Annotated in this window: 47 protein-coding genes (1 of these 47 running past the window's edge); 20 read left to right on the top strand and 27 right to left on the bottom strand. The window is 62.0% G+C overall.

The window, feature by feature from the left end; genetic code table 11:
• Positions 1 to 210: the 3' portion of a DUF202 domain-containing protein gene (locus tag ACT3UQ_RS14755; RefSeq protein ID WP_105552529.1), read on the top strand. It extends 120 nt beyond the left edge of the window; only the last 210 of its 330 coding nucleotides appear in the window; the start codon falls outside the window, past its left edge; it ends in the stop codon at positions 208 to 210.
• A gap of 147 nt (positions 211 to 357) precedes the next feature.
• A complete protein-coding gene (locus ACT3UQ_RS14750) occupies positions 358 to 774 on the top strand; it encodes a DUF6069 family protein (protein WP_105569387.1) in 417 nt (138 codons plus the stop codon).
• Positions 775 to 952: 178 nt separating this feature from the next.
• Here the strand turns inward: ACT3UQ_RS14750 and ACT3UQ_RS14745 are convergent, their stop codons facing one another.
• Genes ACT3UQ_RS14745 through ACT3UQ_RS14735 form a run of 3 tightly spaced genes read right to left on the bottom strand, consistent with a single transcriptional unit; the run spans position 953 to position 4,092 of the window.
• Positions 953 to 2,485 (bottom strand): tripartite tricarboxylate transporter permease, encoded by a 1,533-nt coding sequence (locus ACT3UQ_RS14745; RefSeq protein ID WP_105552531.1) that lies wholly within the window; start codon positions 2,483 to 2,485, stop codon positions 953 to 955.
• Entirely contained in the window at positions 2,486 to 3,112 is a 627-nt protein-coding gene (locus ACT3UQ_RS14740) for a tripartite tricarboxylate transporter TctB family protein (protein WP_105569388.1), read from the bottom strand. It lies immediately after the preceding gene.
• Entirely contained in the window at positions 3,109 to 4,092 is a 984-nt protein-coding gene (locus tag ACT3UQ_RS14735; protein ID WP_105552533.1) for a Bug family tripartite tricarboxylate transporter substrate binding protein, read from the bottom strand. The genes ACT3UQ_RS14740 and ACT3UQ_RS14735 overlap by 4 nt, the downstream gene beginning before the upstream one ends.
• A 152-nt stretch (positions 4,093 to 4,244) precedes the next feature.
• Between ACT3UQ_RS14735 and ACT3UQ_RS14730 the strand changes: the two genes are divergently transcribed.
• On the top strand, positions 4,245 to 5,822 hold the full coding sequence (locus tag ACT3UQ_RS14730; protein WP_105552534.1) for a sensor histidine kinase: 1,578 nt from the start codon (positions 4,245 to 4,247) through the stop codon (positions 5,820 to 5,822).
• Positions 5,823 to 5,825: 3 nt separating this feature from the next.
• On the top strand, positions 5,826 to 6,527 hold the full coding sequence (locus ACT3UQ_RS14725; RefSeq protein WP_105569390.1) for a response regulator: 702 nt from the start codon (positions 5,826 to 5,828) through the stop codon (positions 6,525 to 6,527).
• 21 nt (positions 6,528 to 6,548) lie between these two features.
• On the opposite strand, the gene ACT3UQ_RS14720 is transcribed toward ACT3UQ_RS14725, so the two are convergent.
• The 10 genes from ACT3UQ_RS14720 to ACT3UQ_RS14675 all read right to left on the bottom strand — a co-directional run bounded on the left by ACT3UQ_RS14720 (position 6,549) and on the right by ACT3UQ_RS14675 (position 18,550).
• On the bottom strand, positions 6,549 to 7,127 hold the full coding sequence (locus ACT3UQ_RS14720; RefSeq protein WP_444637395.1) for a hypothetical protein: 579 nt from the start codon (positions 7,125 to 7,127) through the stop codon (positions 6,549 to 6,551).
• A gap of 764 nt (positions 7,128 to 7,891) precedes the next feature.
• Positions 7,892 to 8,713, bottom strand: coding sequence for an HpcH/HpaI aldolase/citrate lyase family protein (locus ACT3UQ_RS14715; RefSeq protein ID WP_444637394.1), 822 nt, complete (start codon positions 8,711 to 8,713; stop codon positions 7,892 to 7,894).
• Positions 8,706 to 9,230 carry a MaoC family dehydratase gene (locus tag ACT3UQ_RS14710; protein ID WP_105552536.1) on the bottom strand — a complete coding sequence of 175 codons (525 nt, stop codon included), beginning with the start codon at positions 9,228 to 9,230 and terminating at the stop codon, positions 8,706 to 8,708. Before ACT3UQ_RS14710 ends, ACT3UQ_RS14715 begins: the two co-directional genes overlap by 8 nt.
• A complete protein-coding gene (locus ACT3UQ_RS14705; RefSeq protein WP_444637393.1) occupies positions 9,227 to 11,263 on the bottom strand; it encodes an ATP-binding protein in 2,037 nt (678 codons plus the stop codon). The genes ACT3UQ_RS14710 and ACT3UQ_RS14705 overlap by 4 nt, the downstream gene beginning before the upstream one ends.
• Before the next feature lie 15 nt (positions 11,264 to 11,278).
• On the bottom strand, positions 11,279 to 12,889 hold the full coding sequence (locus ACT3UQ_RS14700) for a carboxyl transferase domain-containing protein (RefSeq protein ID WP_105569396.1): 1,611 nt from the start codon (positions 12,887 to 12,889) through the stop codon (positions 11,279 to 11,281).
• 8 nt (positions 12,890 to 12,897) lie between these two features.
• Positions 12,898 to 13,551, bottom strand: a complete 654-nt coding sequence (locus ACT3UQ_RS14695; RefSeq protein ID WP_096288754.1) for a TetR/AcrR family transcriptional regulator — start codon at positions 13,549 to 13,551, stop codon at positions 12,898 to 12,900.
• A gap of 185 nt (positions 13,552 to 13,736) precedes the next feature.
• A complete protein-coding gene (locus ACT3UQ_RS14690; RefSeq protein WP_105569397.1) occupies positions 13,737 to 15,398 on the bottom strand; it encodes a glycoside hydrolase family 13 protein in 1,662 nt (553 codons plus the stop codon).
• A 61-nt stretch (positions 15,399 to 15,459) separates the two neighbouring features.
• Positions 15,460 to 16,335, bottom strand: coding sequence for a carbohydrate ABC transporter permease (locus ACT3UQ_RS14685; RefSeq protein WP_105569398.1), 876 nt, complete (start codon positions 16,333 to 16,335; stop codon positions 15,460 to 15,462).
• Entirely contained in the window at positions 16,332 to 17,258 is a 927-nt protein-coding gene (locus ACT3UQ_RS14680) for a carbohydrate ABC transporter permease (protein ID WP_105569399.1), read from the bottom strand. The genes ACT3UQ_RS14685 and ACT3UQ_RS14680 overlap by 4 nt, the downstream gene beginning before the upstream one ends.
• Before the next feature lie 17 nt (positions 17,259 to 17,275).
• Positions 17,276 to 18,550: an ABC transporter substrate-binding protein gene (locus tag ACT3UQ_RS14675; RefSeq protein WP_105569400.1), complete on the bottom strand. Its 1,275-nt coding sequence runs from the start codon at positions 18,548 to 18,550 to the stop codon at positions 17,276 to 17,278.
• A 96-nt stretch (positions 18,551 to 18,646) separates the two neighbouring features.
• Here ACT3UQ_RS14675 and ACT3UQ_RS14670 point away from each other — a divergent pair, with 96 nt between their 5' ends.
• From ACT3UQ_RS14670 to ACT3UQ_RS14660, 3 genes are all read left to right on the top strand, one after another.
• Entirely contained in the window at positions 18,647 to 19,846 is a 1,200-nt protein-coding gene (locus ACT3UQ_RS14670; protein WP_181148332.1) for an ROK family protein, read from the top strand.
• 7 nt (positions 19,847 to 19,853) lie between these two features.
• Positions 19,854 to 21,062, top strand: a complete 1,209-nt coding sequence (locus tag ACT3UQ_RS14665) for an MFS transporter (RefSeq protein ID WP_258133904.1) — start codon at positions 19,854 to 19,856, stop codon at positions 21,060 to 21,062.
• Positions 21,063 to 21,279: 217 nt separating this feature from the next.
• The gene (locus ACT3UQ_RS14660; protein WP_105569402.1) at positions 21,280 to 22,095 is read left to right on the top strand and encodes a carbonic anhydrase; all 816 of its coding nucleotides are present in this window, start codon (positions 21,280 to 21,282) and stop codon (positions 22,093 to 22,095) included.
• 168 nt (positions 22,096 to 22,263) lie between these two features.
• Here ACT3UQ_RS14660 and ACT3UQ_RS14655 read toward each other — a convergent pair whose 3' ends face one another.
• From ACT3UQ_RS14655 to ACT3UQ_RS14640, 4 genes are all read right to left on the bottom strand, one after another.
• A complete protein-coding gene (locus ACT3UQ_RS14655; RefSeq protein WP_096287987.1) occupies positions 22,264 to 23,019 on the bottom strand; it encodes an iron ABC transporter ATP-binding protein in 756 nt (251 codons plus the stop codon).
• Entirely contained in the window at positions 23,016 to 24,065 is a 1,050-nt protein-coding gene (locus ACT3UQ_RS14650; protein ID WP_105552544.1) for an iron chelate uptake ABC transporter family permease subunit, read from the bottom strand. The genes ACT3UQ_RS14655 and ACT3UQ_RS14650 overlap by 4 nt, the downstream gene beginning before the upstream one ends.
• Positions 24,066 to 24,069: 4 nt before the next feature.
• Positions 24,070 to 25,050: an ABC transporter permease gene (locus tag ACT3UQ_RS14645; RefSeq protein ID WP_105569403.1), complete on the bottom strand. Its 981-nt coding sequence runs from the start codon at positions 25,048 to 25,050 to the stop codon at positions 24,070 to 24,072.
• A gap of 91 nt (positions 25,051 to 25,141) precedes the next feature.
• Positions 25,142 to 26,125 (bottom strand): siderophore ABC transporter substrate-binding protein, encoded by a 984-nt coding sequence (locus tag ACT3UQ_RS14640; protein ID WP_444637390.1) that lies wholly within the window; start codon positions 26,123 to 26,125, stop codon positions 25,142 to 25,144.
• Between the two features lie 330 nt (positions 26,126 to 26,455).
• Here ACT3UQ_RS14640 and ACT3UQ_RS14635 point away from each other — a divergent pair, with 330 nt between their 5' ends.
• Positions 26,456 to 27,052 (top strand): GNAT family N-acetyltransferase, encoded by a 597-nt coding sequence (locus ACT3UQ_RS14635; RefSeq protein ID WP_105569405.1) that lies wholly within the window; start codon positions 26,456 to 26,458, stop codon positions 27,050 to 27,052.
• 157 nt (positions 27,053 to 27,209) lie between these two features.
• On the opposite strand, the gene ACT3UQ_RS14630 is transcribed toward ACT3UQ_RS14635, so the two are convergent.
• The 4 genes from ACT3UQ_RS14630 to ACT3UQ_RS14615 all read right to left on the bottom strand — a co-directional run bounded on the left by ACT3UQ_RS14630 (position 27,210) and on the right by ACT3UQ_RS14615 (position 31,557).
• Complete coding sequence (locus ACT3UQ_RS14630; protein ID WP_444637389.1) at positions 27,210 to 27,953, bottom strand: aspartate/glutamate racemase family protein; 744 nt, start codon at positions 27,951 to 27,953, stop codon at positions 27,210 to 27,212.
• Positions 27,954 to 27,970: 17 nt separating this feature from the next.
• Positions 27,971 to 29,500 carry an NCS1 family nucleobase:cation symporter-1 gene (locus tag ACT3UQ_RS14625; protein WP_105569406.1) on the bottom strand — a complete coding sequence of 510 codons (1,530 nt, stop codon included), beginning with the start codon at positions 29,498 to 29,500 and terminating at the stop codon, positions 27,971 to 27,973.
• A 164-nt stretch (positions 29,501 to 29,664) separates the two neighbouring features.
• A complete protein-coding gene (locus ACT3UQ_RS14620; RefSeq protein WP_258133479.1) occupies positions 29,665 to 29,790 on the bottom strand; it encodes a hypothetical protein in 126 nt (41 codons plus the stop codon).
• A 315-nt stretch (positions 29,791 to 30,105) separates the two neighbouring features.
• The gene (locus ACT3UQ_RS14615; protein ID WP_105569407.1) at positions 30,106 to 31,557 is read right to left on the bottom strand and encodes a cation:dicarboxylate symporter family transporter; all 1,452 of its coding nucleotides are present in this window, start codon (positions 31,555 to 31,557) and stop codon (positions 30,106 to 30,108) included.
• Positions 31,558 to 31,911: 354 nt separating this feature from the next.
• On the opposite strand from ACT3UQ_RS14615, the gene ACT3UQ_RS14610 reads away from it, so the two are divergent.
• The 8 genes from ACT3UQ_RS14610 to ACT3UQ_RS14575 all read left to right on the top strand — a co-directional run bounded on the left by ACT3UQ_RS14610 (position 31,912) and on the right by ACT3UQ_RS14575 (position 43,490).
• A complete protein-coding gene (locus ACT3UQ_RS14610) occupies positions 31,912 to 32,712 on the top strand; it encodes a hydroxypyruvate isomerase family protein (RefSeq protein WP_105569408.1) in 801 nt (266 codons plus the stop codon).
• Between the two features lie 37 nt (positions 32,713 to 32,749).
• Positions 32,750 to 33,646, top strand: a complete 897-nt coding sequence (locus ACT3UQ_RS14605; RefSeq protein WP_258133903.1) for a 2-hydroxy-3-oxopropionate reductase — start codon at positions 32,750 to 32,752, stop codon at positions 33,644 to 33,646.
• Between the two features lie 261 nt (positions 33,647 to 33,907).
• Positions 33,908 to 35,701: a glyoxylate carboligase gene (gene gcl, locus ACT3UQ_RS14600; RefSeq protein WP_105569410.1), complete on the top strand. Its 1,794-nt coding sequence runs from the start codon at positions 33,908 to 33,910 to the stop codon at positions 35,699 to 35,701.
• A gap of 139 nt (positions 35,702 to 35,840) precedes the next feature.
• Positions 35,841 to 37,220: an allantoinase AllB gene (gene allB / locus ACT3UQ_RS14595; protein ID WP_444637387.1), complete on the top strand. Its 1,380-nt coding sequence runs from the start codon at positions 35,841 to 35,843 to the stop codon at positions 37,218 to 37,220.
• 281 nt (positions 37,221 to 37,501) lie between these two features.
• A complete protein-coding gene (locus tag ACT3UQ_RS14590; RefSeq protein WP_444637385.1) occupies positions 37,502 to 37,819 on the top strand; it encodes a hypothetical protein in 318 nt (105 codons plus the stop codon).
• A 1,229-nt stretch (positions 37,820 to 39,048) separates the two neighbouring features.
• The gene (locus ACT3UQ_RS14585) at positions 39,049 to 41,490 is read left to right on the top strand and encodes a sigma-70 family RNA polymerase sigma factor (RefSeq protein ID WP_444637383.1); all 2,442 of its coding nucleotides are present in this window, start codon (positions 39,049 to 39,051) and stop codon (positions 41,488 to 41,490) included.
• A gap of 492 nt (positions 41,491 to 41,982) precedes the next feature.
• The gene (locus ACT3UQ_RS14580; protein ID WP_105552556.1) at positions 41,983 to 42,606 is read left to right on the top strand and encodes a cyclodeaminase/cyclohydrolase family protein; all 624 of its coding nucleotides are present in this window, start codon (positions 41,983 to 41,985) and stop codon (positions 42,604 to 42,606) included.
• The gene (locus ACT3UQ_RS14575; protein WP_105552557.1) at positions 42,603 to 43,490 is read left to right on the top strand and encodes a bifunctional 5,10-methylenetetrahydrofolate dehydrogenase/5,10-methenyltetrahydrofolate cyclohydrolase; all 888 of its coding nucleotides are present in this window, start codon (positions 42,603 to 42,605) and stop codon (positions 43,488 to 43,490) included. The genes ACT3UQ_RS14580 and ACT3UQ_RS14575 overlap by 4 nt, the downstream gene beginning before the upstream one ends.
• Positions 43,491 to 43,927: 437 nt before the next feature.
• Here the strand turns inward: ACT3UQ_RS14575 and ACT3UQ_RS14570 are convergent, their stop codons facing one another.
• From ACT3UQ_RS14570 to ACT3UQ_RS14550, 5 genes are all read right to left on the bottom strand, one after another.
• Complete coding sequence (locus ACT3UQ_RS14570) at positions 43,928 to 44,800, bottom strand: nucleotidyl transferase AbiEii/AbiGii toxin family protein (RefSeq protein ID WP_105569413.1); 873 nt, start codon at positions 44,798 to 44,800, stop codon at positions 43,928 to 43,930.
• Positions 44,797 to 45,333, bottom strand: a complete 537-nt coding sequence (locus tag ACT3UQ_RS14565; RefSeq protein WP_444616228.1) for a type IV toxin-antitoxin system AbiEi family antitoxin domain-containing protein — start codon at positions 45,331 to 45,333, stop codon at positions 44,797 to 44,799. The genes ACT3UQ_RS14570 and ACT3UQ_RS14565 overlap by 4 nt, the downstream gene beginning before the upstream one ends.
• Before the next feature lie 420 nt (positions 45,334 to 45,753).
• Positions 45,754 to 48,273 (bottom strand): GcvT family protein, encoded by a 2,520-nt coding sequence (locus ACT3UQ_RS14560; protein ID WP_444637382.1) that lies wholly within the window; start codon positions 48,271 to 48,273, stop codon positions 45,754 to 45,756.
• A gap of 71 nt (positions 48,274 to 48,344) precedes the next feature.
• Complete coding sequence (locus tag ACT3UQ_RS14555) at positions 48,345 to 49,736, bottom strand: flavin reductase family protein (RefSeq protein WP_105569415.1); 1,392 nt, start codon at positions 49,734 to 49,736, stop codon at positions 48,345 to 48,347.
• A complete protein-coding gene (locus tag ACT3UQ_RS14550; RefSeq protein WP_105552562.1) occupies positions 49,733 to 51,037 on the bottom strand; it encodes an aromatic ring-hydroxylating oxygenase subunit alpha in 1,305 nt (434 codons plus the stop codon). The genes ACT3UQ_RS14555 and ACT3UQ_RS14550 overlap by 4 nt, the downstream gene beginning before the upstream one ends.
• Positions 51,038 to 51,192: 155 nt before the next feature.
• On the opposite strand from ACT3UQ_RS14550, the gene ACT3UQ_RS14545 reads away from it, so the two are divergent.
• From ACT3UQ_RS14545 to ACT3UQ_RS14535, 3 genes are all read left to right on the top strand, one after another.
• Positions 51,193 to 52,131 (top strand): LysR family transcriptional regulator, encoded by a 939-nt coding sequence (locus tag ACT3UQ_RS14545; protein ID WP_105552959.1) that lies wholly within the window; start codon positions 51,193 to 51,195, stop codon positions 52,129 to 52,131.
• Between the two features lie 129 nt (positions 52,132 to 52,260).
• Complete coding sequence (gene fdhA, locus ACT3UQ_RS14540; RefSeq protein ID WP_444637381.1) at positions 52,261 to 53,475, top strand: formaldehyde dehydrogenase, glutathione-independent; 1,215 nt, start codon at positions 52,261 to 52,263, stop codon at positions 53,473 to 53,475.
• A gap of 233 nt (positions 53,476 to 53,708) precedes the next feature.
• Positions 53,709 to 55,607: a BCCT family transporter gene (locus tag ACT3UQ_RS14535; protein WP_105552564.1), complete on the top strand. Its 1,899-nt coding sequence runs from the start codon at positions 53,709 to 53,711 to the stop codon at positions 55,605 to 55,607.
• 59 nt (positions 55,608 to 55,666) lie between these two features.
• Here ACT3UQ_RS14535 and ACT3UQ_RS14530 read toward each other — a convergent pair whose 3' ends face one another.
• A complete protein-coding gene (locus ACT3UQ_RS14530) occupies positions 55,667 to 56,329 on the bottom strand; it encodes a GntR family transcriptional regulator (protein WP_105552960.1) in 663 nt (220 codons plus the stop codon).
• Between the two features lie 656 nt (positions 56,330 to 56,985).
• Here ACT3UQ_RS14530 and ACT3UQ_RS14525 point away from each other — a divergent pair.
• Positions 56,986 to 57,671, top strand: a 686-nt coding sequence (locus tag ACT3UQ_RS14525; protein ID WP_444637379.1) for a formyltetrahydrofolate deformylase, incomplete at its 3' end; no start/stop codon positions are given.

Here is a 57,671-nt window from a genome sequence, read left to right as displayed (position 1 = left end):
CACTATGGCGTGGGTATCGTGTTGATGATCGCAATTTCCGCGACCATGGCGCTGGGAATCTTTGCCTCGCAGCGCGCTCGCTACCGGCGCATGGCCCTCGGCGTGAAATCCGAGCGGGTCAGGCCGGATATCGTCGCGGTGCTCATGACCACCCTGGTGCTGATCGCCATCGGCGTGTTCGGAATGATCTTGGTGCTCGGCCCGAGCTGAGGGCTGCGCGTACGGCTGTAGCCCCCTTTGGCTTTTCGCCGGCGCATGGGTGTTGCGGATTTCACTGGCAAGTGAGACGCGCGGAACGCGGGTCAGGTTCTAGACTTAGTTGGATAAAATCAACTATTTAGAGGAGCGCTCCGGCTCATGAACGCTGAGACTCAACCCAAAAGCCCGTTTAACTTCGTTCAGGTCCTGATTGCCGCCGCTGGTACTGGCTTCCTCAACGTCATCACCTACTTCATTGGCAGTTCCGCAGGAGCCACCATGGTGCTCGGTGAGAACACCGGTGAGCACATTGGCTTCGCTCAGGTCTACGGTTTCACCTTGCTGCCGATCCTCATCCTCGGGGCGGTGGTCTTTGTTATCGGCCGCGCCAAGCCAGCATTCTGCAAGGTCGCCCAGTGGTTGGGTCTGGTCGTTGCGGTTGTTTCGATCATCTTGCCAATCATGGCCGCCGGCGACATCGCTACCGCGCTCACCTTAAGCATCATTCACCTCTTCGTGGGCCTTGGCTTGTTCTTCGCGGTGCACTACGGCAACAAGAGCCTGCACACGAACTAGCAACCGAGCTCCTGCAACTCGACGCAAAATGCCTGCTGCCCACGGATAGAAATCCGTGGGCAGCAGGCATTTGTGAGCTCGTAGTTATTGAGTAGTGCTCTAGAACTGCAAGGCCGCGGGCCGGGACAATCCCAAGATTGTCCCGGCCCGCGGCCCTTAGCTGATGGAGTCAGTCGGTCTACGAATCCTGCAGGACCATCGCCTCGGAGCGCAGCTTGCGACGGCTCGCCGCATGCTTGACCATGGTCAGCGCCACCGCGGCGATCAGCAGAAGATACATGATGATCGTGGTCGGCGAGGAGACCAGGTAGCCCAGGTCGCCCTCGGACACGGTCAGCGCCCGGCGCAGGGAGGTTTCGGCCAGCGGCCCGAGGATCACGGCGATCAGCACCGGGGCTACCGGGAACTGGTAGCGGCGCATGATGAAGCCGAGGATGCCGATGGCCAGCAGGAACCAAAGGTCGATCACCGAGGAGCTCACCGCATAGACGCCCAGCATGGAGAGCACGGTAATTCCTGCATACAGGTAGTGCCGTGGCACCAGCAGCAGCTTGGCCCAAAGCCCGGCAAATTGCATGTTGATGATCAGCAGCATCACCAAGCCCACGAAGAGCGAGGCGAGCAGGGTCCAGACCATGTCGCCCGAGCGTTCGAAGAGCAGCGGGCCTGGCTGCATGCCGTACTGCTGGAACGCGGCGATCATCAGCGCCGCGGTCGCCGAGACCGGAAGCCCCAGGGCCAGCAGGGCGCCCATGGCCATGCCGGCGGTCGCGTTTCCGGCGGCCTCCGGGGCGGCCACGCCGTTGATGGAACCGGTGGTTCCGAACTCCGGATCCTTCCGCTTGGCGGCCAAGCGCTTCTCGGTGCCGTAGGCAAGGAAGGTCGGGATCTCCGCGCCGCCGGCCGGGATGACGCCGAAGGGAACGCCGAAGGCGGTGCCGCGCAGCCAGGCTGGCAGGGCCTTGCGGAAGTCCGCGCCGCTGAGCCTGATCCGGCCGCTGGCCGGGATCCGCAGGGCGCTGGGGTCGCGGTGGATCCGCGAGGCCACATGGATGACTTCACCCAGGGCCAGCAGGCCCACGGTGATGACCACGATGGACAGCCCGTCAAAGAGCTGCGGCAGGCCGCCGGTGAAGCGCACGGAACCGGAGATTCCATCCACCCCGATCAGCGCCAGGACCAGGCCGATGGACAGCGCGCCCAGCCCCTTGATGATCGATTCGGAGACCACCGAGGAGATGGCGACGAAGGCGAAGACGGCCAAGGCGAAGTATTCGGCCGGGCCGAAGGCGGTCGCCAGTTTCACCAGCGAGGGGGCGAAGAACACCACCAGCGTGGTGGCGATCAGCCCGCCGATGAAGGCGCCCATCGCGGCGGTGGCCAAGGCCCGGGCCGCCTGCCCGCTCTTGGCCATCTTGTGGCCCTCGAAGGTGGTGGCGATGGCCGAGGAGGCCCCGGGCGTATTGAGCAGAATTCCGGCCGTGGAATCGCCGAACATCCCGCCGAAGTAGACTCCGGCGAACATGATGAACGCGGCCGTGGGGTCCAGGCTGAAGGTGACCGGCAGCAGCAGGGCGACGGCCATCGAGGAGCCGAGGCCCGGCAGCACGCCGACCGCCGTGCCCAGCAAGGCGCCGATGAGCACCCACATGAGGTTCACGAGCGTCAACGCACCGGCGAAACCCGCCATTAAGTGACTGAGCTGATCCATTTAGAGCAAACCTCCCAGGAGCCCGGCGGGCAGGCTGAGGCCCAACCCGAGGCCGAACGCCAAATAGCTGATCGAGGAAACCATGGCGGCGACCCCGATGTCGAAAATCGGGCGGGTGCTGCCCAGCGCCTTGCAGATGGCCCAGAACAATCCGGCCGCGGAAATAATCCAGCCCAGCACCGGAAGCACGAGGATGAAGCAGGCGATGCCGCCGACGATCCAGGCGATCGTGGCCCAATCCGAGTACAGACGCACCCGGCCGGTGCGGCGCGGACGCTGTGCGCTGGCCCCGAGCACCTCGGTGCGCTGGGTGTCGCCCAATTCGGCCAGCATTTCGGCGGAGAAATCGGGGTTGCCGCTGTCGGTGCCCTGCGGGAAACGCCGGGTGCGCAGCACGGAAAGGCCATGCAGCACCGTCAGCGCATAGAGCACGATGCAGATGATCCAGGGGAAGAACTGCGGACCGGGCACGGTATCGCCCATGACGTTCATGGAGGCCGTGCCGATGGTCAGTGCGACGGCCAGGGCCAGCAGCAGCGCGGTAACCACCAGCTCGCTGCGGCCCGAGAAGAAACCGGTAATGCGTACGGTGTCTTCGGTGGTTTCTCTGCTCTGGGTGGTGCTCATAGTCCGAGTCCTTCCACGAGATCCGTGGTCGTGGCGATCTCCGCGTCGATGAATGCGTCGAGCTCATCGCCGACCATGTAGCTGTCGGTCCAGTTATTCCGGGCCACGGCGTCCTTCCACTGCTCCGTGGCATGGAATTCGGCCACGATCTGCTGCAGTTCGGCCTTCTGCTCGGCGGTTATGCCCGGGGCGGCGACGTAGCCGCGCCAATTGGCCATGGCCGCGTCGACCCCGGCCTCCTTGAAGGTCGGCACATCCACGCCGGGCAGGCGCTCTTCGGAGGAGATCGCCAGGGCGCGCAGGCTTCCGGTCTCGATCTGGTCGGAGAGCTCGTTGTAGCCGGAAACGGCCGCGCTGGTGGTGCCCGAAAGCACCGAGGTGATCGCCTCGCCGCCGCCGGAGTAGGGAATGTAGTTGACCAGCTGCGGGTCGATGCCCACCTCGCGGGCGGCCATGCCCATCAGCAGGTGGTCGATGCCGCCGAGCGAACCGCCGGCGATGGAGGTTCCGCCCGGGTCTTTCTTCCAGGCTTCAACGAAGTCCGCCAGGGTCTCCAGCTCGGAGTCGCCGGGGACCACGATCACCGCATAGTCATCGGCCAGCCGGGCAATCGGGGTGACGTCTTCCAGCGAGGTGCCCGAGTCGGCGAGTTCGATCGCGCCGATCATCACCCCGCCGGTGACCATCAGCATGTCCGAGCGGCCGGTCATCTGCGCGAACTGGCTCAGCCCGATGGTGCCGCCGGCACCGGGGACATTGACCACCTGCACGTTGTTGCTGATGCCATCGGATTTGATGGCCTGCTGCGCTTCGCGGGCAAAGCCGTCCCAGCCGCCGCCGGGAGAGGCCGGGGCCATGATCACGAGTTTCGCGCGCACCGTGTTCTCGCCGCCCGAGGCGGCCGAGGTCACCAGCGCGAGCGTGGCGATCAGAACGCTGGCGACCAGGAAGGCCACGTTCTTAAAATTGAGTTTGCTCATAGCTATCCGTAGGGTTCGAGTGATGAGGGGGATTCCGGCAGGCCGGAAGCGTCTTAGCTACGATCCCATGCAGTGATCCAAACCACTATCGAAAACGTGGTTTGGGTCATAGGTGCCATAAGAAAAATAAAGTTAACGCCGGAAGGCAGGCCATGAGACCCACCGCCACTCCGCTACCGCGCCGCCGTCGATTGCGCCTGCAGCTGGCCGGGCTGCAGGTGGTCATCGTCCTGGCCGTCGTGCTCGCGGTGGCGGTCGCGGTGATGGTGGTCGAGGACCAGCGGGTGCAGGACCAGGCCTATGCGCGGGTCGGCACGGTGGCCAGCCATGTGGGCAACGAGCCGGCGGTGATCGCCGCGCTGAACACCGAGGACGCCGCACGGGTTATCGCGCCGATCGCCCAGCTGGCCCGCGAGGTGTCCGGGGTGGACTACGTCGTGGTGGTGGGGCTGGATAACATCCGCCTTTCGCACCCGGACCCGGAGCAGATCGGCCGGCCGGTGTCCACCGATCATTCGCTGATGCGCCAGGGGGAGAGCTTTTCCGGGATCGAATCCGGAACGCTGGGCCCCACCCTGCGGGTGAAGGCGCCGATCCGCGCCGACGGCCAGATCATCGGCACGATCTCCGTGGGGATCCTGCAAAGCGAGGTGCGTGCCCAGCTGAACTCCATCGTGGTGGGCTTCGCCCCGTGGATTCTGGGCGCCGCCGGCCTGGGCACGCTGCTCAGCCTGTCCGCGGCGCGCGCCATTCGCCGCCGCATCTTCGGGGTGGAGCCCGATGAGGTCCCGGGCCTGCTCCAGTCGCAGAATGCGCTGCTCTACGCGGTGAGCGACGGGGTGCTCGGCGTGGGACCCGCGGGGCGGATCACCCTGTGCAACGGGGAGGCCGAGACGCTGCTCGGATTGCGCGAATCGGTGGTGGGCCGCATCGCCGAGGAGGTGCTGGACCCGCTGCTCGGCACGATGCCCGAGGAGGGGGCCCGGCAGGTGCTGGTGGGCGAACGGGTGCTGGTGGTCTCGCGGCGCAATGCGGTGGCCGGAGCTGCCCGGGCCGATGCAGGTTATACGCTGACCCTGCGCGACCGCACCGCGCTGGAGGCTTCGCTGCGCGAGCTGGCCGGCCAGCGCGGACTGGCCGATGCCCTGCGCGCGCAGACCCACGAGTTCGCCAACCGGCTGCATGTGCTCTCCGGCTACCTGTCCGTCGGCGCGCACCAGAAAGCGCAGGAATACATAACCCGGATCGCCGGTCCGCAGGAGCGCACCGCGGTGGAACTTCCGGACCCCGGGTTGGCCGGGGTGCTTTCGGCCAATGCCGCGGTGGCCCGGGAACATGGGGTGTCCTTCGAGGTGTCGGCGCAGTCGCTGGTCGCGGCGGGCGCCGGGGCCGACGGCGACCTGCTGACCGTGCTGGGCAATCTGCTCAGCAACGCGATCGAGGCGGCCGGGGACGGGGGCCGGGTCGAGGTCTTTGTCCGGCTGGCCGGGCAGCAGGCCGAACTGCGGGTGGAGGACAGCGGCCCCGGGGTGCCCCCGGAGCAAGCCGAACGCATCTTCACCCGCGGAGTCAGCGCCAAGGATCAAAGCACGCAGCCCCATGGGATCGGGCTGGCCCTGGTCCAGCGGATTATCCAGCGCAGAGGTGGGACAATCGAGGTTGGAGACTCCGCGCTGGGTGGCGCGCAATTCGCCGCCCGGTGGCCGGCGGCAACAGGGCAGGGGAACTAAGCTATGCGCCAGATCGAAACGCTGATCGTCGACGACGACCCGGATGTGCTGGCCATGCACGAACTTTTTGTTGCATCCACCGACGGATTCCGTGTCGCGGCCACCGCCACCCGCGCCGCGGAGGCGCTGGCCTGCCTGGAGGCGAATGCGGGAATCGAGCTGATCCTGCTCGACGTGCACCTGCCGGACGGAAATGGCGTCGAGGTCCTCGCCGAGGTGCGCGCCCGGTTCAGCCAGGTGGGGGTCATCATGATCACCGCAGCCGCCGATGCGCCCACGGTGCGCGGAGCCATCGGCCAGGGGATCGACGGGTACCTGGTCAAGCCCTTCGCCGTCGGGGAATTCCGCAGGCGGCTGGACCTGTTCCGCCAGGCGCGGATCGCCGCGCCGGAACGCTTGGCCCAGTCGGATATCGACGTGCTGCTGCGCGAAGAGGCCGAATCGACGGGATCCGGGCCGGCGCCGGCCCCGACCGGCAGCCTGCCCAAGGGCTACGCGCAGGCCACCCTGGATCTCATCGCCGACGCGGTGCGCGGGGTGGACGCGGATATTTCGGCGGCCGAGGTCGCCGAGGCCTGCGGGGTCTCCCGGGTCAGCGCCCGGCGGTATCTGGACCTGCTGGAGCGGCGCGGACAGGTGGAACTGCGCCCGCGCTATGGTTCGGCGGGGCGCCCGGAACACCGCTATCGCTGGGTTCGCCGCTGAGCCGCCGGCGGCTCGCGGCTGTCAGCTGCCCTCGTTCCCATGTTTCTTTGACTCCCCGCGGGCTTTCTTCTTGTAGTACCGCTCCCGTGCCTTGTGGCCAGCTTGGCGTTTGATCTCCGCGGCATCTTCCGCGAAATATTCACTAGTCATCGCCTTGAAATCCTGGAACTTGGCTCGCTCCTCTTCCGGGGTTGGCCCGGGCTCCCAACTTCGCAGCCAGAGCACTTCGCTGGTGTTGATCACCGCAACGATGGCAGTTATCAACACGGCTGCATCCATGGCTCCGGTGACTGCGAACGCAGAAGCGAACGCGATCAACACCGACGCCGACAGCGGGAGCAGCACGTAGCCGAGCCCGCCGGGAGCGGCCCGATATTCCCGCACAACTATTGGGCGCTCGATGACGGCGCCGAGCACCTCCGAAACCACGAACGACACGATCAAGGCAATAACGAGTTTGCCGAAGGTCGCGTCCACGCTGATGAACCATGTGCACAGCCAGGCAACGGCCAGGGCCAGAAGTCCTTTCACCGCACCCGTCGTCAGTCGTCCCGCGATGGCGTTCCCGAGCGTCGGAAACCTGATTTCATCTGCACTCATTTTAATCCTGCCTACTACTTTTCTTACCCGGAACAGGCGGTGGCAGCGCCATCTGGGCCAAGAACTGCTTGCTGGCATCTGCAGTTCCTTGGCCCATCTGCGCGCTGAATGAACCACCGCGAATCGCGCCCCAGATTCCTTTGGCCCGCGCGTTGGCTCGTGGGGCCGGCTGTTTCTGGATCTTCTGGCAGGGATTCCAATGTCCGGATAAGTGCGCCTAACCCGGCAGCTGGCATTGCAGCAGCTCCTGCTTGCGCATGCCGAAGCAGGAGTGGCAACCGTATCGGCAATCGACGCCCTGGCTTCCTGCACAAGGTAGATTCCCCGTCAGCGAGTTTTTGCGCTTCAACAAAATGGCAGCGCCCAACTACCGGTGTTCGTGACATGTTGGAGCATTGCGCATTCGAAAGTTTCCTTGTCGATTAGTCTCCTTTAAGACCCTAGCCCTGATTAATTACCCTAGTCAACGAGCCGCCCTCATCCTTTAGTGGGAAGGGAGGCTGAAACTCGCACCGCTGATTCATGGATCCTGCGGAAAAGATGACGCATCCACCGGAGAGGAGGGATTGCAGCAAAAGCGAAAGGACCACCACAATGCGGGCGTATTGCCGGTGCAGTGGGTGGTCCTCATCGGTGACTTGATCCATCCGAGGCGAGGCTTGCCTGGAACCCGCTGGGCTGGAGTGCGTGGATTCGTCCCCTGCGCTGATCGTGATATCGCACTTCTGCGCCTGCTCTGGTGGTTTGCGAGACGCTGAGTTTGCCTAGCCGTCTTCGAGATGCTTGGCGGCGGCCAGCGTTACCCGTGCCTGGCGCAATAGCGGTTCATCGACCATCTGGCCTTCAAAGGCGAAGACCCCCGGATTGGTTTCGGCCGCGGCGAGGATCCGTTTGGCCCGCTCGAGCTCGGCCTCGCCGGGCCGGAAGGCTGCACGGATCACCGGCATCTGATTCGGATGGATGGAGGCCTTGGCGGCGAAGCCCGAGGCCTTGGCATCTCGCGCTTCGGCCAAGAGTCCGGCGGTATCCGGAATATCCAGGTAGACCGAGTCGATCGCTGCCTTGCCCTGGGCTACCGAGTGCAGCAGCACCTGGGAACGGGCGAAGCGTGCCACCTCGCGGTAGTTCCCCGCTTCCGTGCGCGAAGAGGTTCCGCCCAGCGAAGCCATGAGATCTTCGGCCCCCCACATCACCGCGACCACATTGGGAGCCGCCGCGATCTCGGAGACGCTGGTGATGCCCTTCGCTGTTTCGCACAGCGCAACCACCTCGTAGCCTTGCAAGCGCGCCGGATCGGCGGCCGATTCGCTCTTGGGCAGCATCACCGTGCGGTAGGCGGTCAGCCTCAGCGCCGCCAGATCCGCAGCAAAGAACTCGGAGTCCGCCGGATTGACCCGCACGATGGTCCGTGCCGGATCCAGGGCGCTGTCCAGCAGCGCCCGGCGGGCGGAGTCCTTGCTTTCCGGCGCCACCGCATCTTCCAAGTCGATGATGACCGCGTCGGCGCGTGCGGCGGCCTTGGCATAGCGCTCGGGGCGGTCCGCCGGGCAGAAGAGAATCGCGGGGCCCATGGCGAAGCTAGTCATTTGCGGCGGCTTTAGTGGAATCCAGGGAGTCCAAGTGCGCTTGCCGGGTCCACATCAGGCAGGTGCGGGTCGCGGTGGCGACGATGTCCCCGTGCTGGTTCCGCCCGGTGTGGGTCATCGAGGCCAGACCTTGTCCGGGGCGGGACTTCGACTCGCGCAGGGCGGTGACCTCGGTTTCGGTGTAGAGGGTGTCCCCGTGGAACATGGGGTGCGGGAATTTCACATCATTGATTCCCAGCTGCCCCACGATGGTGCCCTCGGTGAGCTGCCCCACCGATTGGCCGATCATGGTGCTCAAGGTCAGCAAGGAATTCACCAGCGGCTTGCCGAACGGCTGGGTTGCGGCCCACGCCGCATCGAGGTGCAAACCTTGATTGTTCATGGTCATGGTGGTGAACTGCACGTTGTCGGCCTCGGTGAGCGTGCGCCCGGGCTTATGCACATATGCGGCCCCGAGCTTCAGCTCATCGAAGTACAGTCCGCGCTGTTCGAAACGTTGTTGCGTAGGCTCGCTCATGCGTTTTGCTCCTGAATTTGTGGTTCCACCGTGGCCACCAGCTGCTTGGCCTTCACCAGATCGCCGACGCTCAGTCCGGTCATGCGCACCGTGCCGGTCGCCGGGGAAAGCAGCTGGTGCTCCATTTTCATTGCCTCGATGCTGACCAGCAGCTGCCCCTCGGACACCTGTTCGCCGTCGGCTACCTGGACCGAGATCACGGTGCCGGGCATCGGGGTCTCGACATGCGGGGAGAACGTGCCCGACGCCTTGGCCAGCGTGGCCAGGTGCCGTTCGAGCACCTCTTCGCGGGGGAGCTTGCGCACCGCTCCGGTCCACCCGTCTTCGCTGAGCCACAAGGTGCCGTCCGCGGCGAACGCGTGGTGAATCCCGGTGCGCTGCCCGTTGATGGAGTAGTTCCCGGAGCCCAGATCCCGCACCGCATACTCGTCCCCGGCAAGCAGAATGCGGCTTGAGCTGTCCCCGCCGTGCACGGCGAGCGCAACTTGCCGCTCTTGCACTTCATAGTGCTGCGGTGTCCCGTGGTTGTGCTGCGCCCGCCAGCCGCCGCGGCGGGTCCACGGGGTATCCGCGGTGTGCAGCCGGCCGTGCTCCAAATGGGCCGCCAGCGCCAGCTCGCGCGCCCCGGGGGACCGGAAGGAGAACTCGTGCATCTTCCGTTCGATCAGGTTCGTGTCCAGCCGCCCGGCCGCCACGTCCGCGTCGGCCAGCAGCAGGCGCAGGTATTCGCTGTTGGTCAGCACGCCGAGCACCACGCATCGGGACAGGGCGCGGTCAAGCCGGGATAAGGCCTCGGTGCGGTTTTCGCCCCAGGCGATGAGCTTGGCCAGCATCGGGTCGTAGTGCGCGCTGATTTCGAGTCCATCGCGCAGCGAGCTGTCCACGCGCAAGTGTTCGCCGGCCGGTTCGCTGACCCGCAGGATGGTTCCGACCGAAGGAAGGAACCCTTCCGCGGGGTCCTCGGCGTAGAGCCGTGCCTCGATGGCATGCCCGGTGAGCGTGACATCGCGCTGGGCGAAGTCCAGTCGCTGCCCGGCGGCGATGCGCACCTGCCAGTCCACCAGGTCCAGCCGGTTGCCGTTGACCCTGGCGACCTCTTCGGTGACCGGATGCTCCACCTGCAGCCGGGTGTTCATTTCCATGAAGAAGAACTCGTCCGGGTTCTCGTCGCTGACCAGGAATTCGACGGTTCCCGCACCCACGTAACCCACCGACTCTGCGGCGGCCACGGCCGCCGCCCCGATGCGTGCGCGGATTTGCGCGCCCTGCTCGAGGTTCTCGAACAGCGGAGCCGGAGCTTCTTCGATCACCTTCTGATGCCGGCGCTGCAGCGAGCATTCACGTTCGCCCAGGTGCACGGTATTGCCGTGCGCATCGGCCAGGATCTGCACCTCGATATGGCGCGGGTTGCGCACCAGGCGTTCGAGGAACAAGGTTTCGTCTCCGAAGGCGTTGCGCGCGGTTCGCCGCGCGCTGGCCAGTGCTTCGGGAAGCTGGTCCGGGGATTCGACGGCGAACATTCCCTTGCCGCCGCCGCCCGCGGAGGGTTTGATCAGCAGCGGGAAGCCTACCTGTTCGGCGGCCTCGTGCAGCTGGGCATCGCTCAGCCCGGGCTCGGCGATGCCCGGCACGACGGGCACCTGGTGGGAGAGCACGTGATTCTTCGAGCGGATCTTGTCGCCCATGAGGTTGATCGAGTTCACCGGAGGCCCGATAAAGGTGATTCCGGCGTCCTGAAGGGCGCGGGCGAACTCCACGTTTTCGGAGAGGAAACCGTATCCGGGGTGGACCGCCTGAGCGCCGGTGTCCTTGCAGGCTTGGAGCACCGCGGGGATGCTGAGGTAGCTCTCATTGGCAGGGGAAGCCCCGATGCGCACGGCGGTATCGGCCTCGCGCACGTGCAGCGCCCCGGCATCCGCGTCCGAGTACACCGCCACCGAACGGATCCCCAGGGTGCGCAGGGTGCGGATGATGCGTACGGCGATTTCGCCGCGGTTGGCGATGAGGACCGTGTCAAATAGTTTTGTATCCATGATTGTCTCCTCGCGCTACATCCGGAATAGGCCGAAGGAGGTCTCCGGCAATGGTTGACGGGCGCAGACGTCCAGGGCCAGGCCCAGGACCCGGCGGGTATCGGCCGGATCGATGACTCCGTCGTCCCACAGGCGTGCGGTGGAGTAGTAGGGGTTTCCCTGGCTCTCGTACTGCTCACGGATGGGCGCCTTGAAGGCCTCTTCGTCTTCGGCGCTCCAGCTTCCGCCCGAGGCTTCGATGCCGTCGCGTTTGACCGTGGAGAGCACGGAAGAGGCCTGGTTTCCGCCCATCACCGAGATGCGCGCCGCCGGCCACATCCACAGGAAGCGCGGGGAGTAGGCCCGGCCGCACATCGAGTAATTTCCGGCGCCGAAGGATCCGCCGATCACCACGGTCAGCTTGGGCACGCGTGCGGTGGCTACGGCGGTGACCATCTTGGCTCCGTGCTTGGCGATGCCATCTGCCTCGTAGTCGCGGCCCACCATGAACCCGGCGAGGTTCTGCAGGAAGAGCAGCGGAATGCCGCGCTGGTCGCAGAGCTCGATGAAGTGCGCGCCCTTCAGCGCGGACTCGGAGAACAGCACGCCGTTGTTCGCGATGATGCCCACCTGGTGGCCGTGGATACGGGCGAAGCCGGTGACCAGGGTGGTGCCGTACTCGGCCTTGAATTCATGGAATTCACTGCCGTCGACCAACCGCGTGATGACTTCGCGGACGTCGTAGGGGGCATTGACGTCTACCGGCACGCAGCCGGCCAATTCGCTGGCCGGGTAGCGCGGCTCGGCCACCTGCTCGGCGATTCTCCAGGCCGGGGCGGGATTCTCCGGGAGCGTGGAGAGGATGTCGCGGACGATCATGAGCGCATGTTCGTCGGTTTCGGCCAGGTGGTCCACCACTCCGGAGGTTTTGGCATGCAGATCCCCGCCGCCCAGCTCCTCGGCGGTAACGATTTCGCCGATGGCGGCCTTCACCAGGGGAGGGCCGCCGAGGAAAATGGTTCCCTGGTTGCGCACGATCACCGTTTCATCGCTCATCGCCGGGACGTAGGCGCCGCCGGCGGTGCAGGAGCCGAGCACCGCGGCGATCTGCGGGATCTTCTTGGCCGACAGGTTCGCCTGGTTGAAGAAGATCCGGCCAAAATGCTCGCGGTCCGGGAAGACCTCGTCCTGCATGGGCAGGAACGCTCCGCCGGAGTCGACCAGATAGACGCAGGGCAGGCCGTTTTCCAGCGCGATCTCCTGGGCGCGCAAATGCTTCTTGACGGTGATCGGAAAGTAGGTGCCGCCCTTGACCGTGGCGTCATTGGCGATGACCAGCACATGCCGGCCGTGCACCAGCCCAACGCCGGCGATCATGCCGGCGCCCGGGCTCGCCCCGTCGTACATGTCCTCGGCGGCCAGCGGGGCGATTTCCAAGAAGGGGGAGCCGTCGTCCAGGAGCTGGTTGACGCGGTCCCGGGGCAGCAGCTTGCCGCGGTCCACATGGCGCTGGCGGGATTTCTCGGATCCGCCGCGGGCGGCGCGCTCCAGGCGGCGGTGGAGCTCATCGGTGAGCGCCGTGTATTCGGCCGCGTTGCGCTGGTAGGCAGCGGAGCTGGTGTCGAGCTGTGAGTGCAGGGTCTTCACTGGGTTCCTTAGCTGACGGTCTGCTGGGCTTGGATGGTGGCCGGTTCGCTCGCGAGCCGGCGTGGAATGGCCAATAGGTCGCCGAGTTGCTGCGGCGCTTCGGTGACCGCAAGAATTCTGTAGGCCATGGCAACGAAGTTTTGCTGGACTTGGCTCAGGCTGAGCCTGCCGTCCGGGCGGTACCAGTGGGCCACGCCGGTGCCCATTTCCATCACCGCAAGTCGTGCCATGGTCAGGTCATCGGTGGCGAATTCGCCGGCCGCCTGGCCGGCAGCCAGCACCTTGGAGAAGAGCGATTCGTAGTGGTCCCGGAGTGCTTGCATTTGTTCCTGCGCCGGACCGGTCAAGGCGCGCATCTCGTATTCGGCGACACGCGCGGTGAGCGGATTGGTGGCGGTGAATGCCACATGGAAAGCGATCAGCCTCGCGAGCTGCCGGGTGGGTTGTTGCTCGCCGGCGATTGCTGCGCGGCCGCCGGCGATCATGGCGTTCAGGCAGTCGGAGATGATCCGCATGAGCAGATCCTGCTTGCTGCCGACATAGTGATAGAGGGTGGCCGAGTTGATGCCGGCCGCGGTGCCCAGTTCCCTGATTCCCGTGGCGGCGAAGCCCTGCTGGGCGAAGCGTGCGACGGCCGCTCGCTGTACCTGGTCGATGTCCATGCTCTTGAATCGCTTTCGCCCAAAGACTGAGAGTCAATCAATCAATCGATTGATTGACTCTCAGTCAAGTCGGAAATGCGAGCTGTGTCAAGGGTCACTTTAGCCAGTGCGGGGAGAAGGCTGCGGGCCGGGCCAAATGCTTGCGCATTCGGCCCGGCCCGCGGATTTGTCGGAAAGCTCCTCGTTTAGCGCTGGCGCAACCACACGGTGGTTGCCGCGGGAAGCTGGCCTGCTGCATCCAGCGGACCGCTCGCCAGCAGGACTTCACCGGCCGGCAGCTGCTGAGCCTGCGCGGTGAAGTTGGTGAAGCTCACCCAACCATTCGGCCGGGAAAAGCCGAGCGTGCCGGACTCGGTCGCCAGCCAGGAGAGCGATTCGTCGCTTTGCAGCTCGCGGCGCAGCTTCAGTGCCTCGCGGTAGAGTTCCAGCGTCGAGCCCTCGACCCCGGACTGTGCCGCTACCGCGTACCGGCCAAAATCCTTTGGCTGCGGCAGATGCGCTTCGCCGGAGCCGAACCCGAAGGAGGAACCGCTCGCTTCCCAGGGCAGCGGGACGCGGCACCCGTCACGGCCGACTTCCACTGCCTTATTCCTGAAGAATGCGGGATCCTGGCGCTGCTCATCCGGAATGCCTGTCACCTCCGGAAGTCCCAATTCCTCGCCCTGGTACAGGTAAGCGCTGCCGGGCAGCGCCAGCTCCAGCAGGGTCGCCGCGCGAGCGCGGCGCAGCCCCAGCTCCACATCCACCCGGGCGGGATCCGCACCCTGCAGCAGCCAAGTCTTCGCTGCGTCCGGATCGCCGGTTGCTTCCAGCCCATAGCGGGTGGCGTGGCGAACCACATCGTGGTTCGAGTACACCCACGTGGTCGACGAGCCGGCGGCGGAAGCCTGAGCGAGGTTGAAGGAGATGATCTTCTTGAACGCCTCGGCTTCGAAGTCCGCCTGCAGCAGATCGAAGTTGAACGCTTGGCCCAACCCGGTGGCCCGGGCATAGGCAGGGCGGCGGTCGGCATTGGTCCACGCTTCGGCGACCGCAATGCGCGGTGGCTCGTATTCGTTGAAGACCTCACGCCATTCGGCGTAGACCTCATGCACCTCGTCGCGATCCCAGATCGGATGGGTGCCGTCCCATGGGTGGGCGTCGAGTTGTGCCTTATCCGGCAGCTCGGTCAACGGGATGTCCTTGGTCAGCGCGTGGGCCACATCCACGCGGAAGCCATCCACCCCGCGGTCGGACCAGAATCTCAAGGTCTTGCGGAAGTCTGCGCGGACTTCTTCATTGGACCAATTGAAGTCCGGCTGTTCCTTGGCGAAAAGATGCAGGTACCACTGGCCGTCTCCCACGGCGGTCCAACCCGGTCCGCCGAACAAGGATTCCCAATCGGCCGGCGGCAGCTCGCCATCCTGGCCCAGGCCGTCACGGAAAATATAGCGCTCGCGCTCGGCCGATCCCTTCGGTGCGGCGAGCGCCGCCTTGAACCACTCGTGGCGGTCCGAGGAATGATTCGGCACGATATCCACGATGACCCGAATGCCTGCAGCGTGCAGCGCAGCGGCCATCCGGTCAAAATCCTCCAACGTGCCCAGGCGGGGATCAACATCGCGGTAGTCGTCCACGTCATAGCCGCCGTCGGCGAGGGCCGAGGGGTAGAACGGGGAGAGCCAGACGGCATCGATTCCGAGCTCCTTCAGGTAGGGGACCTTGGAGGTGATGCCGGGCAGGTCGCCCAGGCCGTCGCCGTTTGCGTCGGCGAAGCTGCGCGGGTAAATCTGATAGACGGCGGCCTGGCGCCACCAGTTGGCATCCGGCGAAAGGCCGGCGGAGTTCTGCATATCTTGCAAGGTCATCTTGCTTCCTTCCGGAAATGTTGTCTGCTTCTAAATGTAGATGGTTCAGGGGAGGGGCGGCTTAGGATTTCACCGCCCCTTGGGTGAGCCCGGACATGACCCAGCGTTGGGTGAACAGGTAGGCCACGATGCTTGGCGCCATCGCCATCAGGTAGGAGGCGAAGGAGACGTTGTAGTTATTTGAGAACTGGGTCTGGAAAAGCTGCTGGACTACCGGCAGGGTCTGGTCGGCCTGTTCGGCAATGATCAGCGAAGGCATCATGAAGTCATTCCAGGAGGCCAGAAACGCGAAGATCGCCACGGTGGCACTCATCGGCGCCATCATCGGGAAAATGATCCGCCAGTAGGTGGTCCAGGTGCCTGCGCCGTCGATGCGGGCGCTTTCCTCCAGCTCTCCGGGCAGGCCGCGCAGGAAGGCGGTGAAGAGCAGGACGTTGAAAGACAGCCCGAACATCACGTGCAGAATGGCTACGCCTACCGGGTTATCCAGCCCGAAGAGTCCGGTGAGCTTCACCTGGGAGAGCGCGAGCACCGGAAACGGGAGGAACATCGCGGCCAGCAGGTAGTAGAAGCTGAGCCGGTAGAGGCGCTTATGCCAGTTGCGGTGAATCGCATAGGAAGCCATGGAAGCGAGCATCACTCCGCCGAGCACCGTGGCCAGGGTGATCAGCAGCGAGATGGTGAAGGCGCGGGGGAAATTGACCAGCTCCCAGGCCGCGGTGAAACCCTCGATGGAGAACGGGCGCGGGAGCGAGAAGGCTTTCCCGTCAACTGCTTGAGCGGCCGACTTGAACGCCATGGAGACGGTCACGAACAAGGGGATGAGCACCGTGAGGGCGCAGGCCACCAGCACTCCGGTGGCCCACCAATTGATGCGTTCGCGTCCAATTCGTGCGCGGGAACGCTTGTTCAGCCGTTGCTGGAGGGTAACGCTCATTTGGCCACTCCCTTACTTGTCAGGCGCAGCTGGAGCAGCGCGATCATCAGCGAAATGAGGAAAAAGACGGTGGCGTTGGCCATCTGGTAGGCGTAATCGCCGCGTTCAAATCCGGTGAAGATGGTCATGGCGATGGAGCGTGTGGCTACTCCCGGTCCGCCATTGGTCAGGCCGACGATGATGTCATAGGCACCGAGGAAGTTCTTGAAGCCAATGATCATGTTGATTCCGATGTACCCCACCATGAGCGGCAAGGTCACCGCCTTGAGCTGCCCGAAGGCGCTGGCTCCATCGAGCGAGGAAGCCTCGTAGAGGTCATAGGGAATCGCCATCAGCCCGGCTATGTAGATCAGCATGGCCGACGGGATCGCCTGCCAGGCGGTGACGATCACGATGGAGATCCAGGCGTAGTCGGGGTTGGCCAGAATTGAGGACTTCAAGAAGTCCAATCCGATGGTTTCTCCGAAGGCCGGCAAGGTGTTGGAGAAGACGAAATTGAAAACGTAGGCGATCACGATGCCCGAAATGACCATGGGCATCACGAAGATGGCCCGTAGCGCGACCCGCGCACGGATCTGCGCGGTCAGCCCGATGGCGAGCAGAAAGGCGATGAGGTTGGTGATGATCACGGTGATGAATGCGAAACCAAGGGTGAAGCCGTAGGCGCCGATGATGGCCGGGTCGGTGAACAGAGCCAGGTAGTTGGTCAGGCCAATGATCTGGTAGTCGCCGAAGCCGACCGAGTCGGTGAAGCTGAAGAACATGCCCATCAATGCGGGAACCGTAATGGCGATGGTGAAGCAGATCAGCGCGGGAAGCAGGAATGCCAGATAGGTCCATTCGATACGCCGGCGCCGTGGCGGGCGCGCAGGCGCGGCGGGTTGAGCTTCGGGCGTGGGTTTGATTGAGGTCGTCAGAGCCATGATTCGTCCTTAGCTGACTAGCCGCGCTGGGCTAGTCGAGCCCAGTCCGCGTCGAGGGTGGCCAACGTCTGTTCTACGCTGCTTCCGGTCACGAGGCCCTGCATGTAGTTCTCGAAGGGGATGGTGCGCGGGATGGCGGTGGAAACTCCCTGGAAGACCTTGCCGCGATCGATATAGGGCTGCAGCTGCACCAGGCGTTTGTCCTTGGCCGGAGGGGAGTCCGAGCGCACTCCGAAACCGAGGGCCATCTCGTTATAGGGGTTCTGGACTTCGGGCCGGCAGAGGAATTCGAGCAGTTCACGCGCTTCATCCTGGTGCTCGGACTGTTCCGGGATCCAGAGCGCCAGGTCGATATTGACGCGGACCTTCAGATCGTCCGGATCCTCGGTCATGGGCAGCGGGAAGGTGCCGATATTGGCGCTGGGGTTGGTCTTGGAGATTTCGGGCAGTGCCCAGGGGCCTTGGAGGTACATGGCCGCTTGGCCGTTGGCGAAGGCGAGGTTGCCGTCGCCGTAGCCGCGGTTCGCCGCATCCTTATTGGAGAACTTGGCCAGTTCCTGCATGCGCAGCAGCGGGTCGGTGAAGGCCTGGGAGAAGGACAGTTCGGAGCCGGGAGTGAAATCCGCGCCGACGCTTCGCAGCGCGGCGAAGAATTTGTTGATGTCCACGGCTCCGCCCAGGGTGTAGTCCGCCAGTCCCTGGGATGCGGTCCACGCGTCCTTGAAGGTGGAGTAGATCGGGGTGACCTTCAGGTCCACGAGCTCTTCGCATAACGCCACGAATTCCGAGTAGCGCTGCGGGATGGCCAGGTTGTGCTTGGCGAAAATATCCTTGTTGTACAGGACAGCGGCACCCATCATCGAGTAGGGCAGCACCGAGGTGCGCCCCGGGTAATCCGGATAGAGCGCGAGCAGTTCGTTGACGAAGGGAGCGTTCATCTGGACCTGTGGCAGATCCGAAAGGTCCGATAGCGCGCCGCGTTCCTGGAAGCGTGCCATCTCATAGTTGTAGTTCAAGCAGCCAAGATCCGGCGGGTCGTTGCGGGCAAAGGCCGCCGAGAGTCCGGCCGTCACTTCGTGGACCGCGGATATGGAAGATTGGGCGCCGTTGAACTCGCTGAGCAGGTCGCGGAAGTAGGGGACGACCTCCGGCTTTGACTGGTTGAATCGAATCGAGGTGCGAGTGCTGGTAGCGCCGCAGCCCGCGAGCATCAGGGTCCCTGCGGCTGCCAAAGACGAGATGAATGTTCTGCGGGACAGGGCTCTGGACAGCGTGGTAGATCCTATGTTCATGGGTATCTCCGACGGTCGAATGAAGTGGGTCACTTTATTTTCTCAGTAAATTTAGCATCTAAATAAATATCCGTCTATACTCAAATGGTGAAATCAATGACCGATTCCAGCAACCAGCATTCCGCGACGGAGCCCGGCGCCACCTCCATGCGACGCCTGAATACCCAAAAGGTCCTCAAGGCGACCTGGGATCGCGGGCTGGTGACCGCCAGCGAGCTCATCGAGCTCACCTCGCTCACCCGGGCAACCGTGCTGAACCAGGCAAAAGAGCTCGTGGCCACCGGCTGGCTGCGTGAAGCGGAGGACACCCGTGCCGCCGGAGCATACTCGAAAGGCCGTCCGGCCCTGCGTTATGAACTCGACGCCGCCAAATCGGTAGTCGCCGGAATCGATGCCGGCCAACACCGGATCTCGCTGGCGCTCGCCGACCTGCGCGGCAAGGAGATTGAACGCCGGTCCCTGAGCGTGGAGCCGGGCGCATGCGGGGAAGAGCGGCTTCGCATCACCGAGGAACTTCTTCGCGGAACCCTGGAGAAGCACGGAGTTCAAAAGCTCGGCGCCCTGGTTATCGGGGTCCCCGCTCCGGTGGATTCCGGTGGTTTTTCGCCAAAGGTGGCCGATGGCTTCTGGGCCGCGATGAACCCGGACTGGCGTGCGCAGCTGGCGGAATATACCCACCTGTTCTCGGTTGAAAACGACGCGAACCTGGCGGCGGTGGCGGAACTTGGACTCGAAGAATCCGATTCCTTCGCCGCGCTGATGGTCGGCGAACGATTCGGTGCCGGAGTGGTCATCGACGGGCACCTGTTGCGCGGAACCCACGGGCTAGCCGGAGAGATGCGCTTCCTTTCGCATGTCACCGGGGTGGGCGATGCGCTGGGGCTTGGCTACCTCGCACGAGAACAAGCGAGGCATGCACTGGCAGGCGGGGCCGAAAGCTCGCTTCGGCGGATTCCCGCCGAACTGGTGCGCGCCGAGGATGTTTTCCAAGCGGCCGCGCAGCAAGATCCGTTGGCACTGGAAATCCTGGAATCGCTCGGGCGGCGGCTGGCAAAGGTCGTGGCCGTGATTTCCGGTTTCGCCGGGCTGCAGAAGGTCATTCTCTCGGGTGCCATGGCGGGAATCCTGCAGCCGGTGATCGATATCGCCGACCGTGAATTAGCCAGGGAACCAGAGCTCACCTGTGTGCAGTTGGCCGTTTCCGAGCTGGGCGCGGAGGTGGCATTGCAAGGGGCCATCTCGCGCGGCATCGAATTGGTCCGGGCAACCGCGCCCTTCGAAACGCAGAACCGATGAATTCCCGGTGACCCCGACCTCCATCGATAGCGCCGACCGCCGGGCGCGCGGCGCGGTATCGGCCTTGTTTCTGACCAATGGTGCGTTGTTCGCAAATATGGCGCCGCGCCTTCCCGAGCTGAAGGACACTTTCGGGCTGGGCGAAGCGGCCTACGGTTTTCTGGTGATCGCCTGGCCGGTAGGCGCAATCATTGCCGGCCTGGCGGCCGGCTGGCTCATTCGCCGCTTTGGCTCGGCGCTTGTGGCCGTGGCCGGAACCATGCTCACCGGAGCTGCGCTGCTCGGCGCCGGCTCGGCCCCGAGCCTCGCGCTGCTCGCCGCGGGCTTCCTACTCGGCGGCGCAATGGATGCCATCACCGATGTGGCGCAGAATTCCCACGGGCTCCTTGTGCAGCGACGCTATGGACGCTCGATCCTCAATTCTTTCCATGCATTGTGGTCGGTGGGCGCCGTCCTTGGCGGTTCCATGGCCGCCGGAGCCATGGCGTTGAACCTGTCGCTGAGCGTGCACTTGGGCATCTCGCTGCTGATATTCGCGGCCGTCGCCTTGACCGCCCTCAAATTCTGCCTTCCCATGGGAAAACCGCAAGCCGGACTCGAAGAGGTATCCGAGGACCGCCCTGCCGATCCCTCCCCGGGCACCGCGCGCACGGCGCGCAACCACACCCTGTGGATCATGGTCGCGTTGGTGCTGATTTCCACCGCGGGGGTCATGACGGAGGACGCGGGCAACTCCTGGGCCGCGCTGTATCTTGCCGATTCGCTGGGGACTTCGGCCTCTTTCGCGGCGCTTGGCTATATTTCGCTCGTCGGCGCCCAGTTTGTGGGTCGAATTCTTGGCGACGGCATGGTTGACCGCTTCGGACAGCGTTTGGTCGCCCAAATGGGTGCCGTCTGCCTCATCCTCGGCATGGGGTTGGCGCTCGCCTTCCCGTCGGTGCCGGGAAGCGTGCTGGGTTTCGCGGCTGCCGGATTTGGCGTGGCGACCCTGGTTCCGGCCGCGATGGAACATGCAGACAGGCTGCCGGGCCTTGCCCCAGGCACCGGGTTGAGCGTGGTCTCGTGGCTGATGCGTCTGGGATTCCTGATCTCGCCGCCGCTGGTTGGATTTGTTGCCGAGGGCTGGGGGCTTCGAGCCGGGCTGTTGCTCGTCCCGCTGGTGGGCGTCATCGTGCTGTTGTGCTCGCCGGTGCTGCGGGCAAAAGCACCGCGCTAGCAACGCTAATTCACGGCCCGCATGCCCCTCGGACGTCATCTTGGTTCGATGCCGGCGAAATATGACACCTCATTTTTAATGAATCAATTAGGCCACCGTAGAATACAAGTCACTATTTAGAACGGAAACCGATCTAACTCACCACATCGAGAGCATGGTCGGTGCTGGCTCGACTTATCCGGGTGGGGTTGGCCAGAGCGTGCCGAGGGGATAACACATGTCTAAATCCGCCAACTCCGTAGCCGGCACAGCGTCTTCCAAACAGGAAGATCCGGTTCAGCTGAACAGGCGCCGATTCTTTTCGGCGGCGGGTGGAGTACTTGCCCTGGCCGGCCTTGCAGCCTGCACATCGCCGCAGAATTCCGCGACGGCTCCGAGCCCGGTAGGTGATCACGCCCCGGCCGCCGCCAAGGCACCTAGTACCCCCGGCCAAGCCCTTGAAATGCTCAAGACCGGCAACAGCAGATTCGCCGAAGGCCGGCCAAAGCACCCGAACCAAACAAGCCAGCTGCGAAGCGACCTTGCAGAGCACCAAGAACCATGGGCCTTGGTCCACGGATGCGTTGATTCTCGGGTTGCCCCCGAGCTCGTCTTCGACCAAGGGATTGGCGACCTCTTTGTCACGCGAACCGCTGGTGCGGTACTCGACGACACCCTCGTGGGGAGCATGGAGTTTGCGGTCAGCAGCCCCTATGAGGTCCCGGTCATCGTGATCCTCGGGCACACCGCCTGCGGAGCGGTGACCGGCACGGTCGAAGCCCTCGAGAAGAACGCAAAAACACCGAAGGCCCCGGGAGAAATGATCGATTTCATCAGCGAGATCGCGCCGGCGGCGCGTGAGGCGGAACCGGTGCCGGACAAGTCAGAACACATCAACAACGTGGTCCGGATGAATACCGTCGCGGTCGCCGCCGCGCTTGTTGAACGCTCGGAGATCATCCGTGCGGCGGTCAACGCCGGGCGCACCGAAGTCATTGCGGCCGTCTATGATCTGCAGACCGGGTTGGTTGACTGGAATCCCGTCGTCGCCTAGGGGCACCAGTAGCGCAGCTGCAAGCGCGGCAAACGCACGTGCCGATCGGACTTCAGGAAACACGTTGGTTCACCTTTCCGATGCGGCCAGGGCAATAGCTGGCAGCAATGACCTCAAGCGGATCATCATCTCGGCTATCCGGCGTTGAACCGAATCGCCGGATCTCGTTTAGTAGTACACCGCCAGCGGGCCGTTGGGTCCGGCGATCACCTGTACCGGAGTTTCGAAAACCTCGGACAGGATTTCGTCATTCATGATCCGTTCCGGGGAACCGAACTGGACGACCTTGCCGTGCTTCATCGCGCAGATGTAGTCCGCGTAATGGCCGGCGAAGTTGATATCGTGCAGCACAATCACGATGGTGCGGTTCAGCTCTTGGGCCGCCCGCTTCAGGTGCTGCATCATCAGCACGGAGTGCTTCATGTCCAGGTTGTTCAGCGGCTCGTCCAGCAGCACCGTTTCGGTGTCCTGCGCCAGCACCATGGCAACGTAGGCGCGCTGGCGCTGGCCGCCGGAAAGCTGGTCCAGGTAGCGGCCCTCCAGCTCGGACAGGTCAAGGAAGTCGATGGACCGCGAGATGATCTCTTCATCCGCCGGCGTCAGCCGTCCCTTGGAGTGCGGGAAGCGTCCGAAGCCGACCAGCTGGCGCACGGTCAACCGGGTGACGAAATGGTTCTCCTGGCGCAGGATCGACACGATCTTCGCCAGATCCTTGGAAGCGGTGGAGGCCACGTCGTAGCCGGCGACCTCGATGCTGCCCGAATCGATGCCCAGCAGGCGTCCGACCATGGTGAGCATGGTGGACTTTCCGGCCCCGTTGGGGCCCACCAGAGCGGTGATGCCGCCGGTTGGGATCTCGAGCGTGACCGGTCCGATGGCCACCTCGGAGCTGTACTTCTTGTGCACTTCTTTGAGGGTAATCACAGCCGGCCCTTTCGCAGGATGAAGATCAAGAATGTCACGCCGCCCACGGCCTCGATGATGATGCCCACCACGCCCTGGGCGTAGAAGATATTTTTCATCACGAAGTACGCCCCGGCGAGCACCACGAAGCCGGTCAGGAAGGCGATAGGGAAAATGAAGCGGTGGTCATAGGTGTCCGCCAGCTGGTAGGCCAGGGTTGCCACGAGGAAGCCGAGGAAGGTCATCGGGCCGACCAGCGCGGTGGATACGGCCATCAGGATCGAGACGAAGAATAGTGTGCGCATCACCTCCGAGCGGTGATTGATGCCAAGGTTCATGGTGGTATCGCGGCCGAGGGACACGATATTCATTTTCCGGGAATTTGAGATCAGGAAGAACCCGGCAATGAGGATCAGCGGGATGGCCACCGGCAGGTAGCTCATATCCGCATTGTTCATCGAGCCGAACAGCTTCGCGGTCAGGATGTCGAACTCGCTGGGGGAGAGCATGCGCTGCATGAAGGTGGAGATCGATCCGAGGCCAGCGCCCAGGATGATGCCGATCAGCAGCATGATCTGGATATTGCCCAGCTTGCCGGACAGCAGCCAGCCATAGAGCAGGCAGGCGAGGACCACCATGATCGCTACCTGCAAGCTGAACTGCCACAGCCCCTGCAGGGCGACCACGCCGGCGGCTCCCATGAAGAACACCGAGGCGGTCTGCACCGCCACGTAGAGGGACTCGAAGCCCATAATCGATGGGGTGATGATGCGGTTGTTCGTGACCGTCTGGAATGACACCGTCGCTACTGCCTGGCAGAAGGCGACGATGGCCATGGTCAGGATATTGCTGGCGCGCATCTTCGCGATCAGCCAGAACCCGTCGGAGCCCACCGGCATCGGGTTGTCCCAGGCGAGCAGCCCAAAGCTGAAGCTCAGCGCCAGGGCCAACATGATGGAGAAGATGATCCAGTAGCGACTGCGGATCTTCTTCGTTGGCAGTGCGCCGGAGGCACGGCCAAAGACCGGCGGCGAGGGCAGCTTGGGTGTGGTGCGCGGGGGAGTCATGAGCTTAGCCAAGTTTGCGCTGCCTTAGAAGCAAGGAAATGAAGACTACCGCGCCGAGCACGCCGAGGATCAGGGAAACCGGAATCTCGAAGGGCATGATGATGGTGCGGCCAATCAGGTCGCAGACGGTGGTGATGGCAATGCCCAGCAGGCACACCCACGGCAGGTTGCTGCGCAGGTCATCTCCGCGGAACATGGACACGATATTCGGCACGATCAGCCCCAGGAAGGGAAGGTTGCCGATGACCACGGTGACTACACCGGTGGCAATCGCGATCAGGCCGGTGCCCAGAAGCATCACCTGGCGGTAGTTCAGCCCAACGTTCGTGGCGATCTCTTCGCCGAGCCCGGCCACGGTGAATCGGTCGGCGACGATGAAGATCGCGATGGCCACCAGCGCCACGATCCACAGCACCTCGTACTGTCCGCGGATCACCGAGGTGAAGGACCCGGCAAACCAGATGCCAAGGGATTGGAGCATGTCGGTTTGCAGGGCAATGAAGGAGGAGAAGGCGCCCACCACGGCGCCGAGCATGATCCCCACGATGGGCACCGTCAACGAGGCCTTCAGCGAGACTCGCTGCAGGAAGAGGAAGAAGACCATGGTGCCGATGAAGGCGAAGATGATCGCCACGGTCATCTTGGCCAGCAGCGAGGCTTCGGGGTTGATGATCAGCACCGTCAGCAAGCCCAGTCCGGCCCATTCGGTGGTGCCGGTGGTGGTCGGCTCCACGAAGCGGTTCTGCGTGAGCAGCTGCATGACCAGCCCGCTCATGGCCATCGCGGCTCCGGCGAGGACCAGCGCGATGGTGCGCGGGATGCGGGTCACGGCGAACATCGCCGACCCGTCATCGGTGCCGAAGATGTCATAGACACCGGTGAACAGGGAGAAGCCCAAGAGGACGAGGACGCCGAGGATGCCAAGCATCAGCTTGGGTTCAAGGAGCCTGCCCTTGGGCTTGACCGCGGGGGTCGTAGTAGTCATGGTGCCGCCGTGTATTCGATATGTGGTGGATACGACTACGTGGCGGGGCCGGTTATCGGCTCCGCCACGTAGTCGCTATTCAGCGTTCTGGTTACTTGGCTTCCAGCGCTTCTGCAAAATCATTGAAGAACTCGGTGTAGGTCTGGATGCCTTCGTTGGTGTAGGTATCTGCGGGCATGACCACGACGTTTCCTTCCTTGGCAGCGGTGACGTTAGCCAGTGCTTCGGACTTCTTCAGCAGGTCGGCCGCCGGGGTGTAGCCGGCTTCATCGCTGGCAACTGCGCCGTCGCGGTCAAGGACGAGAATCCAATCGGGGTTCGACTTGGCGATTGCCTCTACCGAGATATCGTCGCCCTCGTGATCGGTGGAGGCGTCCTCGACGACCAGTGCCGGGGTGAGGCCCAGAATGTCGAAGGCCGGGCCGACGCTGCGTCCGCTACCCGGAGCGGAGTAGTTGATCTCGCCGCCGGAGGTGATCAGGCCCATGACGGTCGCGTCCTTGTTGTACGCGGCCTTGGCGCGTGCAACGGCCTTGTCGAAGTCATCGGTCAGCGCCTTGGCTTCTGCCTGCTTGCCGAAGATTTCACCCAGTACGGTGGTCTGGCGCTTGAGCTCCGCGTCGAAGGCCTCGCCTTCGCGCGGGTCGAGGTTCACAATGGTGGCTTCGGGAGCCAGCTTGGAAAGCTCTTCTGCGTGCTGGGTGAATCGCTGGCCGTTGATGATCAGGTCCGGGGCCACTTCGACAATTGCTTCGAGGTTCGGCTCGCGGTGGCTGCCGAGATCGATGACCTTTTCGTCCTTGGCGTAGTCGATGGTGTCCGGCATCAGCGCCACGGCGCCGGCGGTGAGCTCGATGCCCCAGGCCTCAAGAGTTTCGAAGGTGCGGTTGTCGGTTGCGACCACTGACTTCGCTGGGGTGTTGATGGTGTGTTCGCCATTGTTATCGGTGAAAGTCACCGTGGAGGTAGCCGCTGGTGCGGACTCTGCCGGGGCTTCGGCGTTGGAGCCGCAAGCTGTCAGGGAGAGTGCTGCAACGCCCAGCAAAGCTGCGGCGCGAAGTTTCATGGAAGCCATGTCATCCTTCGGAACAGGCGACCGACATTGGCCGCGCAAATGAGTGATCTGATAATTAGCCTAGCCTAAGCTGACCTAAATCGAATAAGCCAGACCGTTGTTACTTAGCTCACTCAACTCCGGCAAGTTCGTCGAAAAAAAGGATTTCATGAGGGATTTTCCGCGTTTAGTTAGGTGAGGCAAGCTATTTGCGCAAGGAATATCGTGCAGCGAAGCGTTGCTAAATTATTCATTTTCAGGCGATGCCGGTCGTCTTTGGATGTTCATTTACCGTCATGAACTGCGCGCTCCACGGCAAAAAGGCGCGAAGCACCGCACTAGGATACGAAGATGAGTGACTCTCTCGACCGAATTAACTGGCCCGTGGCTACTCGGCGGCTCTCGCTGCGACGACTCGAAGTTGCCGATGCCCAAGCGACGTGGGACTACCGGAAACTACCCGAGGTGCAACGCTGGATCACCTCGCGCGCGGATGATTTCCCGCAGTATCTGGAGCAATTCATGAAGGGCAAGCGGTATTCCCGTGATGTCGCGGTTCAGCTGCTGGATGCGCAAGGGCAGCCGCAGTTGATCGGGACGGTCATGGTGAAGGTGAAAGATGGTTGGGGCCAGAGCGAGATTGAAGACGCGGCTCGCGGGGTCGAAGCCGAAATCGGCTGGAGCTTCAACCCCGAATACGGTGGTCTCGGCTATGCCACCGAAGCGGTCCGTGGGGTTATCGACCTGTGCTTCGGGCCGTTGGGACTACGACGGGTTGTTGCCGAATGCTTCGCCGCGAACGAGCCATCGTGGAGGCTTATGGAACGAATCGGCATGAGGCGTGAGGGGTACAGCAAACGCGATGCGCTGCACCGCGACGGTCAATGGCTGGACGGCATGAGCTACGCGCTCCTAGCCGAGGAGTGGCCAATCCGGTCCGAAGCCTGAAAGACCCTGAACATGAGTGAACCCTCCAACGCTTGCCGCGTTGGAGGGTTCTTGTCATCACTCGCACCTTCAAGAGGTACTTACGACTCTAGGCGGGCACTCTGGGAATAGACTGAGTTGCGCCTTGGGCTTTACCGTGCAAATTGGGCGCCCGGCCTCAGACGGGCAAACCACTTTTTACTCGGCTGATCGGCCATCCGGTAATGCTCTTCGGGCGCGGGGTTGCATAGGTGCGCACCTTTGAAGTGCTCAAGCACATGCGCACCAAAGACTCGGCAATGGTCACCGCGGCACGCACCCCATCAACAATTGGCACGCCGGTGGCCTCGCTGACCTTCGCCTCCAATTCGGCCATGCCGCCGCAACCTAGGCAGATCACTTCCGCCTTATCGACCTGCACCGCCTGTCTTGATTGCTCCACGATGACCGCGACGGCTCGTTCGGGATCGGATTCCAGCTCCAGGACTCCCAGGCCGCTGGCACGCACCGAGGCCAGCCGGTCGGTGAGTCCTGCGAGTTTCAGGCGGTCCTCAATCAGCGGAACGGTCCGGTCCAAGGTGGTCACGACCGAATACTTGTGCCCTAAGAATTGTGCGGTGGAGGCGGCGGCCTCGGTGATGTCAACGACCGGGACTTCCAGCAGTTCCTGCAGTCCTTCCCGTCCGTGCTCTCCGTAGCCGGCCTGGATGACCGCGTCGAAGTCTCCGGGGTAGTTGACGACCTTGTCCATCACGGCGATGGCGGCGAGGTAGCTTTCGAAGTTCCCCTCGCAGGAGTCCGCGCCGAAATCGGGAGTCAGCTCGATGATTTCGGTGCCCGGCGAGGCGACTTTGCGAGCCGATTCGCCGATTGCGTGAGTCATCGAGGCGGTCGTGTTCACATTAACAATGAGAATGCGCATGATCAGTTCCTTAGAAATCAGTGCTTTGGGGTGACTGCGATGGCTTCGCCGTCAATATCCGTCAGGTCAAGGCGTCGCTTGGCGAGTATCAGGTAGGCAACTGCGCCGGCTCCGGAACCGAGGAACCACGCGAACGGCCCGACAACGTGCAGTGCGGGCAGGAATGCCAGGAGCAAGGCGACGACCGAGCTGACCGCCAGGGCAGCCACTGCGCGGTAGTTGACGCCGCGAGTGAAGTAGTAGGTGCCTTCCGGATTGGTGCGGTAAAGGTCCAAGACATTGATTCGGGCCCGGCGCACGAGCCAGTAGTCGGCCATGATGATGCCGAATAGCGGGCCGAGCAGCGCACCGAGCCCACCGAGGAAGTAGTTGATGATCTCCGGGGAGTTGTACAAGTTCCAAGGCAGGATCACCAAGCCGATGAAGCCGGAAATCAGGGCGGCGGCGCGGAAGTTCAACCGCTTGGGGAAGAGGTTGGTCAGCGCGTAGGTCGGGGCCACGAAGTTTGCCATCAGGTTCACCGCGATGGTCAGGATCAGCAGCGCACCGGAGGCCAGGACGAGCAGCAGCGTGTTGGGGATGGCCTCGACGACATCTGAAGGCGAGGTGATGACCGCGCCGTTGATGGAGAATTGGGTTCCGGTGAGAACCACCACGATGGCCCCGAAGAACAGCATGTTCAGTGGAATGCCGAAGAAGTTTCCGCGCACGATGGCGTTCTTCGAGGTGGCGCCGCGGGTGAAGTCGCAGAAGTTCAAAACGAAAGTTCCGTAAATCGAAACCCACAAGGCGGCGGCTCCGAAGATGCCGACCCACATGTCCAGACCTGACCTTGATTCGCCGGTGCTCATGGAGACGCTGAATCCCGATTCAAAGAGCATCCAGATGGCCAGCGCCAAGAAGGTGACGAGAATGACCGGGCCGGCAAAGGCCTCGTACTTGCGAATCATTTCCATTCCGTAGCTGACAATCACCAGCTGGATGGCCCAGAGGGCTACGAAGCAGATCCAGCCAAGGGTGTCGAGTCCCAGGAAGCTCGTCTGCTGCAAGCCGGCTGCGCTGGGCGCCAATGCGATGACCATGACGCTCAGCACCTGGGAGGCCAAGAACGTTTGAATCCCGAACCAGGCGATGGCCACGGCGCCACGCAACAGCGCCGGGATCTGCGCACCGTTGACGCCGAAGGCGATGCGGCTCATGACAGGGAAGGGCACGCCGGTCTTCTCGCCCATGAATCCCGAGAGGGTCAGCAGGGCGAAGAGCAGGATTGCCCCGATGCCTAGGGCACCGAGAATTTGCCAACCGCTCATCCCCAGGGCGAACAGGCCGATGGCGAAAGCGTAGTTGCCCAGCGAGTGCACGTCGTTGGCCCAGAGGGTGAAGATGCTGTACGAGTTCCAGGTGCGTCCGGCACGGGTAGTCGGCGCGAGGTCCTCGTTGTACAGCGTGGCGCTGAGCTCATGCGGGTTGGAACGGTCAATGCGTTCGTTGTGCGATTGGGTAATGATCGTCGGCGCGGAGGTGGTCTCCGGAGTTTTTTGCCCCATGGTGAGGTCCTATTCTCAGGTGCGTGCTGAGGATCGAAGTCTGTTCTCGACAGTGAGAAGCTTTAGGGACAACGAATTATCGACAGCGCGCATGTATGAATCATGCTGGTCTATGCGTATGGAAGAAGCTGCGTGTATGTCCGCTGAGGGGACGAGATGACGCGTTACGGATAGATCGGCTGGCCGAAGTTCAGATAGAACTCGGTTGGTGTGCCCACCACGGGCTGGGCTTCGTGCTGCAGTCGCCAGGCTGGCTTTACTGCGCGAGTCCCTATGAGTTGTGTGCTCATGGCTGCTCCTGAGTTAGAGAAATTCACTCCGAGATGTGTGCCACATCGATTGTCCACCAACTGTATGCCGTGGATCACATTACCGCAATAGAAAATCTAGATTTCACTTTGTGGAAGTTATGGCCTTGCGTGCTGACTAGTGCCTAGGGTCAAAAGAAATTTCCGGGCGACATTCTGAGAGCCGCACCGGTGCCCGCGAAACCAGTTTGCCTGCCCGGTCGGAAGGCGGCTGCAGCGTTTGGTCAACAATTCCGCCGACCTGGTTCCGGCCCGGTGCGTACACGCGCCGGGCCGGATCTTGGGGACGGGGCGCAGCTACTGGCGCTTATGCAGGGTGATCTCGGGAATGTCATCTGCGGTCGGACCGCCGCCGAACTTCGGCGAGGGCTTTTCGCCAGAGGCCAAGCGGGCAAGTTCGGCCGCTTCGTATTCCTCTTCCTTGCCCAGCATGCGGGCCGTGTCCTCATTGGTGATTTCTCCCGCGAAGGCTCTCTTCATATTTTCACGGTCGAACTGGCCCTCCCACTTGGCGACCACGAACGTCGCCACGCAATTGCCCAGCAGGTTGACTACCACGCGCATGGAATCCATGATGCGATCGGCGCCCAGCAACAGGGCCACCCCAGCCACCGGGAAGATGCCTAATGCCGCGGCGGTGGCTGACAGCGCCAGGAACGAGGAACCCGGGACGCCGGCCATGCCCTTGGAAGTCAGCAGCAGGACGCCCAGTGCGGCCAGCTGCTGCCCGAAGCTCAAGTCATGCCCGAAAGCCTGGGCCAGGAAGAGCAGGGAGATGGAAAGATAAATAGCTGCGCCGTCCAGATTGAACGAGTAGCCGGTGGGTACCACCAGCCCGGTGGTGGCGCGCGAGCAGCCGGCATTGGTCAGCTTGGTCATAATGCGCGGCATTACCGATTCGGTGGATGCCGTGCCCAGCGCCAGGAGAAATTCTTCGCGGGTGTAGCGAATGAACTGCCATAGCGGTACTCGGGCGAAGGTCCAGGCGATGATGAACAGCACGCCGATGAACAGCAGTGCTGCAACATAGCAGGCGATGATCAATTTGGCGTAGGTGCCCAAGGTCGCGATGCCGTACTGGCCGATGATGAAGCCCATGGCGCCGAAGGCGCCAAGTGGGGCGACCTTCATAACCCAGCTCATGACCTTGAAGATCAATTCGAGGATGTTCTCGAAAACCGCCAGGAGCGGCATGCATCGTTCTTTGCCGACAACGACGATCGCCGCTCCAAAGAATACCGAGAAGAAGAGGACCTGCAGCAGATTGTTCTCGGCGAAGGCGCCGATTACGCTGACCGGGATGATGCCGAGAATAAAGTCGGCAGCACCCTTGGCTTCGCCTGTTTTATCCTGAAGTGATGAGTCGTCCAACGTGGACGGGTCGATATTCAATCCTGCCCCGGGCTGGAAGACGTTGGCGATGATCAATCCGAAGACCAGGGCGAACAGCGTTGCGCTGGTGAAATACACCAGCGCCTTGACTCCCACGCGGCCCACCGCCTGCACGTCGCCAACGGCGGCGATGCCGGTGACGATGACCAAGAAGATGAGTGGCGCGATGATCATCTTGATCAGCATGATGAAGCCATCACCCAGTGGCCTGAGCTCCGAGCCGACCGCGGGCCAGAAGTGGCCGATGAGGACTCCGGCGAGGACCGCGACTCCGAGTTGGACGAACAATGATTTGTAGAGGCGCTTCTTGGGTTTTTGCTTTGCCTTGGCAAAGTCTTTGGATGATGATTTTTTCACGACTGCTCCAGAGGTTAATTACTCGCGAGATATATGCCATGTCGAAGGACTGACCCAACTGTAATGTGCATCACAGGATTTCCGCAAGGAAAAATAGAAATTCCGATATGCGAAATGATTTCTTTCCATAATGCGAAATAGGTGACCCGCCTATCCGCTTTCGCGCCCTTCCCTCCGGTGGCCCTCGTGCATTTTGCAAGGGCTGGCTCCCGTGGCGCGCTCCTGTTTGCGATGCGCGAAACGAAGGGCCCTAGAGGGTTGACAGTGATCTGTGTCTCGACTTAGAGTTTTCGTAAAGCAAAACAAATATTCCATGAAGTGGAATCTTTGAAATAGGTTTTGAAGGGAAATCCAGTGTCTTACACTCTGAACTGCTCGATTCTGCTCACCGAACTACCCATCAACCAGCGTGCCGAAGCGGCCAAGCAGGCGGGATTCGACAGCGTCGAATTCTGGTGGCCATTTGCCACCGCCGTGCCAAGCGACAAGCAGGTAGATGAGTTCGTTAGCTCGATCAAGAACGCGGGCGTGCAGCTGGACGGATTGAACTTCTTCGCCGGTGACATGCCTGCGGGGGACCGCGGACTAGTTTCCTGGGTCGGGCGCAGTGCAGAGTTCCGTGAGAACGTGGACGTGGTCGCCGCTATCGGCGAGGCCACCGGATGCAAATCCTTCAACGCCCTCTATGGAAATCGTCTTGCGGAATCCACTGCGCAGGCTCAAGACGCGCTGGCCCTTGAAAACCTGTTGGTTGCCGCCGGGGGCATCGAACGCATCGAAGGCACCGTCCTGATCGAACCGGTCTCCGGCACCGAGGCCTACCCGCTGAAGACCGCCGCCGAGGCACTGGACGTGGTCACTAAGGTCAAGGAAGCGGGCAAGAACAATATTGCCCTGCTGGCCGACTTCTACCACCTAGCGGTCAACGGCGATGATGTCCCGCAGGTTATCGAAAGCCACGCGAAAGAATTCGGCCACATCCAGATCGCCGACGCGCCGGGCCGTGGGGCGCCAGGAACTGGTGATCTGCCCTTGCTTGCCTGGATTGAACGCTCCCGTCAGCTTGGATACACCGGCAAAGTAGCCCTGGAATACAAGCAGGACGCGCAGACCGCCTTTCAATGGCTTGCCACCGCCGGTGCCGACGCCTCCTAAACTTCCACTCGCCCCTCGTGCGGGCCGCCAAAACACTTTGGAGAATCACATGTCACAGAATGTAGCTTTTATCGGTTTGGGAATCATGGGACTGCCCATGGCCAAGAACCTCGTCACCGCAGGCTTCAACGTCACCGGTTTCAACCGCAGTGAAAAAGCCACCACCGAGCTTGCGGCAGCCGGCGGCCACGCGGCAAAGTCGATCGCCGAAGCGGTCAAGGACGCCGACGTCATCATCACAATGGTTCCGGACTCTCCCGATGTCGAAGCGGTCACCACCGGCGCAGAGGGCCTGTTCGCGCACGCAAAATCCGGGGCCATCTGGATCGATAATTCCTCCATCCGTCCCGACGTTGCGGTGAACCTTTCGAATGCCGCGCGTGAGGCCGGATTGCGTCCACTGGACGCGCCGGTATCCGGTGGCGAGCAGGGCGCCATCGACGCGGTGCTCTCCATTATGGTCGGCGGCGAACCGGCGGACTTCGCAGATGCCAAGCCGGTCCTCGAAGCGGTGGGCAAGACCATCGTCCTGGTCGGTCCCTCCGGATCCGGGCAAACCGTCAAGGCCGCAAACCAGCTGATCGTCGCGGCAAATATCCAGGCGCTGAGCGAAGCGGTGGTCTTCCTCGAAGCCTATGGCGTAGACACCGATTCGGCACTGAAGGTGCTCGGCGGGGGACTCGCCGGCTCCAAGGTGCTTGACCAGAAGGGCCAGAAGATCCTGGACCGTGAATTCGGACCGGGCTTCCGCCTGGCCCTGCACCACAAGGACATGGGCATCGTCACCTCGGCCGCCCGCGAAGCCGGCGTGGTGCTTCCGATGGGTTCGCTCGTCGCCCAGCTGGTGGGTTCCACCGTCGCCAGCGGCGACGGCTCGCTGGATCACTCGGGTCTCTTCCGCGGAGTGCAGCGCCTTTCGGGTCAAAGCGAGTAAGTTTCTCTCCTGCTCTTCCCCTCAAACTTCCTGTGGCGGGTCCTGCGCCTGCCTTCGGTAGCCGGCCCATCGGCTGGCGAACAACTGTATTCGCCAGCCGATGGAGTCCTTCGTTCCAGTTCGAGTCCGGCTTCCGGTGCTCGGGGTGGGCGTGAGGTCGATTCACTTCGTCGGCCCGCCACAGGTCATCCCCTCATAATCTTGTTTCTTCTTTCACCGCTCCATTCGGGGCCGAACCATCGATAAGGATGTGTGATTTCAATGCCTAAGATGCGCGCAGTAGATGCCATCGTGCTGATCCTGGAAAAGGAAGGCGCCACCGAAGCGTTCGGCTTGCCCGGCGCGGCAATCAACCCGCTGTACTCGGCGATGAAACAGCATGGCGGAATCCGCCATACGCTGCACCGCCACGTCGAGGGAGCCTCGCATGCAGCTGACGGCTACTCGCGGGCCAGCGGCAAGATCGGCCTGTGCCTGGGTACCTCCGGGCCGGCCGGCACCGACATGATCACCGGCCTGTATGCGGCCATCGCCGACTCGATCCCGATGCTCTGCATCACCGGCCAGGCGCCAACCCACGTTTTGCACAAGGAAGACTTCCAGGCGGTGGATATTGAATCCATCGCGAAGCCGGTGACCAAATACGCGAGCACCGTGCTGGAGCCGGGGCTCGTTCCGGGAACCTTCGCCAAGGCTTTCCAGATCATGCGTTCGGGCCGCCCCGGTCCTGCGCTGATCGACTTGCCTATCAACGTGCAGTTGGCCGAGATTGATTTTGACATCGATGCCTACGAGCCGTTGGCGCCCACCAAGCCGGAGGCAACTCGCGGCCAGGCCGAGAAGATCGTTGACCTGCTGCTGAGCGGCAAGCGTCCAATCATCGTTGCCGGCGGTGGCGTGATCAACGCCAACGCCAGCGACAAGCTCGTGCAGCTGGCCGAAGAGCTCAACATCCCGGTTTCGCCCACCCTGATGGGCTGGGGCGTCATTCCGGATGACCACCGTTTGCAGTCGGGCATGGTGGGCATCCAGACCCACACCAAATACGGCAACGAATCCTTCTTGGCCTCGGATGTGGTGCTCGGCATCGGAAACCGGTGGGCGAACCGGCACACCGGTGGCCTCGAAACCTACCGTGCAGGGCGCAAGTTCATCCACGTGGATATCGAGCCCACGCAGATCGGTCGCGTTTTTGCACCGGATCTGGGAATTACCTCGGATGCCGCGGCGGCGCTGGAATCAATCCTGGAGATCGTGCGCGAACGCAAGAGCGCTGGGCTGATCCCCGACTACTCGCAGTGGGCCGACCAGTGCACGGCCCGCAAGGGAACGAACCACCGCAAGACCAACTTCGACAATATTCCGATCAAGCCGCAGCGCGTCTACCAGGAGATGAACGCGGTCTTCGGCCAGGACACCACCTACGTATCCACCATCGGGCTCAGCCAGATCGCCGGCGCGCAGATGCTGCACGTCTATGGACCACGCAAGTGGATCAACGCCGGCCAGGCCGGACCCTTGGGCTGGACCGGTCCGGCAGCCCTGGGCGTCGTGCGCGGCAAGCCAGGGGAAAAAGTTGTGGCGCTATCCGGGGATTACGACTTCCAATTCATGATTGAAGAGCTGGCAGTAGGCGCCCAGTTCAAGCTGCCTTACGTGCACGTGGTGGTCAACAACTCCTACCTCGGCCTGATCCGCCAATCGCAGCGTCCCTTCGAAATGGATTATCACGTCTCCCTGGGCTTCGATAACATCAACTCCCCGGAAACCGACGGCTACGGCGTGGACCACGTCAAGGTCGCCGAAGGGCTCGGATGCAAGGCCGTTCGGGTGAATGATCCGGCGAAGCTGGCCGAGGGATTCGCCGAAGCGAACCGGCTGGCCGACGAGCACCAGGTCCCCGTGGTGGTTGAAGTGATCCTGGAGAAGGTCACCAACATTTCCATGGGTGCGCAGCTGGATGCGGTTAATGAATTTGAAGATCTTGCACTGGAGATCGGGGACGCGCCTACCGCGCTAGTACCCATGAAATCCAGTGCCGGTGTGAGTGCCTGAGGTCGGTCGTCGCTGCCACTGGCAACTCCCATAAATTGCGGGTGCGGTTATTTTCAAGATAGGAGATCATGGAAATAACCGCACCACGCACTACTGAATTTAGTCTCAAGCTTTAAACGTAACGAGTAGGGAACGACTCATGAGCATCAACGAAGCTGTTGAACGCGAAACCAACGACAACGCAGATCTGGACTTCGATCTGGTTATCCGGGGCGAACGCATCTTGACTACCGCCGGCATGGCCGCCCGCGAAATCGGCGTCCGCGACGGAAAGATCGTAGCCATCGAGCCGCTGGGAAATAATCTGCAGGGCGCACGCACCATAGAGGTCGGCGACGACGAGGTATTGCTCCCGGGCCTGGTGGATACCCACGTCCACGTCAACGAGCCGGGGCGTACCGAGTGGGAAGGCTTCGAGTCTGCCACCAAGGCCGCAGCGGCAGGCGGTGTCACCACGATCGTGGACATGCCGCTGAACTCCATCCCGCCCACGGTGAACCTCGAAGCACTGGAAATCAAGCGAGAAGCTGCCAGCAAGAACGCGTATGTCAATGTCGGCTTCTGGGGCGGCGCCATTCCGGGCAACAAGAAGGACCTGCGTCAGCTGCACGAAGCCGGCGTCTTCGGCTTCAAGTGCTTCCTGCTTCACTCCGGAGTCGACGAGTTCCCCTCGCTGACCGTCGACGAGATGGAAGAGGACATGGCAGAGCTTGCCTCCTTCGATTCGCTGATGATCGTGCACGCCGAGGACTCGGACATCATCGATAATTCGCCGAATCCTGTCGGCGGACAGTACGCCGGATTCCTGAACTCGCGTCCGCGTGATGCGGAGAATACCGCCATTGCGCAGGTCATCGAGCGCGCCCGCAAGACCGGGGTACGCGCCCACGTGCTGCACCTGTCCAGCTCGGATGCCCTGGAGATGATCCGCGAGGCCCGCGCCGAAGGCGTGAAGCTCACCGTGGAAACCTGCCCGCACTATCTGACGCTGCTCGCCGAGGACATCCCGGACGGCGCCACGGCCTTCAAATGCTGCCCGCCGATCCGCGAGAACGACAACCGCGAACTGCTGTGGAAGGGCCTGGAAGAAGGCATTATCGACTGCATCGTTTCGGACCACTCCCCGTCCACTGTCGATTTGAAGGACGTGGAGAATGGCGACTTCGGCGTCGCCTGGGGCGGCGTCGCCTCGCTGCAGCTGGGCCTGCCGCTGATCTGGTCCGAAGCCAAGGGGCGCGGGCTGAAGCTGGAGCAGGTGGTGCAATGGATGGGCGTGAATCCTTCCAAGCTTGCCGGGCTGAGCGCCAAGGGCGGCATCGAAACCGGCAAGGACGCGGATTTCGCGATCTTCGCTCCAGAGGACACCTTCGAGGTGGATGTGGCCAAGCTGCATCACAAGAACCCGATTTCCCCGTACCAGGGCAAGACCCTGAGTGGCGTGGTCCGCCGGTCGATCATCGCGGGGGCCGACGTGGACTTCCAGACTCCTGGCGGAAAGCTGATCCGCCGCGAGCACTAGGAACTGGCTTTTGCCGGACCCCTCTTCTGCCTTACTGGCGGGAGAGGGGTTTTCGCGTGCCGGACCGCGCGCTGGCCTCCAGGCAAGGCTGCATCGTAGCCTCAACTCCTCCAGATTCCAATGCTTCCAGGTGCATTCACTGTTATAACTGCCTGGTGTTCGGCTCACCTATAACAAAGAGGTATCGATTGGACGAGGCACGCGCGAATTGAGCCTCCCAGCTCATAGACTGTGAGCCATATGGGGATAGAGCAGTCGTAACTTCGAGTACAGGAATGGTTATGAACGCGAATACTGCTGCCTCGATAATGTCCAAAAACGTCGATGACCTGGCTTTGGCCGAGGTGGTGCATGCTTCACTGGTCTTAGGCTCAATTGTCGTGGCTGTGCTCCTTGCTTTCGGGATCAAGACCTATGTTCATTGGCGGCGGCATCCCAAGACCTCCCAATCTCTCGAGCCAGCGGCCGAAGAAGATGGCGCCAAGCAACCAGCAAAGAGCTCGCGGCAACGTCCTGCACCGCGGATCGAAATGCTGCCGACTCTCGGAGGCCTGCGCGGAAGCGGACGGATGAAGCGCGGCCTCGAAGACTCAGGCTGAAGTCCCGGCGAAACGGCGTGGAGGGCCACGAACCACACGTGTGGGGGCTTGGCCAATTAAGCGGCATCTTGGCTGGAGGCAATTCGTAGATACAATGACCAGTCTGGGCGCTATCCAGCAGCGCCGCCGGATAGCCCGAATTCTGCGGACGGGATCACCCGCATTTCTCCGAGACATCCCGACACCGCACCGGAAGGTGAACGAGTGACTGCCCAGTTCCAGCCGCACCCGGCGTTTCAGCGATTCGTAGGCTGGGCCAACCCCAGCGCAAGGTTGCTGCTTGTTCGTGCGGCTCAGGGCACGGGAAGATTCTGGTTCGCCAACTCCTGAATCGGCGACGGGACAGGAGAGGTCCATGATTTCTCCGCCAAGTCGCACAGCGACTGCTCCGAGTTGGCGATGCTTGATCAGCAGCTGGCAGAAGATCCGAACCTCCGTGCCGCAGTCATTCTTTCTCCCGGGCACACCGTATGGCACTTGGCTCTGCATGCACCAGTTCAACTTGCAGAACAGCGAGATCTGTCGCTTAGCCTCGCTTGTGGGAACCGCACAGGAATTGGAGAGCAACAGCAATCGGAAAATGCGCCACCGGCGCAAGGTCCTCAACGAATGAGTAGTAGCCATTGATCGTGAAATGGGCTTTCTGTCATGAACAGATGGCATGAATTCCCTGGTGCATGACTAAGTCAGGCTGAGTGGCTAGGGGAGATTCAGCATAGCTTCGACTGGATTATTTTTCAGATCTTCCAGTTTGACAACCTGCCTAGACTCTAGAACTTGGGAGGCTGCCTGTTTCGACAAGCGGGGGTAAAAGTGGTGGGAAGCGCTACCGATGTGTTGATACAGAACAGTTACCGATGTCCCGATACAAAACAAAATTAAAAGAACTTGCCTAAACTCGCGTCATGATTCGGTGGTTGGGGACTCTTAACGTGTAGAGGCGATGAACCGGGTGCTTGGGGGACTCGAATTCACGCCGTTCGCGTCGGCGACTGAATGGCTTGCTGCTTGGGGCGCAAGCCGTTCAGTCACTGGAGCAATAAAGAGCAACCACTGGTTGGGATCTGTTGAGATCCTGTGAATATCGGAACGGATGGTCTGTTTGGAGCCCCTTGGTCCTTCTTGATGATAGGGTCTACAAATATTAACTGGATAAGTGCGAGGTTTTGAAAAATCCGCCGGGGTGAATTCGGTTAGTGGACGCATCGTTTTCGAAGTATGGGGACTTTATGGCAATTGATTCGGGAGCCGAAATTGCGGGGGCTAGCGATTCGGAACTGATTCAGGGCGCACGCGTTGGAAGCCGGGTGTGCCAAGAGCGGCTGTACCAGCGCCACAAGCAAGTTGCGCTGGCAGTTGCCTATCGGCATACCGATAATCCGTCTGAAGCAGAGGATATTGTGTCCGAAGCTTTTTTGAGAGTTTTCGCAAGCCTCAAGCATGGGTCCGGGCCGACCGAATTCTTCCGCGCGTATCTGTTGACCTCGGTTTCCAGGGAGGCCTTCTCTAGAAACAGAGCTGCGCGGCGTGAAGCCGACATCGATGAGATCGCAGAGTTCGCGAGTGAAACCCCGGATGCTGACGAAGTCATGCGGCGCGCCGAATCAAAGATCGTTATCCGCGCTTTCAAATCGCTGCCGGAGCGATGGCGTGCAGTTTTGTGGCATAACGAAGTCGATGGGCTTCCTCCCCGCGAGATCGCGACGATTCTTGGTATCACTCCCAACGCAGCGTCTGCGTTGGCCGTTAGAGCCCGTGAGGGGCTACGTGAGTCTTACCTTGCTGCCCACCTCAAAGAACATGCAGGCCTCGTTGCCGACTGCGCGTCTGCGCGCAAGCAGCTTCCCGCGTTTATTCGAAATAACTTGAGTCCCAAGGCCACTCGATCCCTGAAGTCGCACCTTAAGAATTGCCCAGACTGTTCGCTTGTTTACGGCGAGCTTAAAAACATCGGCGCGCCCATGCGCAGCGTGGTGCTGCCATTGTTCGTTGGGGGAACCACTGTCTTAGGTATTTCAGCGTCAGGGGGACTGGCGCAACTCGGCGGCGGAATTACCGCCGCTACTGGTGGTTCCTCGGTTGCAGTATCGACTGCCGGTTCCGGGGCTGCAGCTGTGGTGACGGGAACCGTGAGTGCTTCGGCAGTTGCAGCTGGAGTGGGAGCTGGCCTAGCTGCGCTGGCGGTGGCCGCTTCAGCGGTCGGTATTTTGACGCCACTATTTGACGACCGTTCAACAGCACCCGTTGCATTGCCTCAGGAGCGGTCCGTTGAACAAGAGCCGGATAATGTAGATCCGATCGATGCGCCCTCCGCATTGGAGGACATCCTCATGGATCTCGTGTCATTTGAGTCCGCCACACCTGAATCGGAGGGCCGGGAGGGGCTGGACGACAGCCAAATGCGCTTGCCTCTGCAGAGCCCCGAGGGCCAGCGATCGGATCTCCCCGATAACGCCATTGCTGACTATCCTTTGAATTTGGGTAGTCCGGGCACTCCTACAATGCCTCCTGTAGAAGAAGCGTCCGATCTTCCGGCTTCTGCGCCTACGGTTGAACCAACGCCGGAGCCTACGGTTGAGCCGACGGTGGAGCCTTCGCCGGAACCTACGGTCGAGCCTTCGCTGGAACCTACATCGGAACCAACGCCGGAGCCTTCGCCGGAACCTACGGTCGAGCCTTCGCCGGAACCTACGGTCGAGCCTTCGCTGGAACCTACATCGGAACCAACGCGAGTGCCTACGGTTGAGCCGACGGTGGAGCCTTCGCCGGAACCAACGCTTGATCCGACTGGGGAGCCTTCGCTGGAACCTACATCGGAACCAACGCCAGTGCCTACGGTGGAGCCTTCACCGGAACCTACGGCGGAACCTTCGGTCGAGCCTTCGCTGGAACCTACATCGGAGCCAACGCCAGTGCCTACGGTTGAGCCGACGGTGGAGCCTTCGCCGGAACCTACGGTCGAGCCTTCGCTGGAACCTACATCGGAACCAACGCCGGAGCCTTCGCCGGAACCTACGGTCGAGCCTTCGCTGGAACCTACATCGGAGCCAACGCCAGTGCCTACGGTTGAGCCGACGGTGGAGCCTTCGCCGGAACCAACGCTTGATCCGACTGTGGAGCCTTCGCTGGAACCTACATCGGAACCAACGCCAGTGCCTACGGTTGAGCCGACGGTGGAGCCTTCGCCGGAACCAACGCTTGATCCGACTGTGGAGCCTTCGCTGGAACCAACGCCAGTGCCTACGGTGGAGCCTTCGCTGGAACCTACGGCGGACCCAACGGTCGAGCCGACACCGGATCCATCCGAAGAACCGGTTGATCCAGAAGAGCCCGAATCGACATCGAGTTTTGACGTGTCGGTGGAACGAGTTAGCGACCGCTTCTTACCGCAGTATGTTTTCACAGTCGTCCCCGGAGCTGTAGCGCCCGGAGGGACCTTTGAGTTCAGCATGAAGATGGACCGCCGCTACTGGGGTTGGGCTAGCTTCGGACAGAACTGCTCGTCGAGTTCACGGTACTCGCAGCAGATGAACGTTGAATGCGTGGTCTCCGAGGACAGCCCTGTAAAACTGACGATCACGGTTCTACATGGACGCGGCAAGCTGGGTGTCCTTTTCGCGCAACCCGGAGCACCTGGATCAGGGGTCGAATTCGCTGTCCCTCGGCAGTAGCACCGGGCGGACGGGTAGGAAGCGCGCATCCGCCGTAAGCGGGTGCGCGCTAACGAAATCCCCGACGAGCAGATATCGCTTTGCGCCCGGCTATTGATTGGCTGATGGGCTCACCGATTACCGGTACGACATCATAAATATCGACCAGACAGTTCACTGCTGCTCTCATATGTTCAGGGTTTGCGGATGGCTCAACGTATCCTTGCTAACTTTTCTTTTCCAGAGAGGATCAAAAACTCTTGACCTGCATTCGGAATGTGTTTTAGGCTTCAAGGTAACCTGATATACCAATTGGATACTAAATGAAGATTTTGTGCTGGGCCCCAAGGAGGCACTTGATTCGCGCGAAATCCAACGGTCTTGAGGCCATACGAGTAACCGTCACAAATGGCCGGCGCTGCACTTGCTTGCGGCGCCGACCCAGACGCAAAATCTTCTCTCCGGTTGGCCTAGGGATCCACAGCCAAGCATTCTGAGCGAGGGTAAAACCCAATGATCTCCAATGAAACAATCACCAGCTACCTTGAACGGCTCGCTTCTAAGGCGCCTACTCCGGGGGGAGGTGCTGCCGCGGCCTTGCACGCCGCCCAGGGCGCCGCGCTGGTGTCCATGGTTGCCGAGTTTACCTCCGGACCGCGATTCCGAGAGGTCGAGGACAAAGCTCAGCCGATCGCCAAACACGCACGCGTACTGATGCGTTCGGCGCTGTTCGAGGCGCAGGAAGACGAACGATTGTTCGGGGCCTTAGGCGATGCATACAGGATGCCCAAGGAGGATGAAGAGCAACAGGCAGCGCGCACCGCGGCCATACAAAGCGCCACCATTGCCGCGGCCGCACCGTTGGTCTCAACCGTTGAATCCTCCGCGGTGGTCATTGAGCTCGCCCAGCGTTTGGTCGAGATCGGAAACCGATCGGTGATCAGCGATGTGGCTGCAGCCGCCGAAGCGGCGCGAGCCGCCCTGGGTACCGCGCTGGTGACGCTGGAAATGAATATTGCGGCAATACAGGAAGCCGAACAGCGCGAACGCTTGAGCCTCGTGGCCAGCCAAGCCGCCGACGCGATCGTGGCGGCAGAAGCACTCAGCGCGCAGGTCCGCTTGGTGGTGGCTGCATGACCGCGCAACGCCTCGCCGGACAGCCGGTGGCCGCAGCCATCCGTGAACGCACCGGCCAACTCGTTTCGCGGCTGGCGAGCGAAGGGATCACCGCCCGGGTGGCGGTGGTGCTCGCAACCGACAACGAGGCAACGTCCTGGTATGTGCGCTCCATTGAACGCGCCGCCGAACGGCTCGGAGTTCACTGCCAGGTGCTCGACTTGGCCACCGGCACCCAGTCGGAGATTGCCCAAGCGATCCGGGCCTTGAACGCAGACGAGACGGTGCACGGCATCATTCTGCAGACGCCGCTGCCCGAATCGGTTGACCCGGCCTCCCTGGTGCAGCTGATTGACCCGGCCAAGGATATTGATGGAGCCAACCCGCTGAGCCTGGGCAGGCTCAGCGTGGGCCAGCCGGCCTTTGCGCCGGCTACGGCACGTTCGGTCATCGAAATCCTCGAACACTATCAAGTCCCACTCGCCGGAGAGCACGTTGCGGTGGTGGGCCGTTCCGCGGTGGTGGGCAAACCGCTCGCCCAGCTCTTGCTGCAGCGCGACGCAACGGTGAGCATCTGCCATTCTCGAACCACCAATCTCGCCGAGATTACCAGGGGCGCGGCGGTGACCGTTGTGGCGGTTGGCCGGGCGAACCTGCTCACCGGCAACGAGGTCAGCGATTCGTCGGTAGTCATCGATGTGGGCACCAATGTCACCGAGGATGGCCAGCTGGTAGGCGATGTTCACGCGGAGTCGGTGCAGCCACTGGTCCGGGCGATGAGCCCGGTGCCCGGGGGAGTAGGCACGGTAACCACCGCCCTGTTGATCCTGCACGCAACGCAGGCGGCGCTAGCCGCCCTTGAAAATGCCGCATCGAAAGGAGCTCCCATGGCCGGACGCCGGTAGCTGTTCGCCAGCGTTTAGGGCACAAGTGCAAGGCAAGCCAGCCCGCATGGTTGCTTAGGACGTTGAACCGGCAGGTACAAGGCAACAATAGTATCTTCACGGTGCGCGTTGGCCTGGATCCGGAGTGGGATCTGGCGCCGGCGCCGCGCTGGAAAAAATAACCGCTGCATCATCGCTTGGAAGGCCGATGATGCAGCGGCTTTCTTTGTGTTCCAGAGATATTTGCCGTTCGAGCGTTGGCGTGGCCTGCCCACCGCAAACGGCCCATGCCGTGTTGCGGGTGGTTCAGATCAACGGGCAGTGCAATTCGAAGTGCCGCCACCTTGTAAATGAGCCAGGTGTATGCGGTTGAATGAGCTCCACGTAGAACTGGGACAAATTGGACACCAAGTCTCGAAGTCTACTGCGGTAGTGAGAGAGCTTCGCATCATCACGGCTCAATGGTTGGGCCCAGTTGATGAAGAATGGGGGTTAGAAGTGGTAGATGGGGCGTGATCGATCTGGGCGATGAATTCGTTGACCCATTGAACGGCGGAGATGACATCAGCGGCTACGTTGAGTCCATTTGCTGCTTCGGCATAGAGGGATTCCCAGTCGGTTTCTTCAACCGCTACAGGTGGCCAAGGGTGCGCTTTGCGGTAAGTGAAGAGTCGGACGCAGGTTGATCGTACTTGCGTGAGATCTAGTTGCTCTTGGGTGCCCAGCAGCTGAAGGTCTACGAGGTCCCGGGCTCGGTCACTTCCAGGAGCGGTAGATGCATGGATTTTCTGGGCGATTTGATGATCTGCTGGCATTACCGGCACAGGAGCTGGGGATGGTAAGCCGAGAGAAGTGAACATGTCGATAAGGTTCTCAGCAAGAACCAGTACGGGGTGTTCCGCGTCGCCGATTTCATTGTGGCCCAGTTCAAAGGGGACGGTGCACCATGCTTTACCCTTGTAGTCGAGCTTGACGTCGAAGGGTTTCATTACATAGGAAGCCGGGACTCCTGCGGGTTTCAGTTGCTTCTTTTCAACAAGACGTCCGGTGAAGCCCTCCCATCCTTCTAGGAGGCGATCTGCGAAATCATCGCGGAACTTTGCCAGTCCACTGGCCCGTGCGGCGTCGAGGTCACGCGTGAATCGTGTTCCAGTGCCATATCGCAATGCCATAGCACTTCCACCTTTTACGGATCCTCCGGGGAGCATTTGCCCGACAATGACCAGTGCCATGGAGGTGCGTCGCCGGGTGACTAAGCTTTCCTCACCTTCTAAGTTTCTAATGCGCTGGTTGAGCGCTGTGAGATTTGCGGGTGGGGTTGGATACTTCATACGGAAAGTTCCTTACGTACCTGGCGCCATTCTGCAGAGGTGAGAAGTCCTTCGGCGCGGGCCCTGGTCGCGGCGTCTCGTAGTCGTGATGCGGGTACTTGTCCGCGGCATTCAATGAGGGCTTCGGCAACCCGTTGCGCCGGAATCCCCTGATAGTGAGTCACTTTTGTGTCTACGGAAGCTCGAACGAGATTTATATAGCTAGGCATGGCTCGACGTACGCGATGGGTTGTACCAACTGTAATCTTTCGAGGGTTCACATCCGCCAGGCCCAGGAGGGCAAGGACAGTTTCTCCTCGCAGGTGGGAATCGACGCCCGCCCGTAAGGTGGCTTCCGCGAACTGATCGTGGTCAGTTGGTGGAATGTCGGTGACCCGGTAAAGGCGGTACCCGGTGTGTTCCAAACCGCCTCGGGCGGCAAGTTTTGGCAGCTCCACCGCCGGCACACCAGCGTCGGTGGCGCCGGTGACAGTGACGTAGCCATAGTTGTCGTAGGCGATCTCTCGCAAGATGTCTCTATAGCTTTGCTTCATGTCAATATTATACCGTTAACAGTATAAAATTGACACCACTATCAGCGGGCAAAATCCCTGTGCTGTATTGCCGAAGGCCGTGACGACTGGACTCCTCAACCCAGCGAATCCTGCAGTATGCGCTCAATGATGCTCGCCCTAGGTCTATTCGCGAATGGCATGTTCAGGTAATGCCGCTGTTTCGTCGCCGGCGGAGTGAAGTTATTTGCTGAACGCCCTAACGTGCTCGGTAGCCCAACCTGCAGGATGCCAACGACGAAGCCCGGTCTTGAGCTACCCAGGGTAGTTCCACTGATGATCAAACGAGGCGGAAACCAGAACACAGCGCGCGTCTCGTACTTATATATACGTATATACGGCAAGAGGCCGGGAAGCTGTTCATAACGAACAGCTTCCCGGCCTCTCGGTGGCTGGAAGCGGCTAGCTGGCCGAGGTGGCCAGCGAAACTCCGCGCAGCCGGTCCATCTGCGGATCGTACAGCGGGTCGTCGACCACGGTCGCGGCGATCGGCTTACCGAAGTACTCGATCTGCACCGCATCTCCGGTCTGCACAGTCTTCGGCAGCCAGGCGTAGGCGATGGGCTTGCGCACCGTGTAGCCAAAGGTGGCACTGGTGACGTAGCCGACCGGTTCCCCGTCCACGTAGACCGGTTCCTTGCCCAGGACCACGGACACGCCATCATCAACGGTCAGGCAGCGCAGCCGCTTGGTGGCCGCGGCGGCGCGGTCCGCCAGGGCGGACTTGCCCACGAAGTCCACGGTCTTGGCGGCCTTGACCGCGAAGCCGAGCCCTGCCTGTTCCGGCTCGTGCTCGCTGGTCACGTCGGTGCCGAAGGAGCGGAAGCCCTTCTCCAATCGCATGGAGTTGAACGCTTCGCGTCCACCGGCGATAATGCCGTGCTCCTGGCCGGCTTCGAAGAGTACATCCCAGAGCCGTGCGCTGACATCCGCCGAGGCGTAGAGCTCCCAGCCGAACTCGCCCACGTAGGACAGGCGCATCGCGGTCACCGGAATGCCGGCGATGGAGATCTGCTTGGTGCGGAAGTACTTCAGCCCCTCGTTGCTCATATCGTCTTCGCTGACCTTGGCCATCACCTCCGGGGCCAACGGCCCCCACAAACCGATGCAGGAAGTCCCGGCGGTGATATCGCGTACCGCGACCCACTGGCCCGGGTTCGCCTCGTTGAACTTGCGGGCTTCCCGGCTGAGGTAGGCGACATCCACATTCGAGTTGATGCCGGCCTGGTAGAGCTCTTCGGAGATGCGGGCCACGGTGATATCGCTGGTGATGCCGCCGGCGGCGTCCAGCAGCAGGGTGTAGCTGACCATGCCCGGGGCGCGCAGCATATTCGCCGTGGTCAAGCCCTGGAGCATCTGCCCGGCTCCGGGGCCGGTGACCTCCACGCGCTTGAGCGGTGTCATGTCGAACATCGCCACGGCGGTGCGGGTCTTCCAGGCTTCCACCGCGGCAATCGGCGAGTGGAACATGTCCGACCAGTCATCGCGCGCCGGGGCGGCCCATTCCTCGGGCAGCTGCTCGAGCAGGGCAGCGTTGGCCTCGTACCAGTGCGGGCGCTCCCAGCCGGTGCCTTCCAGGAAGAAGGCTCCCAGTTCCTGCTGGCGGGAGAAGAACGGGCTGGTGCGCACATTGCGCGGCTTCAGCCGCGGCTCCAGCGGGTGGCGGATATCGTAGATTTCCACGAAGTTCTGCTGCGAGGTTTCGCTGACGTACTCCTTGGTGGTCTGCATCTCCTCGAAGCGGTTCAGGTCGCAGTCGCTCAAATCGGTCTTCGACTGCCCGGTGGTGATCAGCTCGGCCACGGCCTTGGCGATGCCCGGCGCGTGGGTGACCCACACGGCCTCGGCCACGAAGAAGCCGTCGACCTCCTTGGACTGGCCCACCAGCGAACCGCCGTCCGGGGTGAAGGAGAAGATCCCGTTGAAGCCGCGCTGGATCTGCGTATTGCGCAGATCCGGCAGCAGCTCCTTGGTCGCTTCCCATTCGGCGGCGAAGTCCTCGGGGGTGAAGTCCAGCGAGGAGGGCATCCGCTCGGAGGTGATTTCCTCGGGCTTGTAGGTCCGCAGGGTGTCCAGGTCCACGGGCATCGGGCGGTGCGCGTAGGAGCCGATGCCGATGCGGTCTCCCCACTCGCGGTAGTAGAGATCGCGATCCTGGTAGCGCAGGATCGGCCGGCTGGCGCCGTTGGGCAGTTCGTTGATGCCCGCGAGGCTCGGTGCCGGGGTGGTCCAGGCGAACTGGTGTCCCAAAGGCAGCAGCGGGATCTCGGTGCCCACCATCTTTCCGATATTCGGGCCCCAGAAACCCGCGCAGGAGACTACGATATCTGCCTCGAAGCGGTCCTCGCCGCAGATGACCGCGGTGACCTTTCCGCCGGATTGCTCGATATCGGTGACCACCGTGCGGTCGCGGAATTCCACGCCCGCGGCCTTGGCGCGTTCCATCACCAATTGGGTTCCCTTGGCGGCCAGGGCCAATCCGTCGTTCGGCGTGTAGAGGCCGCCGAGCACCAGCTCGGGGTTGAGCATCGGGAACTTCTTCAGGCAATCCTCCGCGTCGACCACGTGCGCTTCCACCCCATAGGAGCGGTTCCATCCGGCGCGGCGATGCAGATCGGCCAAGCGCGCCTCGGTGGTGGCGATCTCCAGCCCGCCCACGCGCAGGTAGGAGCCACGGCCGTCGGCGCCCACCAGCGAGTCGAGCTTCTCGATGGTGTACTGCGCGAATTCGGTCATGGATTTCGACCCGTTGGACGAGAAGACCAGGCCCGGGGCGTGCGAGGTCGAGCCGCCGGGGATATCCAGCGGGCCCTGTTCGATAACCAAGGTATTGGTGTGGCCCAGTTGGACAAGTTCGTCCGCCAGGTTGGCGCCGACGATTCCGGCTCCGATGATTACTACCCGAGGTGAAGTTTGAGACATGGGGGACTCCTTAAGTACTGATGGTGTGGTGGAGCAACTGCTGGCGGTACGGGAGGATGCGGCCGCGATGCCTAGGCATCGATGACCAGATCGGTTTGTGCGGTGGAGCAGCAGGGCAAGAACTTGCCGGCGGTGATCTCCCGGGCGCGAATGCCGCCCTGGTGGTTCATCTCCACGTCCCCTTCGAGCTTGACGACCTTGCAGGAGCCGCACATGCCTTCCTGGCAGTTGGCCCCGATGCGCACTCCTGCGCGTTGGGCTACCCCGAGGATGCGCTCATCCGAATTGATCTTGACGTTGATCGCGGTCCGCAGGAAGGTCATGGTCAGCTCGCCTTCGCCCACCGTGGGGAAGGAGGAGGCGGCAGGTGGCTCTTCTTCGCTGACCAGCGGCTCGGCCGGCGGCAACGGAGCATCGGAGTCGACCACGACCAGCTTTTGGCCGACGGCCTCCAGGGTGCCCGTCTCGTCATAGTCCGGCTCGTACATGCTCAGTTCCGGGGGCTGGCTCTCGTAGAACTCCTCCACCGATTCGGCGACTTCTTCCGCGATGCCCTCTGCCAGTGCGATTTCTGCCTGGTATTCGAGCAGCGTCTTGCGGTCGCCGGAGAAGAATTCCATGAACACCGAGGTGTCATCCACGCCGACTTCGCGTAGCAGCTTGGTGGCCGAGTTCAGATATCCTTCCGGACCGCAGGCGAACACCTTGCGGCCGTTGGCATCCGGGGCTACCGCCTCGATCATTTCAGCGGTGAGCCGTCCGGAGTATCCGTCCCAGTCTGCGGGTTTTTCGCGGTTGCCCAGCGAGTAGGAGACCCTGATGCGCGGATCGACCTGCTTGATGTATTCCAGCTCGCGCCAGAACGGGAAGTCTCCGGGCACGGTGCCATGGCAGAGCACCACCACATCGGCCTGGCCGGGCAGTGAGTGGATGGTGCGCACCATCGACATGATCGGGGTGACCCCGGCCCCGGCCCCCAGGAACAGGAAGCGGGCGCGGCGGTCGGAATCGCCTAGGTGGAAGGCCCCGACCGGGCCGAGCATGTCCAGCACCATGCCCGGACGCAGGTTCTCGTGCGCCCAGGTGGAGACCAGTCCCTTGGGGTCGCGCTTGATGCTGACATTGAAGGTCCAGGGCACGGTGGGCGCGCTGGAAATCGAATAGCTGCGATCCACCGTCTCCTGGTCTTCGCCATGTACGGGAAAGGCGATGTTCAGGTACTGGCCTGCGCGGAATGCCAGCGGGGCGCCATCGAGGCGGCGGAAGACGAAAGTCATCAGCCCGCCGGCTTCCTCGATGGTCTGCACGCATTCGGCCAGGAATTCCTGGGGGTGCCAGGGGCCCAGTGCGCGGGCTGCGCTCGCCGGGCCTTCTTGGCTGCTGAGTACGCGGTTCCAGGGCATTTCCAGCCCGCGCAGGCGCTGGGCGCTGGCGGTGCTCAGGAGCTTGGCGGTACCGGTCATGCCAGGTGCTCCAAAACGCGCTGCGTGTACCAGTTGATGAATGCTTCGACCTGGTATTCGCTCTTCATGTACGGGCCGGGTTCGTAGGCGGGGCTGTTGGCTCCGGACTGGCAGAGCTCGACAAAGGCCTTGTCCTGCAGATTCGTCTGCTTCCAGGTGTGGGTGAGCGTCTCCAGATCGTAGTCGTCGCCCTCCACGGCGTCGTCGGCCACGAGCCAGGTGGTGCGGACCAGGGTCTGGTGCTCGTTAATAGGGAAGGCCGCGAAGGTGATCACGTGGTCGGACTGGAAATGGAACCAGCTATTGGGCTGCAGGTGCATGGAGCAGCGGCCCAAGCGGAAGTCGCGCAGCTCACCCAGCAGCTTCTTCGAGAGCCGGTGCCCGTCGGCGGAGAAGGACTCTCCGTCGCCATCCAGGGATTCGCGGGAAATGCGGATCCCCGCGACGCGGGTGTCCAGCTCCTCGACGACTTCGTAGGGGATCCCGTAGCGGCGGCAGCGCTCTTCCAGCCCGGCTTGGGCTTTCTGATTGCGTTCCCAGACTTCTTCGAGATGCGTGGGCACGGTCTCGTCGGTCAGGCCCCAGGTGGGGAACAGCGAACAGGCTAGTTCCGGGTGGCCATCGCAGTGGTAGCACTCGCGGTTGTTCTCCATCACCAGCTTCCAGTTGCCCTCTTCGATGATGTTCTGCTGGTAGGCGACCTTGGCGCGGGAAATATCATGCGGCGCCAGGTAGGGTTCGAAAATTTCGGCGACCTGGTCAAAATCGGCAGGTGGTTCCTTGGCCAGGGACACGAAGATCAGCCCGGCGTGGATCCGGCCGTGGGCGCGTTTGAGCGCAAAGCAATTCTTGTCAAAGGTTCCCTCGCCCGGAGCCGAGGCGTGGATCAAGTTGCCCTCCGGGGAATAGGTCCACGAGTGATAGCCGCACACCAGGTTGCCGGTGCTGCCCGAAGCTTCGGTCAGCACGCGGGCTCCGCGGTGCCGGCACACGTTGTGCAGCACATTGACGCCACCGTCATCGGTGCGCAAAACGATCAGCGAATGCGGACCGTAGTCGAGGGTGACGTAGTCTCCGCCCTCCGGGATTTCGGCAACGCTGGCGGCAAAGAGCCAGTGGGTTCCGAAGATTGCCTGCATTTCGACCTTGAATACCGCAGGATCCGTGTACAACGGAGCCTCAAGCGAGTAGCCCTTGCGCCGATTCTGAAAGAGTTCGGTAATCTCGGCGAGTTGTTCATCGCTCACCGTTGAGGCGAGCTTGCCACGCGTCGAGTGCGGAGTGCTTACCGAAGCGGTCATGTTTTACTCCTAGAAGCCGGACGCCAGCGGGCGTCCACGAAGGGGGAAATTGGGGAAGATCCTTGTGAGTCGAATCACCATATGAGTCGAGACTAGAAACAATTTGCCAACAAGAAAAGCGCAAGAAAGTGAACGAAATCGTGCAGAATGGGTGCATGATCGATCCTCGCCTCATCACCCTTCGAGTCTTCTCCTCGGCGGGCACCATTGCACGCACCGCCGAACTCACCGGATACTCGCCTTCGGCGGTCTCCGCGCAGCTTCGTGAGCTGCAGCGTTCCCTGGGAATCAAGCTGATGATCAAGGACGGGCGCGGGGTGCGGTTGACCGTCGCCGGCCGGCACTTTGTGGCGGGACTCGACGACATTGTGACGCAATGGGAGCTGCTCAGGTCCTCGGCGCTGTCGACTGAAGGGCAGGTTCAGGGCGATTTCGGGTTGGGCGGTTTTTCGACGGCGGCCGCGCAGCTGCTGGCTCCGCTGGCTTCGACCCTGCGCAGAACGCGGCCGCATGTCGAGGTGCGGCTCATGGAGGCCCAGCCGCAGCGCTGCCTGGATCTATTGCTCGCCGAGCGGATCGACCTCGCCGTCATTGTGGCGTCGCAAACGCCTGGGTCAAGTGGCGGCAGCACAAAGTTTGAGCAGACCGTGTTGCTCGATGACCCGCTCGATGTGGTGCTGCCCGCGGAGCATCGGCTGGCGATGAATAAATCGGTGTCGCTCTCAGAGCTCGCCGAGGATCCGTGGATCTCGGACTCGGAGCAATCGGTCTATCGAGCCCTGTTCGTTGCCGCCTTCACCTCGCTGGGGGTCACCCCGCATATTGCCCACGAGGCGGTCGAGTGGGAAACGATGATCGCCTTCATCGGGGCGGGACTGGGAGTGGGGTTGATGCCGCGCTTGGCGACCTTGGGCAGTGCGGAGAATGTGGTGCGCCGCCGAATCTCCGGAGCAATCAAGCCATCGCGGCGAATCGTCGCGGTGACGCGCAAGGGCAGCAAGGGGGCGCCGCTCATCGAGGAATCTTTGACGGTTCTGCAGAGCACCGCAAAGAGCATTATTTCCCAGCGATTGACCGAGGAATTGGACGGGTAGCCCCTCCCTCTGGCATCGGCGGGAGCGCGAGTCAAGTTTCGGTTTCCTATTGACATAGATCACACTCATGAGGAGACTTGGCCTAATTCCAATTAGTATCCAACTGATATTTCAAGGGAAAGGTCCACCATGGGCAACTTGGCAGTAAGCTACGCCGGCGCAGGCAAGGTCGAACTCATCGATTCGCCGTATCCGGAATTCGAATTGAAGGACGGCCCGGGAGGCCACCCGGCAAACATTGGCCGCCAGGTCCACCACGGCGTCATCCTGCGCACCATCGCCACCAACATCTGCGGCTCCGACCAGCATATGGTCCGTGGCCGCACCACTGCCCCGGAGGGCCTTGTGCTGGGCCACGAGATCACCGGAGAAGTGATCGAAGTCGGCCGCGACGTGGAATTCCTCAAGGTGGGGGACATCGTTTCGGTGCCCTTCAACATCTCCTGCGGCCGCTGCCGCAACTGCAAGGTCGGACAGACCGGCATCTGCTTGAACGTCAACCCGGACCGTCCGGGTTCCGCCTACGGCTACGTGGACATGGGCGGATGGGTCGGCGGGCAAGCCGAATACGTGCTGGTTCCATACGCAGACTGGAACGCGCTGAAATTCCCGGACCGAGACCAGGCCATGGAGAAGATCCTTGACCTGACAATGCTTTCGGACATCTTCCCCACCGGCTACCACGGAGCCATTGGCGCCGGGGTAACCGTCGGATCGACCGTATATGTCGCCGGCGCCGGTCCCGTGGGCCTGGCGGCGGCCACCTCGGCACAATTGCTCGGCGCGGCAACCGTCATCGTCGCGGATCTCAACGCAGACCGGCTAGCGCAAGCGCGCAGCTTCGGATGCGAGACGGTGGACGTCTCGCTCGGTGATCCGGGCGAGCAGATCGCACAGATCCTGGGCACGCCCGAGGTCGACTGCGGCATCGACGCCGTCGGCTTCGAGGCGCGCGGACACGGGCACGACGCCGGCAAGGAGCAGCCGGCCACCGTGCTGAACTCGCTCATGGAGATCACCCGGGCCGGCGGCAGCCTCGGCATCCCCGGGTTGTATGTCACGGGAGATCCCGGAGCCAGCGACGAAGCGGCCAAGCGGGGCTCGCTTTCCATGCGCTTTGGGCTAGGTTTTGCCAAGTCCCATACCTTCGTCACCGGCCAGTGCCCGGCGATGAAGTACAACCGAGGGTTGATGCAGGCGATTCTCTCGGACAAGGTTTCGATCGCCAAAAACGTCAATGCGACCGCCATCCCGTTGACCGACGCGCCCAAGGGATACGCGGCCTTCGACGAGGGCGCGGCGCAGAAGTTCGTGCTCGACCCGCACGGCCTGATCGGCGCTTAGCCGGCGGAGCGCAGCGCGGGGAGGCAAGGTTTTTGCCTTCGGCCCCGCGTTTCCGGCGCAGCCGGTGCATCATTCGGCGACCGCCGTGCCCCTGCCAGTACATTGAGCACGGCGGTCGCCGCCTTTAATATAACCGAGCAACGACTTTGTTGCGCCCGTTTTCCGGTTGCGGGCAGGCCAAGCCGAGGAACCATCGCGGTAGGCCGTCATGTTCCACCATCAAAGGAAAATCTATGAATCGCAATGATCAACCAGTTCAAGATCTAGTCAGCGAGCTGCATTCGGCTCGCCGGCGCAGGCCGCGGAAATATCCGTCGGGCGGGACCGACTATTGGGTTTTTGGAATTGCCGGCGCCCTGGCGCTGGCGTTCATCGCTTGGGGATTTGCCTCGCCGACCGGTCTGGGAAACACCGCGGGTAAGGCCTTGGACTGGGTGATCACGAATACCGGATGGATGTTCGTGATTGCGGCTACCGTCTTCACCATATTCGTGCTGGTTGTGGCGGCCAAGAACTTTGGGCGCATCCCGCTGGGCAAAGATGGCGAAAAGCCGCAATTCAGCACCATTTCCTGGATTTCCATGATGTTTGCCACCGGCATGGGCATCGGCCTGGTGTTCTACGGTGTAGGCGAACCATTGTTCTTCTACATGTCTCCTCCGCCGGGAACGGTGGAGGGCCAAAGCGCCGCGGCCGTCGGCACCGCCATGGGCACCACGCTGTTCCACTGGACGCTCTTCCCCTGGGCCATGTATGCGATTGTCGGCTTGGGCATGGCCTATGGAAGCTTCCGCTTGGGGCGGCCGCAGCTGTTCTCTGCGATGTTCAGCTCAATCTTTGGCGAGCGGGTGGTCAACGGCTGGGGTGGCAAGACGATTAACATCTTGGCCATCCTGGCGACGCTTTTCGGGTCGGCTTGCTCGTTGGGACTCGGTGCGCTGCAAATCGGCGGCGGAATACAGTCGGCCGGACTCCTGCCGACCGTGGGCTCCGGAGTTCTGGTTCTGATCATCGCGGTTCTCACCGCCTTGTTCGTCGGTTCGGCGGTTTCCGGCATTGAGCGCGGAATTCAATGGCTTTCGAATATCAACATGATTCTTGCGGTCATCCTCGCGCTTATCGTATTCATCGGTGGGCCAACGTTGTTCATCTTGAACGTGATTCCAAACGCGGTGGGATCCTTTATCAGCGATCTGCCTGAAATGGCTTCGCGCACGGCCTCTTCCGGCGACGGAACCATGGCCACCTGGCTGTCGTCCTGGACCATCTTCTACTGGGCCTGGTGGGTTTCATGGACCCCGTTCGTCGGTCTCTTCATTGCCCGCATCTCGCGCGGCCGCAGCATCCGGCAATTTGTCACCGGCGTGCTGCTGGTGCCGTCCACGGTGACGTTGATCTGGTTCGCCATCTTCGGCGGCGGAGCGATCGGCCTGCAGGAGCGGGCGGAACGTTCCGGAGACATGGGCCAAGCCATGGCGCAGATGGTGGATGGGGTGCCGAATATCAACTTCAATTCGGTACTTTTCGATCTGCTTGGAAGCTTGCCCTTCCCCGCATGGTTTGGCACGGCGCTCATAGCGTTGACCGTGGTGCTGATCGCGATCTTCTTCGTCACCGGAGCCGACTCGGCCTCCATCGTCATGGGTGCGCTGAGCGAACGCGGTGCCGAGGAGCCGTCCAAGAAGTCGGTGATTTTCTGGGGTGTTTCGGTTGGTGCGGTGGCCGCGGTCATGCTGCTTGCCGGCGGGGACCACCCGGCTGCGGCCTTGAACGGGTTGAAGAACATCACCATCGTCTCGGCGCTGCCGTTCGTGCTGGTGATGCTGCTACTCTGCGTGGCGATTTGGAAGGATCTGAGCAAGGATCCCCTGGTGCTGCGGGGCAGGGTTGCGCTCGAAGTCCTCGAACAGGCCGTAGACGATGGGATTGATCGGCACGATGGAGAGCAGTTCTGCCTGATGACCACCGAGCAGGCAATCGTGACGGTGCAGAATGCGCCCTTGAACGGTGAAGCGAAGGACGCTTTTGTAGATTTGGACGAGGAGTACGTTGCGGAGTTGGGCTCCCCGAATGGCATGCCCGATTCCCTTGGCTCCGACGGGGATCTGGAAACCGAAAAGGCAACCAAATAAGCCAAGTGCCTCCGCACTAGGCCTGACGGGCCGAGCGACCCATCTGGTAGCTCGGTCTGTCAGGGTGCGCGGCGCAAGGCCTGTTCAAAGTGCGTGACGTGTGCCGACACCAACTGCGCCGCCAGCTCATCTTCGCCTTCGAGGATTGCGCGGAGCAAAGCCGTATGTTCGGTGATGTGCTCGGCGATCGGTGGCATTTGGTCAATCACCAGGCACCAGATCCGCGTCACCAGATTATCCAAGCGGACGAGGGTTTCCTCAAGGTGCTTATTGGCGCTGGCTTTGTAGATGAGCCGGTGGATTTGCACGTCTAGCAGCAGCAGCGAACGCTGATCGACGCTCCCATCCAGGGCATCGATCGTGTCCAGGTAGTTGGTGATCTCGGCTCTGATTCCGGCATCTTTGTTAGCCGCCGCATTTCGGGCAGCCAGGGGTTCGAGGGTCTGGCGAATTTCGGAAATATGGTTCAGCTCGTGGAAGTCAACGGCCGTGGCAAAGGTGCCGCGGCGCGGGTAGGAGACCACCAAGTGATCCGTTTCCAGCCGTTTCAACGCTTCCCGAATCGGAGTGCGTCCCACGCCGAGTTCTTCGGCTAGCTGCGGCTCATGAATTGGGTGGGTGGGAGCAATTTCGAGCAACACCAGACGATCGCGAAGTACGCCGTAGGCATGATCGGCCATCGATTGGGTACCCATATCGGTGCCTGCGGTCTTAGGGGGCATCAAGTTTTCGCTCTCTTCACTGGTCATATATCAGTTGCCAATAATCAAAGGGTATCGCTCGAGTGCCAATCGGTCACTTCCTCAGAGCTGCGGAAGAGTCGTTGTGGGCTAGGTGCGAGCAGCTCGCTCACCGAAGCGGCGCCAGTTGGAAGGTGAGGCCGATCCGCGCTTCCGCCACAGGCGGCCCTGCAAGCCAAGCAGATACGCTCGTTTGCCTAGGGGTTCTAGGATTCTCGGGGTTTCAGAATCGGTTGATTCAGCGGTTTTCGGGACAATAAAAAATCCCCTTAGATTCTTATTGACGCTGTGATGCAGCGAACATAGACTTGTGATCAGCTATTGATATATCAGGGATGGGGGTCCGGGATTGAGCTGTCGATTGCCGAAGTTGAAACGCAGAATACAACCTCCGCATTCGGAACGGGTCTTGGGCCCGTGCGGGATGCAGGCATTGGCTAAACCCCTAATCTAAATCTTTGCCCACAGCAGCGATACCCTGTTTGGGAGGGGTGCGGAACTTCTGGCATTGGTGAGCTAATGCTAGAAGAGGGGCGTGGTTGATCAACACAGCGCAGGCGTAGACCACATCGATTCCCCACGAAATGTACGAGGCATGACGGGACACTGTCATCTCGGTGAACCAAAGGAGCGGCAAAATGACCGAACTGAACAATAAATATGTCTTGACCCTCACCTGCGCAGAGCGCCCGGGGATTGTCCATGCCGTGACCGGTCTGCTGTTGAAGCACCACGGGGACATCCGGGAACTGAAGCAGCATGATGACCAGCGTTCTGGAACGTTGTTCATGCGCATTGAGTTCGAAGTGTCCCAAACTTCCAACGTTTCTGCCGAAATTGCCGAATTGGAGTCAAGTCTGACCGATCTGGCGACAGAGCACGACGCTACTTGGGGCCTGCGGGCCTCGGGCAAGAAGAAGCGCGTGGTGATCATGGTGTCAAAGTTCGGGCACTGCCTGCATGACCTGCTGTTCCGCGCGCGCATGGGGGAACTGCCGGTCGAGATCGCGGCGGTCGTCTCCAACCACCCGGATCACCGGCAGCAGGTGGAATGGAACGGAATACCGTTCTTCCACGTACCGGTCACCGCCGAGACCAAGCCGGAGGCAGAGGCCCGGCTCATGGAGCTCGTTGACCGTTTCGACGTGGATTTGGTGGTGCTCGCCAGGTACATGCAGGTCCTCTCCGATGATCTCACCCGGCAGCTCACCGGGCGCGCGATCAACATCCACCATTCATTCCTCCCGTCCTTCAAGGGGGCCAAGCCGTATCACCAGGCCTTTGAGCGCGGCGTAAAGACCGTGGGTGCGACGGCGCACTACGT

It is taken from the genome of Glutamicibacter sp. AOP12-B1-11, from assembly GCF_052379245.1.
GTDB lineage: Bacteria > Actinomycetota > Actinomycetes > Actinomycetales > Micrococcaceae > Glutamicibacter.
Note: the sequence above shows the minus strand (reverse complement) of the source record. Positions and strands in the feature narration are given on the sequence as shown.

Bases quoted from the DNA above. Each gene is read 5' to 3' on its own strand.
- ACT3UQ_RS14715 (WP_444637394.1), bottom strand. From the start codon at position 8,713: ATGACTAGCTTCGCCATGGGCCCCGCGATTCTCTTCTGCCCGGCGGAC.
- ACT3UQ_RS14620 (WP_258133479.1), bottom strand. From the start codon at position 29,790: ATGAGCACACAACTCATAGGGACTCGCGCAGTAAAGCCAGCCTGGCGA.
- ACT3UQ_RS14630 (WP_444637389.1), bottom strand. From the start codon at position 27,953: ATGCGCATTCTCATTGTTAATGTGAACACGACCGCCTCGATGACTCAC.
- ACT3UQ_RS14720 (WP_444637395.1), bottom strand. From the start codon at position 7,127: ATGAGTGCAGATGAAATCAGGTTTCCGACGCTCGGGAACGCCATCGCG.
- ACT3UQ_RS14625 (WP_105569406.1), bottom strand. From the start codon at position 29,500: ATGGGGCAAAAAACTCCGGAGACCACCTCCGCGCCGACGATCATTACC.
- fdhA (WP_444637381.1), top strand. From the start codon at position 52,261: ATGGGCAACTTGGCAGTAAGCTACGCCGGCGCAGGCAAGGTCGAACTC.
- ACT3UQ_RS14740 (WP_105569388.1), bottom strand. From the start codon at position 3,112: ATGAGCACCACCCAGAGCAGAGAAACCACCGAAGACACCGTACGCATT.
- ACT3UQ_RS14695 (WP_096288754.1), bottom strand. From the start codon at position 13,551: ATGGACATCGACCAGGTACAGCGAGCGGCCGTCGCACGCTTCGCCCAG.
- ACT3UQ_RS14580 (WP_105552556.1), top strand. From the start codon at position 41,983: ATGATCTCCAATGAAACAATCACCAGCTACCTTGAACGGCTCGCTTCT.
- ACT3UQ_RS14710 (WP_105552536.1), bottom strand. From the start codon at position 9,230: ATGAGCGAGCCTACGCAACAACGTTTCGAACAGCGCGGACTGTACTTC.
- ACT3UQ_RS14640 (WP_444637390.1), bottom strand. From the start codon at position 26,125: ATGGCTTCCATGAAACTTCGCGCCGCAGCTTTGCTGGGCGTTGCAGCA.
- ACT3UQ_RS14670 (WP_181148332.1), top strand. From the start codon at position 18,647: ATGACCGATTCCAGCAACCAGCATTCCGCGACGGAGCCCGGCGCCACC.
- ACT3UQ_RS14545 (WP_105552959.1), top strand. From the start codon at position 51,193: ATGATCGATCCTCGCCTCATCACCCTTCGAGTCTTCTCCTCGGCGGGC.
- ACT3UQ_RS14735 (WP_105552533.1), bottom strand. From the start codon at position 4,092: ATGAGCAAACTCAATTTTAAGAACGTGGCCTTCCTGGTCGCCAGCGTT.
- ACT3UQ_RS14730 (WP_105552534.1), top strand. From the start codon at position 4,245: ATGAGACCCACCGCCACTCCGCTACCGCGCCGCCGTCGATTGCGCCTG.
- ACT3UQ_RS14575 (WP_105552557.1), top strand. From the start codon at position 42,603: ATGACCGCGCAACGCCTCGCCGGACAGCCGGTGGCCGCAGCCATCCGT.
- ACT3UQ_RS14555 (WP_105569415.1), bottom strand. From the start codon at position 49,736: ATGACCGGTACCGCCAAGCTCCTGAGCACCGCCAGCGCCCAGCGCCTG.
- ACT3UQ_RS14535 (WP_105552564.1), top strand. From the start codon at position 53,709: ATGAATCGCAATGATCAACCAGTTCAAGATCTAGTCAGCGAGCTGCAT.
- ACT3UQ_RS14685 (WP_105569398.1), bottom strand. From the start codon at position 16,335: ATGAGCGTTACCCTCCAGCAACGGCTGAACAAGCGTTCCCGCGCACGA.
- ACT3UQ_RS14560 (WP_444637382.1), bottom strand. From the start codon at position 48,273: ATGTCTCAAACTTCACCTCGGGTAGTAATCATCGGAGCCGGAATCGTC.
- ACT3UQ_RS14585 (WP_444637383.1), top strand. From the start codon at position 39,049: ATGGCAATTGATTCGGGAGCCGAAATTGCGGGGGCTAGCGATTCGGAA.
- ACT3UQ_RS14650 (WP_105552544.1), bottom strand. From the start codon at position 24,065: ATGACTCCCCCGCGCACCACACCCAAGCTGCCCTCGCCGCCGGTCTTT.
- allB (WP_444637387.1), top strand. From the start codon at position 35,841: ATGAGCATCAACGAAGCTGTTGAACGCGAAACCAACGACAACGCAGAT.
- ACT3UQ_RS14570 (WP_105569413.1), bottom strand. From the start codon at position 44,800: ATGAAGTATCCAACCCCACCCGCAAATCTCACAGCGCTCAACCAGCGC.
- ACT3UQ_RS14725 (WP_105569390.1), top strand. From the start codon at position 5,826: ATGCGCCAGATCGAAACGCTGATCGTCGACGACGACCCGGATGTGCTG.
- ACT3UQ_RS14745 (WP_105552531.1), bottom strand. From the start codon at position 2,485: ATGGATCAGCTCAGTCACTTAATGGCGGGTTTCGCCGGTGCGTTGACG.
- ACT3UQ_RS14750 (WP_105569387.1), top strand. From the start codon at position 358: ATGAACGCTGAGACTCAACCCAAAAGCCCGTTTAACTTCGTTCAGGTC.
- ACT3UQ_RS14590 (WP_444637385.1), top strand. From the start codon at position 37,502: ATGAACGCGAATACTGCTGCCTCGATAATGTCCAAAAACGTCGATGAC.
- ACT3UQ_RS14530 (WP_105552960.1), bottom strand. From the start codon at position 56,329: ATGCCCCCTAAGACCGCAGGCACCGATATGGGTACCCAATCGATGGCC.
- ACT3UQ_RS14675 (WP_105569400.1), bottom strand. From the start codon at position 18,550: ATGAACATAGGATCTACCACGCTGTCCAGAGCCCTGTCCCGCAGAACA.
- ACT3UQ_RS14680 (WP_105569399.1), bottom strand. From the start codon at position 17,258: ATGGCTCTGACGACCTCAATCAAACCCACGCCCGAAGCTCAACCCGCC.
- ACT3UQ_RS14550 (WP_105552562.1), bottom strand. From the start codon at position 51,037: ATGACCGCTTCGGTAAGCACTCCGCACTCGACGCGTGGCAAGCTCGCC.
- ACT3UQ_RS14705 (WP_444637393.1), bottom strand. From the start codon at position 11,263: ATGGATACAAAACTATTTGACACGGTCCTCATCGCCAACCGCGGCGAA.
- ACT3UQ_RS14645 (WP_105569403.1), bottom strand. From the start codon at position 25,050: ATGACTACTACGACCCCCGCGGTCAAGCCCAAGGGCAGGCTCCTTGAA.
- gcl (WP_105569410.1), top strand. From the start codon at position 33,908: ATGCCTAAGATGCGCGCAGTAGATGCCATCGTGCTGATCCTGGAAAAG.
- ACT3UQ_RS14565 (WP_444616228.1), bottom strand. From the start codon at position 45,333: ATGAAGCAAAGCTATAGAGACATCTTGCGAGAGATCGCCTACGACAAC.
- ACT3UQ_RS14635 (WP_105569405.1), top strand. From the start codon at position 26,456: ATGAGTGACTCTCTCGACCGAATTAACTGGCCCGTGGCTACTCGGCGG.
- ACT3UQ_RS14690 (WP_105569397.1), bottom strand. From the start codon at position 15,398: ATGACCTTGCAAGATATGCAGAACTCCGCCGGCCTTTCGCCGGATGCC.
- ACT3UQ_RS14660 (WP_105569402.1), top strand. From the start codon at position 21,280: ATGTCTAAATCCGCCAACTCCGTAGCCGGCACAGCGTCTTCCAAACAG.